General features: G+C 71.0%; 48 protein-coding genes and 2 pseudogenes (1 of these 50 running past the window's edge). 14 read left to right on the top strand and 36 right to left on the bottom strand.

Features of this window, described 5'->3' with window-relative positions:
- From A5700_RS04820 to A5700_RS04785, 10 genes and pseudogenes are all read right to left on the bottom strand, one after another.
- Nucleotides 1-446, bottom strand: the 5' portion of a protein-coding gene (locus tag A5700_RS04820) for a class I SAM-dependent methyltransferase (RefSeq protein WP_197502807.1). 367 nt of this gene lie to the left of the window's left edge; the window shows 446 of its 813 coding nt (coding positions 1-446); it begins with the start codon at nucleotides 444-446; its stop codon lies beyond the left edge, outside the window.
- Entirely contained in the window at nucleotides 443-1,711 is a 1,269-nt protein-coding gene (locus tag A5700_RS04815) for an amidohydrolase family protein (RefSeq protein WP_068069271.1), read from the bottom strand. The genes A5700_RS04820 and A5700_RS04815 overlap by 4 nt, the downstream gene beginning before the upstream one ends.
- 421 nt (nucleotides 1,712-2,132) lie before the next feature.
- A complete protein-coding gene (locus tag A5700_RS04810; RefSeq protein WP_068069268.1) occupies nucleotides 2,133-2,906 on the bottom strand; it encodes a class II aldolase/adducin family protein in 774 nt (257 codons plus the stop codon).
- Entirely contained in the window at nucleotides 2,893-4,512 is a 1,620-nt protein-coding gene (locus tag A5700_RS04805) for a class I adenylate-forming enzyme family protein (RefSeq protein ID WP_068204486.1), read from the bottom strand. Before A5700_RS04805 ends, A5700_RS04810 begins: the two co-directional genes overlap by 14 nt.
- 86 nt (nucleotides 4,513-4,598) lie before the next feature.
- Nucleotides 4,599-4,916 (bottom strand): hypothetical protein, encoded by a 318-nt coding sequence (locus tag A5700_RS25930; RefSeq protein WP_156671080.1) that lies wholly within the window; start codon nucleotides 4,914-4,916, stop codon nucleotides 4,599-4,601.
- 74 nt (nucleotides 4,917-4,990) lie between these two features.
- The gene (locus tag A5700_RS04800) at nucleotides 4,991-5,503 is read right to left on the bottom strand and encodes a hypothetical protein (protein ID WP_068069262.1); all 513 of its coding nucleotides are present in this window, start codon (nucleotides 5,501-5,503) and stop codon (nucleotides 4,991-4,993) included.
- Complete coding sequence (locus A5700_RS04795) at nucleotides 5,496-6,851, bottom strand: molybdopterin-dependent oxidoreductase (protein WP_369828226.1); 1,356 nt, start codon at nucleotides 6,849-6,851, stop codon at nucleotides 5,496-5,498. Before A5700_RS04795 ends, A5700_RS04800 begins: the two co-directional genes overlap by 8 nt.
- A 104-nt stretch (nucleotides 6,852-6,955) precedes the next feature.
- Nucleotides 6,956-7,066: pseudogene (locus A5700_RS25100) on the bottom strand (oxidoreductase); the annotation flags it as partial.
- A gap of 92 nt (nucleotides 7,067-7,158) precedes the next feature.
- Nucleotides 7,159-8,571: an acyl-CoA desaturase gene (locus A5700_RS04790; protein WP_068069258.1), complete on the bottom strand. Its 1,413-nt coding sequence runs from the start codon at nucleotides 8,569-8,571 to the stop codon at nucleotides 7,159-7,161.
- A gap of 17 nt (nucleotides 8,572-8,588) precedes the next feature.
- Complete coding sequence (locus tag A5700_RS04785) at nucleotides 8,589-9,686, bottom strand: ferredoxin reductase (RefSeq protein ID WP_068069255.1); 1,098 nt, start codon at nucleotides 9,684-9,686, stop codon at nucleotides 8,589-8,591.
- Between the two features lie 275 nt (nucleotides 9,687-9,961).
- On the opposite strand from A5700_RS04785, the gene A5700_RS04780 reads away from it, so the two are divergent.
- Nucleotides 9,962-10,813, top strand: a complete 852-nt coding sequence (locus A5700_RS04780) for a DMT family transporter (protein WP_068069253.1) — start codon at nucleotides 9,962-9,964, stop codon at nucleotides 10,811-10,813.
- 5 nt (nucleotides 10,814-10,818) lie between these two features.
- Here A5700_RS04780 and fadD1 read toward each other — a convergent pair whose 3' ends face one another.
- The 10 genes and pseudogenes from fadD1 to A5700_RS04740 all read right to left on the bottom strand — a co-directional run bounded on the left by fadD1 (nucleotide 10,819) and on the right by A5700_RS04740 (nucleotide 19,868).
- Complete coding sequence (fadD1, locus tag A5700_RS04775) at nucleotides 10,819-12,417, bottom strand: fatty-acid--CoA ligase FadD1 (RefSeq protein WP_068069250.1); 1,599 nt, start codon at nucleotides 12,415-12,417, stop codon at nucleotides 10,819-10,821.
- A 4-nt stretch (nucleotides 12,418-12,421) separates the two neighbouring features.
- On the bottom strand, nucleotides 12,422-14,050 hold the full coding sequence (locus A5700_RS04770; protein ID WP_068069316.1) for an NAD(P)/FAD-dependent oxidoreductase: 1,629 nt from the start codon (nucleotides 14,048-14,050) through the stop codon (nucleotides 12,422-12,424).
- Nucleotides 14,029-14,292, bottom strand: a complete 264-nt coding sequence (locus A5700_RS27360; protein WP_369828225.1) for an alpha/beta hydrolase fold domain-containing protein — start codon at nucleotides 14,290-14,292, stop codon at nucleotides 14,029-14,031. Before A5700_RS27360 ends, A5700_RS04770 begins: the two co-directional genes overlap by 22 nt.
- Nucleotides 14,293-14,395: 103 nt before the next feature.
- Nucleotides 14,396-14,908 (bottom strand): annotated as a pseudogene (locus A5700_RS27195) (alpha/beta hydrolase); the annotation flags it as partial.
- A 110-nt stretch (nucleotides 14,909-15,018) separates the two neighbouring features.
- Nucleotides 15,019-15,420: a Zn-ribbon domain-containing OB-fold protein gene (locus A5700_RS04765; protein ID WP_082960447.1), complete on the bottom strand. Its 402-nt coding sequence runs from the start codon at nucleotides 15,418-15,420 to the stop codon at nucleotides 15,019-15,021.
- A 5-nt stretch (nucleotides 15,421-15,425) separates the two neighbouring features.
- Nucleotides 15,426-16,628, bottom strand: a complete 1,203-nt coding sequence (locus A5700_RS04760; protein ID WP_068204482.1) for a thiolase family protein — start codon at nucleotides 16,626-16,628, stop codon at nucleotides 15,426-15,428.
- Nucleotides 16,625-17,068 (bottom strand): MaoC/PaaZ C-terminal domain-containing protein, encoded by a 444-nt coding sequence (locus A5700_RS04755; protein ID WP_068069244.1) that lies wholly within the window; start codon nucleotides 17,066-17,068, stop codon nucleotides 16,625-16,627. Before A5700_RS04755 ends, A5700_RS04760 begins: the two co-directional genes overlap by 4 nt.
- A 7-nt stretch (nucleotides 17,069-17,075) precedes the next feature.
- Nucleotides 17,076-17,576: a MaoC family dehydratase N-terminal domain-containing protein gene (locus tag A5700_RS04750; RefSeq protein WP_068069241.1), complete on the bottom strand. Its 501-nt coding sequence runs from the start codon at nucleotides 17,574-17,576 to the stop codon at nucleotides 17,076-17,078.
- Complete coding sequence (locus A5700_RS04745; RefSeq protein WP_068069239.1) at nucleotides 17,573-18,670, bottom strand: acyl-CoA dehydrogenase family protein; 1,098 nt, start codon at nucleotides 18,668-18,670, stop codon at nucleotides 17,573-17,575. The genes A5700_RS04750 and A5700_RS04745 overlap by 4 nt, the downstream gene beginning before the upstream one ends.
- Nucleotides 18,671-18,689: 19 nt before the next feature.
- Nucleotides 18,690-19,868: an acyl-CoA dehydrogenase family protein gene (locus A5700_RS04740; protein ID WP_068069236.1), complete on the bottom strand. Its 1,179-nt coding sequence runs from the start codon at nucleotides 19,866-19,868 to the stop codon at nucleotides 18,690-18,692.
- Nucleotides 19,869-20,099: 231 nt separating this feature from the next.
- Between A5700_RS04740 and A5700_RS26500 the strand changes: the two genes are divergently transcribed.
- Nucleotides 20,100-20,264, top strand: a complete 165-nt coding sequence (locus A5700_RS26500) for a hypothetical protein (protein WP_197502805.1) — start codon at nucleotides 20,100-20,102, stop codon at nucleotides 20,262-20,264.
- A 12-nt stretch (nucleotides 20,265-20,276) separates the two neighbouring features.
- Here the strand turns inward: A5700_RS26500 and A5700_RS04735 are convergent, their stop codons facing one another.
- Together A5700_RS04735 and A5700_RS04730 are read right to left on the bottom strand one after the other, a co-directional pair.
- Nucleotides 20,277-22,970, bottom strand: coding sequence for an ATP-binding cassette domain-containing protein (locus tag A5700_RS04735; protein WP_082960446.1), 2,694 nt, complete (start codon nucleotides 22,968-22,970; stop codon nucleotides 20,277-20,279).
- 183 nt (nucleotides 22,971-23,153) lie between these two features.
- Nucleotides 23,154-24,212, bottom strand: coding sequence for an alpha/beta hydrolase (locus A5700_RS04730; RefSeq protein ID WP_068069231.1), 1,059 nt, complete (start codon nucleotides 24,210-24,212; stop codon nucleotides 23,154-23,156).
- 148 nt (nucleotides 24,213-24,360) lie between these two features.
- On the opposite strand from A5700_RS04730, the gene A5700_RS04725 reads away from it, so the two are divergent.
- A complete protein-coding gene (locus A5700_RS04725; RefSeq protein ID WP_068204479.1) occupies nucleotides 24,361-25,197 on the top strand; it encodes an SDR family NAD(P)-dependent oxidoreductase in 837 nt (278 codons plus the stop codon).
- A 12-nt stretch (nucleotides 25,198-25,209) separates the two neighbouring features.
- Here A5700_RS04725 and A5700_RS04720 read toward each other — a convergent pair whose 3' ends face one another.
- The 6 genes from A5700_RS04720 to A5700_RS04695 form a co-directional block, all read right to left on the bottom strand.
- A complete protein-coding gene (locus tag A5700_RS04720) occupies nucleotides 25,210-25,713 on the bottom strand; it encodes an isoprenylcysteine carboxyl methyltransferase family protein (RefSeq protein WP_068069229.1) in 504 nt (167 codons plus the stop codon).
- 8 nt (nucleotides 25,714-25,721) lie between these two features.
- The gene (locus tag A5700_RS04715) at nucleotides 25,722-26,828 is read right to left on the bottom strand and encodes a type III polyketide synthase (protein ID WP_082959858.1); all 1,107 of its coding nucleotides are present in this window, start codon (nucleotides 26,826-26,828) and stop codon (nucleotides 25,722-25,724) included.
- Between the two features lie 185 nt (nucleotides 26,829-27,013).
- Nucleotides 27,014-29,248, bottom strand: a complete 2,235-nt coding sequence (locus A5700_RS04710; RefSeq protein ID WP_068075637.1) for a molybdopterin-dependent oxidoreductase — start codon at nucleotides 29,246-29,248, stop codon at nucleotides 27,014-27,016.
- 50 nt (nucleotides 29,249-29,298) lie between these two features.
- A complete protein-coding gene (locus A5700_RS04705; RefSeq protein ID WP_068075634.1) occupies nucleotides 29,299-29,721 on the bottom strand; it encodes a PPOX class F420-dependent oxidoreductase in 423 nt (140 codons plus the stop codon).
- Between the two features lie 103 nt (nucleotides 29,722-29,824).
- Nucleotides 29,825-30,058, bottom strand: coding sequence for a CsbD family protein (locus A5700_RS04700; RefSeq protein WP_068075631.1), 234 nt, complete (start codon nucleotides 30,056-30,058; stop codon nucleotides 29,825-29,827).
- A gap of 116 nt (nucleotides 30,059-30,174) precedes the next feature.
- Nucleotides 30,175-30,993: a transglutaminase family protein gene (locus tag A5700_RS04695; RefSeq protein WP_068075656.1), complete on the bottom strand. Its 819-nt coding sequence runs from the start codon at nucleotides 30,991-30,993 to the stop codon at nucleotides 30,175-30,177.
- A gap of 264 nt (nucleotides 30,994-31,257) precedes the next feature.
- Here A5700_RS04695 and A5700_RS04690 point away from each other — a divergent pair, with 264 nt between their 5' ends.
- From A5700_RS04690 to bphC, 3 genes are all read left to right on the top strand, one after another.
- Nucleotides 31,258-32,142: an alpha/beta fold hydrolase gene (locus tag A5700_RS04690; RefSeq protein WP_068075627.1), complete on the top strand. Its 885-nt coding sequence runs from the start codon at nucleotides 31,258-31,260 to the stop codon at nucleotides 32,140-32,142.
- Between the two features lie 96 nt (nucleotides 32,143-32,238).
- The gene (locus A5700_RS04685) at nucleotides 32,239-33,423 is read left to right on the top strand and encodes an acyl-CoA dehydrogenase family protein (RefSeq protein ID WP_068075624.1); all 1,185 of its coding nucleotides are present in this window, start codon (nucleotides 32,239-32,241) and stop codon (nucleotides 33,421-33,423) included.
- 9 nt (nucleotides 33,424-33,432) lie between these two features.
- Nucleotides 33,433-34,341 (top strand): biphenyl-2,3-diol 1,2-dioxygenase, encoded by a 909-nt coding sequence (gene bphC, locus A5700_RS04680; RefSeq protein ID WP_068075621.1) that lies wholly within the window; start codon nucleotides 33,433-33,435, stop codon nucleotides 34,339-34,341.
- On the opposite strand, the gene A5700_RS04675 is transcribed toward bphC, so the two are convergent.
- The 3 genes from A5700_RS04675 to A5700_RS04665 are packed head-to-tail and all read right to left on the bottom strand — an operon-like array spanning nucleotide 34,338 to nucleotide 36,675.
- Complete coding sequence (locus tag A5700_RS04675; protein ID WP_068075653.1) at nucleotides 34,338-34,607, bottom strand: ferredoxin; 270 nt, start codon at nucleotides 34,605-34,607, stop codon at nucleotides 34,338-34,340. The two genes, bphC and A5700_RS04675, sit on opposite strands and share 4 nt — an antisense overlap.
- 39 nt (nucleotides 34,608-34,646) lie before the next feature.
- Complete coding sequence (locus A5700_RS04670; RefSeq protein ID WP_068075618.1) at nucleotides 34,647-35,783, bottom strand: Rieske 2Fe-2S domain-containing protein; 1,137 nt, start codon at nucleotides 35,781-35,783, stop codon at nucleotides 34,647-34,649.
- Nucleotides 35,784-35,820: 37 nt separating this feature from the next.
- Nucleotides 35,821-36,675, bottom strand: a complete 855-nt coding sequence (locus A5700_RS04665) for a hypothetical protein (RefSeq protein ID WP_068075650.1) — start codon at nucleotides 36,673-36,675, stop codon at nucleotides 35,821-35,823.
- Nucleotides 36,676-36,942: 267 nt separating this feature from the next.
- Here A5700_RS04665 and A5700_RS04660 point away from each other — a divergent pair, with 267 nt between their 5' ends.
- The 7 genes from A5700_RS04660 (at nucleotide 36,943) to A5700_RS04630 (ending at nucleotide 45,259) form a co-directional block, all read left to right on the top strand.
- Nucleotides 36,943-37,830, top strand: coding sequence for a DUF1295 domain-containing protein (locus tag A5700_RS04660; protein ID WP_231973941.1), 888 nt, complete (start codon nucleotides 36,943-36,945; stop codon nucleotides 37,828-37,830).
- Complete coding sequence (locus A5700_RS04655; protein ID WP_068204474.1) at nucleotides 37,827-38,951, top strand: FAD-dependent oxidoreductase; 1,125 nt, start codon at nucleotides 37,827-37,829, stop codon at nucleotides 38,949-38,951. Before A5700_RS04660 ends, A5700_RS04655 begins: the two co-directional genes overlap by 4 nt.
- A gap of 9 nt (nucleotides 38,952-38,960) precedes the next feature.
- Nucleotides 38,961-39,950: an LLM class F420-dependent oxidoreductase gene (locus A5700_RS04650; protein WP_068075645.1), complete on the top strand. Its 990-nt coding sequence runs from the start codon at nucleotides 38,961-38,963 to the stop codon at nucleotides 39,948-39,950.
- Between the two features lie 32 nt (nucleotides 39,951-39,982).
- Nucleotides 39,983-41,236 (top strand): APC family permease, encoded by a 1,254-nt coding sequence (locus tag A5700_RS04645; protein ID WP_068075612.1) that lies wholly within the window; start codon nucleotides 39,983-39,985, stop codon nucleotides 41,234-41,236.
- Between the two features lie 192 nt (nucleotides 41,237-41,428).
- Nucleotides 41,429-41,728 carry a hypothetical protein gene (locus tag A5700_RS04640; RefSeq protein ID WP_068075642.1) on the top strand — a complete coding sequence of 100 codons (300 nt, stop codon included), beginning with the start codon at nucleotides 41,429-41,431 and terminating at the stop codon, nucleotides 41,726-41,728.
- A gap of 119 nt (nucleotides 41,729-41,847) precedes the next feature.
- Nucleotides 41,848-43,656: a protein kinase gene (locus A5700_RS04635; RefSeq protein WP_068204472.1), complete on the top strand. Its 1,809-nt coding sequence runs from the start codon at nucleotides 41,848-41,850 to the stop codon at nucleotides 43,654-43,656.
- A 97-nt stretch (nucleotides 43,657-43,753) separates the two neighbouring features.
- Nucleotides 43,754-45,259, top strand: a complete 1,506-nt coding sequence (locus A5700_RS04630; RefSeq protein WP_068075606.1) for a serine/threonine-protein kinase — start codon at nucleotides 43,754-43,756, stop codon at nucleotides 45,257-45,259.
- Nucleotides 45,260-45,265: 6 nt separating this feature from the next.
- Here A5700_RS04630 and A5700_RS04625 read toward each other — a convergent pair whose 3' ends face one another.
- From A5700_RS04625 to A5700_RS04610, 4 genes are all read right to left on the bottom strand, one after another.
- Nucleotides 45,266-47,443, bottom strand: coding sequence for a glutamine synthetase III (locus A5700_RS04625; RefSeq protein ID WP_068075603.1), 2,178 nt, complete (start codon nucleotides 47,441-47,443; stop codon nucleotides 45,266-45,268).
- A gap of 133 nt (nucleotides 47,444-47,576) precedes the next feature.
- Complete coding sequence (locus A5700_RS04620) at nucleotides 47,577-49,058, bottom strand: MFS transporter (protein ID WP_068075640.1); 1,482 nt, start codon at nucleotides 49,056-49,058, stop codon at nucleotides 47,577-47,579.
- Between the two features lie 76 nt (nucleotides 49,059-49,134).
- Entirely contained in the window at nucleotides 49,135-50,925 is a 1,791-nt protein-coding gene (gene ngg / locus A5700_RS04615) for an N-acetylglutaminylglutamine synthetase (RefSeq protein WP_068075600.1), read from the bottom strand.
- On the bottom strand, nucleotides 50,922-52,727 hold the full coding sequence (locus A5700_RS04610) for an N-acetylglutaminylglutamine amidotransferase (RefSeq protein WP_068075597.1): 1,806 nt from the start codon (nucleotides 52,725-52,727) through the stop codon (nucleotides 50,922-50,924). The genes ngg and A5700_RS04610 overlap by 4 nt, the downstream gene beginning before the upstream one ends.
- A 577-nt stretch (nucleotides 52,728-53,304) precedes the next feature.
- Here A5700_RS04610 and A5700_RS04605 point away from each other — a divergent pair.
- Complete coding sequence (locus A5700_RS04605) at nucleotides 53,305-53,637, top strand: DUF732 domain-containing protein (RefSeq protein WP_068075594.1); 333 nt, start codon at nucleotides 53,305-53,307, stop codon at nucleotides 53,635-53,637.
- Between the two features lie 40 nt (nucleotides 53,638-53,677).
- Here A5700_RS04605 and A5700_RS04600 read toward each other — a convergent pair.
- Nucleotides 53,678-57,671 (bottom strand): non-ribosomal peptide synthetase (locus A5700_RS04600; protein ID WP_156671079.1); only part of this gene is annotated, 3,994 nt, incomplete at its 5' end.

The raw sequence follows: 57,671 nt of genomic DNA, 5'->3' as shown, positions 1-57,671 counted from the left end.
AGCCAGGCCCTGTCGGTCACCGAGGAGCCGATCATCCGGTAGCTGTCCGTGTCGTCGTAGAGCCGGCGGCGCAGCGCGACGACGTCCGGCTGGTCGACGTCGAACCACAGGACCGAGGCCGGCACGTCGAGCCGGAAGGCGCGGCTGTCGAGTCCACAGCCCAGGTGCAAGACCACCGCGTCGTGATGACGACCGAGGAAGGCGGCCGACCAGTCGTCGAGTTGTCTGGCCCGCAGGGCGACCAGATACTGATTCGACACCGGCAAGGTGGTGCGCCGGATCCGCGCGAAGTCGTAGTCGATCCGATCCACGGCCGCGGCGGCCGCCGTATCCCCTAAAATGGGCTTCCTCGAACGACTTTCGTATGCCCGCAGGTACAGCGTCACCAGGTTGGTCCACTCCACCGAACCCCACGCAACGGAGCTGAAGTCGACGGTGCCCATCAGAAGGCGTCGGGATCGCGCTGCACGGCGACCGGCACGGGGTGTTGGTAGAGCCGAGAGGCGTTCTCCCACGCAAGCTTCCGGATCACGTCGGCCGGCAGGTCACCGATCTGTTCATGCAGTGACTCTTGGGTATGCGGCCAGGTGGAATCGCAGTGCGGGTAGTCCGACTCGAGCATGATGTTGTCCACGCCGATGCGGTCGCGCTGCACGAACGACGACTTGTCCTCGACCGCGCAGAACCAGAAGTTGCGCGTCAACACCTCGGCGGGCGAGAGGGATTCGCCGAGGCGTTGCCAGGTGCCGTACATGGCGTGGTAGCTGAGCATGTGGTCGAGGCGATCGAGAAGTCCTGCCACCCAACCGATTCCGCCCTCTGACAGGCAGATCCTGAGGTCCGGGAATCGGCTGGGCAGCCCGGAGTACAGCCAGTCGACCGCCGCGGAGATCGCGTAGGCGAAGAACAGGACGCCTTGGACGTCGGGCGGTGCGTCTTCGGTCGTGGCCGGGGACGAGCCGGACGACCCGATGTGCAGATTCACCACCGTGCCGGTCTCGGCGCACGCCGCCATCATCGGATCCCAGTGACCGGTGTGGATGCTCGGCAGACCGAGCATCGCGGGGTTTTCGCTGAACGAGACGGCGCGAAAACCGCGTTCGGCGTTCTCGTAGATGTGCCGCGCGCCGATCTCGGGATCGAGCAGCCACGGCAGCTGGCACGGAATGATGCGCTCGGGATAGGGGCCGGCCCACGCCTCGAGGTGCCAGTCGTTCCACGCGCGGACACAGGCCAACGCCAGGTCGCGGTCGTGGGTGACCTGCTGTAGGCGCTGGCCCGCGAATCCAGGCAGGAAGGACGGGAAGTTGAGCGAGGCGTAGACCCCGTTGAGGTCCATGTCCTTGACGCGTTCGTGAATATCCCAGGCGCCCCTGCGCATCTCGTCGAACCGGACCGGTTCGAAGCCGTACTCCGCGACCGGCCGTCCGACCACCGCATTGAAGCCCACGTTGGGCAGTTCATGGCCGTCGTACACCCAGGTCTGGCCGCCGGACTCGGTGTCGACGACGCGCGGGGCCCGGTCGGCGAAGCGCCGCGGCAGGCGCCCGGCAAAGGTGTCCGGGGGTTCGACGATGTGGTCGTCCACCGAGATCACCGTGTAGCGGCGCTGCGCCCGGGGTGGGTCGGGCAGGAAGCTGACCGAGCGGACCGCACCGGTCTTGGCGGTGGTGAAGTTGAGATTCGCGGCCAGGTCGTCGATGGATTTCATACGTCACTTTCCTCGCCGGGCGGCGCCACTGCCTCGGCCCTGTCCCGGGGCACCACGCGAAGTGCCCGCCTCACAGCGACAACCGCCCGGGTGGCGCGGAGCGCCGGTCCGGCCTCGGGCGGCCTGGCCGGTGCAGATTCCCCCGCGCCGGTCCGGCCTTGCGTGGCCGGTCCGGCCGTGGCTGGCCGGTCGACCCCGCCCGGTCCGATCGGCCTTGCCTCGGCCAACGCCTGCTTGCGCAACCATCGGCCCTCTCCGGGGGCACGACGCAAAGTGCCCGCCTCACAGCGACAACCGGGGCCGGGTCGCGCGGAGCGGCGACGTTGTCGCTGTGAGGCGGGCGAAAAGCCAAATGGTCCCGGCCCGGTGGCCGAGCCCGGCAGGCCCGGTGGCCGAGCCCACGCGGCGCGGGACCCAGCGCTCACGTCAGCACCTCGGGGTCGCCCTTGATGGTCATTCTGGCCGCACCCGCCCAGTACACGTCGGCGGCGCGTTCGATCAGGGACCGCTGCACACCGACCAGGTCCGCCCAGTTCATCGGCACCGGCTCCCGGCCGGTCAACAGCACGTCGTAGGCCAGCTTGCAGACCCGTTCGATCGATGCCGCGCGGTACACGGCCTCGGGCAGGCTGCGGCCCGTGGCGATGACGCCGTGGTTGGCCAGGATCGTCAGGTTCGCGCCGCCGATGCGGGCCGCGAGCTCGGCGGCGCGGGCGGGGCTGTCGATCTCACCGTCGTAGCTGTCGACCAGGCACAGGTCGTCGAGGAACAGGGCACCGGTCTGGTGCACCAGTTCGGGCAGCCTGCCCAGGGCGGCGAGCACACAGACGTAGTACGGATGGTTGTGGATGACGACCCGGGCGTCGTCGCGGACGCGGTGCAACTCGGTGTGGATGTGGATGGCCGGGGTGACGTCCCACCGCCCGCGCACCACCCGGGCTTCGCTGTCCACCTCGCAGATGTCGGAGGCGGTGAGTTCCTGCCACCACAGGCCCCACGGATTGACCAACAGGTGCGACTGGCCGTCGCGCTGCCAGGTGATGTGCCCGGCCATGTTCTCGGCGAACCCGATGGCGGCCAGGTGCCGGAAGGCCACTGCAAGCGCCTGCTCGCTGGACAGCTCGACCCCGATGGGGGGCACCACCGACGGCGCCCACACCTGCAGGCCGCCCCGTCGCACCTCACGAGCGCTCATCACTACCCTCCGCCCTGGACCGAACATCTTCCCGCAGAACACCTTTGGCGATCTTGCCACCGGATGACCGGGGCAGTTCGTCAAGCACCACCAGCCGTTCCGGCAGCAGTTCCTTCGAAACACCCAGAGCCAACAGGTGTTTCACGAGACCGGGCAGCTCGAGCCGGCGGCCGTCCACGAGTTCGGCGTACAGACACACCCTTTCGCCGAAGACCGGGTCGGGCATCGCGACCGCCGCCGCGAGTGCGACGTCGGGATGCGTCATGACGGCGTCTTCCACCTCGGACGCGCTGATGTTCTTGCCGCCCCGCACGATGAAGTCCGAGGTGCGCCCGGTGACGCGCAGGTAGCCCTCGGCGTCGATCTCGCACAGATCGCCCATGCGCATCCACCCATCCCGGGTGAACAACTTGTCGTGGTCGGCGCCGCCGAGATACCCGAGGCTGGTCGCCGGACCGCGGCACGCCGGCTGCCCCCGGCCCGTGTCCGTGACGTCGCGCTCCCCCTCGAAGAGCCGCACCGCCATCTCGGGGACGATCCGCCCGCCGGTGCGCAACCGGCGATCGCGCGGATCGGTCACGGTGGTCGCGCTGAGCATCCCGGTCTCGTTGGAACCGTAGAACTGCAAGATGGTCGAACCGGTAAGCTCTTCGAACTCGGCGGCCGGCCGGTACGGCAGGGCCTCGCCGCCGGTGAACACCACCCGCAGCGAGCTGAGGTCGAAGTCCCGCGTGGCGGGATCGGCCATCAACATCGTCAATTGGGTGCTCACACAACACAACACGCTCACCTTGTGTTCGGCGATGGCCTCGCACGCGGCGCGCGTGCCGAACCGCTCCAACAGCACGGCGGTGGCACCGAGGTGGATCGGGGTGGTGTGGCTGGTCCAGATGCCGAAGCCGAAGGGCGTGGGGATGACGGGCAGGAACACGTCGTCGGACGTCAACTCGCCGTTGGCGACGGCCTTTTGGTGGAAGTAATACCAACGGTTCTGGGTGTGTACGACGCATTTCGGCAACCCGGTGGTGCCGGAGGTGGAATTGATGAGGAAGACGTCGTCGGGCCCCAACCGCGCCGCGCCGCGCACTGCCGCGGGCCGCGCCTCGACGCTCAGCCGCAACCCCGCGCCGTCGCGGTGCAGCACCAGCGGCCGCGGCCCGTCGTCGCCGGCCGCGGCCGCGGCCGCGTCGCGGCGCGCGGGATCGCTGATCAGCAGCGCGGGCCGCGATCCCCGCAGGATGGCGCCCACTTCGCGGGTGCCGGCCCGCGCGCCGACGCCGACGACCACCGCACCGCACCGCTCGACGGCGACGAACAGCGCATGAATGGCCGCTGCGTCGCCGTGCCATACCGCCACCCGGTCACCGCGGCGGACACCGAGCCCCGCCAATTGCTCCGCCAACGACGTTGCGGCGCGGTCAAATTCGAGCCAGGTCAGCGAGTGGGCGGGATGGTCGACGTACGCGGGGCGCTGCGGAGACACTTCGGCGTTGCGGTGCACCGCATCGGAGAGCGTCGCGTCACTCCACCACCCCGCGGCGCGGAAGCGGGCGACGTCCTCGTCGGAGAAGGCCGGCGAGCCCGCGGTCAGCCCACCGGCGCTCATGCCCACATGATAGGACGCCGGGCGGGCGAAATCGGCGTACTCGCACGCCCGCCCGGAAAAGGCGCGGGAGGTTGGGCCCGGCCCGGCTAGGGGTTCTGCGGATCGGGGGCGGGCGCGCTGCGCGGCGGCTGGCCGGCGTCGTTCGGCGGGTGCGGACGCGGCTGGTGGCAGTTGCGCGTGCATCCGCAGTTCAAGCCGATGATGCAGCCGCCGCCGCCAGCGGGCCGCACGGGCAGCGCGCCGCCCGGGCTCGGGGGCGCCGGCGGCGCGGGCGTCGCTCCCGCCGAAGCGGCGACGAGCGGTCGAGCCGCCACGGCCTCGTCGAGTGACCATCCCCCCGCCAGGACCAGCGCCGCCACGGATGCGGCCACCGCGGCCGCCTTTCGGGTTGTCCGGCTAGTCATGAACTCCATGGTAGGGACTGCTCAGCAGCGTGGCCGCAACCCTGCGGTGAATCGGCGCACATTTAACACAGCCGTCAAAGCCCGGTGCGGCGGGCGGCGAAGGCCGCGACCGCCACGCGGATTGCGTACATCGCGGCGCTGAGCCCGAACATCGCCGCGGTCAGCAACAACCAGCGACCCAGGAACGGGTCCTGGGTGTGCCCGGTCGCGGCCCGATACGTGCCGGCTCCCTGGCCGATGATGCCGGGCAGGAACACCAGGAGCGTCAGCCCCGCGCCCAGCGCGGGTACCCGCAGGTGGTTCAGCACCGGCACACGGGGCGCAGGGCCGCCCGCCGGCGCGGCACGCGGACGCGGCAGCAGCCGGTCGGCGAGCGCATAGGCAGGGAACAACACCAGATCGTGGGCGACCACGGCCGCGGCGAACCACACCACGATCGACTGCCACCACACGTGCGGGTTCCACAGCGTCGCCGGCTGGACGGTAACCACGACGTAGCCGAGCAACGCCAACCCGCTGAGCGCGGTCAGCAGGTGCAGCGGGTGCGCCCCGTAGAGCCGGGCGAAGCGGGTCAGCGGGCTAGGCATCGCCGCCGGCCCGGAAGTCGATCGCCGCCACCCATTTGGTGTTGTGCACCCCCGGCAGCGCCGGCACGATGATGCGGGCGGGGAAGCCGTGATCAGCTGACAGGTCGGCGCCGTTGACCCGCAACGCCAACAACGCGTCCGGGTGCAGCACCTGGTTGCCCTGCAGGGCCGCGCTCGCGAACGCGCCGCCGCGCTCCAGCGACGACACGCGCGCGGACCGCGGCGCGGGGACGCCCGCCAGGCGGGCCAGGTCGGCGAGTCGGACGCCGCTCCACGTTTGGGTGGTCGACCAGCCCTCGACGCAGGCGATCGGCAGGACCGCCGTGTGCTGGGGCATCGCGAGCAGCGCGGCACGGTCCAGGACCACCCCGCGGCGGCCCCCGCTGAGGGCGAGGCGCCAACGATCGCCGGTCCACGCGGGGTTGATGCCGGCCGCCGCCGCGGTCCGGTTGACCGGGAAATCATCGGTCGCGTCCCCCCGGCCGCGCCCGCGCGGCAACAACAACGCGGCCTCGCGGGCGTAACCGCCGAGGGTTTGGCCCGCGGTGATGACCGCGACGAAGACCGCACCCCCGCCCACCAGCGCGAGCGCGCCGCGGCGGCTGATCGTTGCGGGTCCGGGGTGCTGCGCCACCAGGCCGTCGGGCTCCCAGGGCTGCGGTCGGGTGTCGCCCGGCCCGGCGCGGAGCACGTCGCGCAGCGCCAGCGACCGCAGCCCGTCCCACATGCGGGGGATCTTGAGCGCGATGTGCACGAGGAACCCGGCGATGAACACCCAGGCACCGAAGTAGTGGGCCGTGTAGAAGCTGAACCCGAAGATGTAGTCGTACTGGATGTTGAGCACCCCGGTGACGATCTCGAACAAGATGCCGCCCACCAGCGTCAGCAGCGAAAGCCGCTCCAGCAGTTGGGCGATGGACCGCACCGGTGGCCAGACGAAGAGCTTGGGCAGCACCGACCACAGCTTGGCCAGCACCACCGGGATCAGGATCAGGCCGAGGCCGACGTGCACGCCCTGGGTCAGGCGGTACAGCCACGCCGGGCGGGTGGGCCAGTCGAACGTCGGCAGCTTGAGCCACCCGACATCGGCGGGGATGGCCTGGCCGAGCCGCGGCCCGTAGGCGATGTAGGAGAGCAACCCGGTGAGGATGACGACGGGCAGCGCCACCAGCAGGGTCGCGCCGAAAACCGAGGTCAGCCACGGCCCGCGCAAGGGGCTGCGGAAGCGCTGCGCCAGTCGGACGCCCGGCGGCGGATGCTGGTCCAGCAGACGCCACAGCCGCGCCGGAAACCCGTAGCCGCCGCGATCGCCCGTCGGCTCGGTGTCGGATTTCCCGGAGCGGTCCATCATCGATGATGATCCACGACGCATCGCGGCAACCGGTTCAGGCCTCGCCATCGGGATCGCCGATGCGCTCGATCAGCCATCCCGATGACCACCGCGTCCGGGTGCTAGCCCTGGACGGTCGGGCGGATGGTGATGTCCCCGATCTCGACGTCGTCGGGTTGCTCGATGGCGAAGGCGATGGCCCGCGCCACGGCCGCCGGCGGCAGCCCGAAGTCGCTCATGTCGCGCCGGATGCGCTCGCGCAACGCCGCGTCGTCGATGCCGCTCACCCGCAACAGGCTAGTGGCCCACCGCGAATGCGTGGGCGTCAGTCCTTGCCGCGCGGCGGTGGCTGCACCTCGACGCCGCCGGAGCCGTGTTCGGGCCCGGCCGCCGGGTGCTCGGCCGGCACTCGGTCGCGGAAGCGGGTGCCCTCGCTGGGGCGTTCCGCGACGGGCTGGGCGCCCGGGCTGCGGTACGGTCCCGGCTTCGGCCGGGGCTTGCCGCCGGGGAACGCCAGCCGAAAGATGCTGCGGTGCACCATGAGCCATTGCTTGCCGAAGCGGCCCGAGTTGTAGGGCAGCTCGTAGCGTTCGCAGATGTCCTTGATCTTGGGGGCGATCTCCGAATAGCGGCTGCTGGGCATGTCGGGGTACAGGTGGTGCTCGACCTGGTATCCGAGATTGCCACTGATGACGTGGAACAGCGGGCTGCCGTCGATGTTCGCGGCGCCGAGCAGCTGCCGCACGTACCAGCCGCCGCGGGTCTCGTCCTCGACCTCCTCCTGGGTGAAGGTGTAGGTCTGGTCCGGGAAGTGGCCGCAGAAGATGATGGCGTGCGCCCAGATGTTGCGGATCAGGTTGGCGACGGCGTCCGCGCCGAGCGTGCGCAGGTAAGTGCTTTCCACGCCGGGCATGGTCTTGTCGAGGAAGTCGGCGACCGTGCGGGCGCGTCCCTTGTTCGACACCCGGCGCAGCCGCCGGGCCAGGCGGGACTCGGCCGGCTGGTCGATGCGGCCGCGCAGGGCCAGCTGGGTGAGGGCGAACGCGCCCGCGCTGATGGCGGGCCAACCCAGGTAGTCCTTATAGATCTGCGCGCGGGCCTTGACGCCGATGCCCCGCAGATCCTTGCGCACCTCCGACCAGGGCTTCTCCCGCTTGCGGATGGCGTCGATGTCCATGTCGTGGACCGCCACGCCCCACTCGAAGAGCAACGTCAGGAGCAGGTTGTAGATCGGCTGGAAGAGATAGCGCGGCGCCCACTTCTGGGCGGGATCGATCCGCATGATCTCGTAGCCGAGGTCCTTATCCTTGCCCAGGATGTTGGTGTAGGTGTGGTGGATGTAGTTGTGCGAGTGCTTCCAGGATTCGGCGGTCGACGCGGTGTCCCAATCCCACACCGAGGAGTGGATGTCCGGGTCGTTCATCCAATCCCACTGGCCGTGCATGACGTTGTGGCCGATCTCCATGTTCTCCAGGATCTTCGCCATGCCGAGGCAGGCGGTGCCCAGCGCCCACGCGGTCTTGGACCGCGACGCCAGGAGCAACACCCGACCTACGACCACGATTTGGCGCTGGGTGGAGATGACGGTCTTGATGTAGCGGCGATCCCGCTCGCCGAGGTCGGCGAACACCTCGTCGTGGATCGCGTCCAGCTCCTTGCCCAGCTTCTCGATTTCTTGCTCGGTGAGGCGGGACAGTGGGCTGTCGCCCCGCGTCGACTTCTTCACGGCGCTGGTCATGTGCCGCTCCTTTCCTTCTACAGTTCGAGTTCGACGTCGCCTTCGGCGGTGTTGATGCAGATGCGGACGTCCTGTCCGGTCGGTTCGGTCACGTCGCCCGAACGCAGGTCCCGCAGCCTGCCGGACTTCAGGGTGCCGACACAGGTATGGCAGATGCCGATCCGGCAGCCGTAGGCGAGATTGAGGCCCGCGTTCTCACCGGCCTCCAAAATCGATGTGCCGCCGTCGCATTCGACCTTTTTGTCGCTGTCGAGGAAGTTCACCTCGCCGCCCTCGCCGGCGTTGGCGTCGCCGCCGATCTTGGGCTGGAAGCGCTCGAAATGCAGGCGGTCGCGGTCGCCGTTGTGCTCCCAGTGTTCGATCAGCGCGTCGAGCATCTCCTCCGGTCCGGAGCAGAACGCCTCCCGCTCCCGCCAGTCGGGGCACACCTCGTCGAGGTTCTCCGGCTTCAGTCGGCCCCGGTCGGAGGTCAACCGCAAGTCGAAGCGCAGCCCGTCGTGGCGGGCGTCGAGTTCCTCGAGGGCCTCCAGGAACATCACCTGCTCGCGGGTCCGCGCCGAGTGGATGACCACCACGTCGCGCATCTCGCCGCGGTGATCCAGGCTGCGCAGCATGCTGATGATCGGCGTGATGCCGCTACCGGCGCTGATGAACAGCATTTTCGCCGGCACCGGCTCGGGCAGCGTGAACACGCCCTCGATCTCGCTGAGCCGCACCAGGTCGCCGGGCTGGATGCGCTGCACGAGGTACGGCGATACCACACCGTTGTCGACCTTCTTGGGCGTCACGCTGATCAGGCCGTCCGCAGGCTCGGGGTCCGAGGTCAGCGAATAGGCGCGCCAGTGGTAGACGCCATCGATGACGACACCGAGGCGCACGTACTGGCCCGGCTTGTGGCCCGGCCACTCATATCCGGGCCGGATCAGGACGCTGGCCGCGTCCGAACCCTGCGGCTCGACCCGCTCGACCTTTCCGCGCAGCTCCTTGGTGGTCCACAGCGGGTTGATCATCTCCAGGTAGTCGTCCGGCTCGAGCGGGCTGAACAACCGCCGCACCGCCCGCAGAAATAGCCGTCGCCCCCACGGGACATGCGGCTCTGCTCCCCGTTCCGCCATGCAGTCAGAGTACACAGATGTACACCGAAACTAAACACAATAGCGAATTTTGTTGTTGTTCAATGCTATTCGAGTCGCTAATGACGCAGCAAAGAAGCCCTATGCGTTCACTAGGCACGAGTGCAACGGGGCTGGGGCCGAATGTGGGCAAGATCGTACGCGGGCGTAACTGTGACGTAGCCCGCAGGGGCGGTGCCCAAACGTATGTTCAGCGGTTTCTCAGCCGAGAACCGGGCGGGGCACGCGCGGCCGATCCGGCGCCTAGGGTTTGCACTGTGTTGATCGGCTTCCTCTTGGCCCTCGGCTGTTCGATCTGTTACGGCGCCGCGTCGGTGCTGCAGGCGGCGGCGACCCGTTCGGTCGAGGCCGGCAGCGGGTCGGGCGTCGACGCGGTCCTGCTGTTGCGAGCGGCCCGGCAATGGCGCTACCTCGTGGGCGTGGGCCTCGACGGTGCGGGCTTCGTCCTGCAGGTCGCCGCGCTGCGGCTGGTGCCGATCTACGTGGTGGCGGCCGCGCTGGCCGCGTCGATCGCCGTCACCGGCATCGTCTCGGCGTGGGTGCTGTCGGCGCGGCTGTCGCGCGCCGAATGGACGGCCGTGGCCGTCGTCTGCGCGAGCCTGGTCGTGCTGGCCGTGGCGGCCGGTCCCGGACACTTCCGGCACGCGCCGGCCGGCCTGGGTTGGGCGCTGCTGGGTGTGGTGGCCGTCCTCTTCGTCGGCGGGGCCGTCGCGGGTCGGCTGCCCGACCGGCCCCGCGCGCTGGCGCTGGGATTGGCCTCCGGCAGCGGTTTCGGGGTCATCGAGGTCGGGGTGCGCCTGATCGATGCGCTCGATCCCACCAAAGCCTCCTTCTACGCCAACCCCGCCCTGTATGCCGCCGCCGCGGGTGGGGCCGCGGGCTTTCTGCTGCTCACCTCGGCCCTGCACCGCGGCTCGGTGACGACGGCCGTCGCCGGCATGGTGGTGGGCGAGACGCTGGCTCCGGCATTCGTTGGGGTGGTGTGGCTCGGCGACCGGGCCCGCGACGGCCTGGGCTGGCTGGTGATCGTCGGCTTCACCGTGGCGGTGGCGGCGACGCTGGTGCTGGCGCGGTTCGGCGAGGCGCCGCAGCCCGCCGAGGCGGGCTGACGCGGTCAGGGTGTCGCCGCGACGGCGCCGTCGGGCACCACGGCGTACGCGGTGGCCCGCGGCGCGCGACTCCACAGCACGCCACCCTGCGCGGTGACGCCCGCGGCGATCAGCGCGCGCTTGAGGATCTTGTTGGTGGCGGTGGTCGGCAGCTGGGAGTTGATCCGCACGTAGCGCGGCCACGCCTTGGGCGACAGATCGGGTTGGGCGTTCAAGAAGCGCTCGAAGTCGGCCGGCTGCAGCGCGGCGCCGTCCCGCAACACCACGGCCGCCATCACCTGGTCCCCCACCCGCTCGTCGCGGACCGCGTAGACGGCGACCTGCGCGATCGCCGGCAGCCGTTGCAGAATCCGCTCCACCGGCGCCGCCGCCAGGTTCTCGCCGTCGACCCGCATCCAGTCGGCGGTACGCCCGGCGAGGTAGACCCAGCCGTCGGCGTCACGGTAGGCCAGATCGCCGGACCAGTACATCCCGTGGCGAAGGCGTTCGGCGGTGGCGGCCGGGTCGTTGTAGTAGCCGACGAACGGGCCCGCCCCTTGAGTGTTCACCAACTCCCCCACCGCGTCGTCGGCGTTGATCAGCGCGCCGTGTTCGTCAAACCGGGCGACGGGGCATTCCCGCAGCGTTGCCGAGTTATACACGCTCACACCGGGATACGGCCTGCCGATGGAGCCGGGCGGCGTGCCGTCCTCACGGACCACGATGACCGCGAACTCGCTGGAGCCGAAGCTGTCCACCACGCGGCAGCCGAAACGCCGTGCGAATTCGGCGATGTCGCGGTCGTTGGCCTCGTTGCCGAAGGCCACTCGCAGCGTGTTGTCGGCGTCGTCGGGCCGCGCGGGCGTGGCCAGGATGAGCGCGAGGGGCTTGCCGACGTAATTGACATAGGTCACGCCGTAGCGGCGCACGTCGTCGAGGAAGCGGTTCGGCGAGAAGCGCGCCGGCACCATGGTGGCTCCGCTGCCGATCGCCACCGCCCACCCGGCGGCGACGCCGTTGGAATGGAACAGCGGCATCGCGAGGTAGCAGACGTCGGCCGCGGTGACGTCGTACTGGTAGATCAGGCTGGCGCCGCACATGATCGCCATCGCGTGCGCGAGCCGCACCACCTTGGGATCGCCGCTCGTTCCGGAGGTGAAGATCATCATGAAGGTGTCGCCGCCGACGACCTCGCGGTGCGCAAGCAACGCCGGCGCGCTCGCCACCGCCCGGGCATAACCCGGCCCGGCGACGTCGAGCACCTCGATGCCGTCGAGCGCCAGCCCGTCCAGCAGGGCGCGGTGCTCGGCATCCACCAGCAACAGCTGGCAGTCCGAGCGGCGGATGTCGGCCAACAGCCCCGCCCCGCGCCGCGTGGTGTTCAGGCCGCACAGCACGTAACCGCCGAGCGCGGCCGCGGCCATGGACCGCAGCATCGCCGGGCAATTGGGCAGCAGGGCCCCGACGTGCAGGGGCCGGCCGGGGTCGGCCAGGGCGATCAACGCGGCGGCCTCCGCCGCCGCCTCGTCGAGGTGCTCGCGCCACGTCCACACCCGGTCGCCGAAGGCCAGCGCCGCGGTGTCGTCGTCGCGGCGCTGCCGCAACAGCTGTTGAACCGTCTCCACGTCGTCACCGATCCGTCGCGGTGGTCAGGACCAGCCCGGCGTACCGGTGGCGTACGACGTCGTCGCAGTGCCGCCGGTAGGTGCCGAACCCGCCGGCGTAGGGCATGAAAACCCGCTTTTTGCCCTCGATGTTGGCGCCGAGGTACCAGGACGAGGCGGCCTTGGTGAACAGCGTCCGCTCGCCGGCCGCCGCGACGTGCTCGGTCCACGCATCGGCCGCGTCCCGGCGCGGTTCCACCTCGCCGACCCCCAGGCGACGGGCGGTCTCGATGACACCCATCACCCAGTCGACCTGAATCTCGGCGTGCAGCACCATGTTTGACAGCACCGAGGGGCTGCCGGGGCCGCTGATGGTGAACAGGTTCGGCAGGCCGGGCACCATCAAGCCGAGGAACGTCAGCGGGCCGTTGGCCCAGATGTCGCGCAGCCGGTCGCCCCGCGGACCGACGGGGTCGATGCGGGTCAGCGCCCCGGTCATCGCGTCGAACCCGGTGGCGAAGATGAGCGCGTCGCACGGGTAGGTTGCGGCGCTGGTGCGCACCCCGTCGGCGGTGACCGCCTCGATGGGCTCGCGGCGCAGGTTGACCAGCCGCACGTTCGCCCGGTTGAACGTGGCGTAGTAGCCGCTGTCGGTGCAGATGCGTTTCGCCCCGATCGGGTGGTCGACGGGGGTGAGATCGGCGGCGACGGCCGGGTCGGCGACGATCTCACGGATCCGCTCCTCGGCGAACTCCCGGGCGACGTCGTTGGCCGCCAGGTCGCTGTTCTGGTCGGGGAAGGTCTTGCCGAACAGGACCCCGCCCTCGCGCCAGCGCCGCCACAACGCCTCCAGCCGCTCCTGCGGTTCGGTGTCGAGCGCATTGCGGTGATACGTGCCGTGGGGCGTGCCGGCCGCCGCGTACGCCGACACCCGCCGCCGCTCGGGATAGCGCTCCCGGATCTCCTGCTGCTCCTCCGGTGACCACGGCCGGTTGGGCATCGGGACGGTGTAGTTGGCCGACCGCTGGAATACCACGAGCCGCTCCGCCCGGGCGGCCAGGATGGGCGCGATCTGGATGCCCGACGACCCCGTGCCGATCAGCCCCAGCCGTTTGCCGCGCAGGTCCGGGTCCTCGCGCGGCCAGTCGGCGGTGAAGTAGACGTCTCCCGCGAAGTCGTCGAGGCCGGCGATGCCGGGACGGTTGACCGCCGACAGGCACCCCGTCGCGCACACCAGGAAGTCCGCGCCGTAAACCTGGCCCGCGGCGGTGCGGACCCGCCAGCGTCCCCGCTCGAAGGCGGCGGCCACGACGTCGACGCCGAACCGGTAATGGCGGCGCAGGTCGAACCGGTCGGCCACGTGGCAAAGGTAGGCCAGGATCTCCGGTTGCGCGGCGAAACGTTCGCTCCAGGTCCAGCTCTGCTGCAGCGTCTCATCGAAAGAGTAGGAGTAGTCCACGCTTTCGACGTCACAGCGGGCGCCCGGATACCGGTTCCAGTACCAGGTGCCACCCACCTCGGGGGCCGCGTCGACGCCGATCACCCGCAGCCCGGCCGACGCCGCCCGGTGCACGGCGTACAGGCCCGCGAAGCCGGCGCCGATGACGAGGACGTCGCTTTCCGGTGTCTCGGTCACGGCGCCACCTTTCGGGATCCCAGCAGCTCGGCGATGTCTGCGCAGACCAGGTCGCGCGCCGAGGCCGCGGGCGGGAAGGACGGAATCGTCATGAAGCCGTGGAAGAGTCCCGGGAAGTCGCGGTGCACGACGGCGACGCCGGCGTCGCGCAGCCGGCGCGCGTAGTCGCAGCCCTCGCTGTGCAGCGGGTCCAGCCCGGCGGTGACGATCACCGCGGGCGGCAGCTCTGCGTGCGACTCCGCCCGGGCGGGCGCGACCAGGTAGGGCGGGTCGAAAGCGGGTTCCGGGCCCAGGTATTTGGCGCCAATACCACTGCATGGCGGCGCGGGTATTGAAGTACCCGGTGCCGCAACGGCGATAGCTGTCGGTCTCGAAGGAGGGATCGATGACCGGGTACAGCAGCAGCTGCGCGGCCGGCCTGGCGACGTCGCGCTCGCGGCACAAGATCGCGGTGACGGCGGCCAGGTTGCCCCCGGCGCTGTCACCGGCCACGGCGACCCGCGCCGGATCCACGCCCAGTTCGCCGCCGTGACCGACCACCCAACAGAACGCCGAGAACGCGTCGAGCGCGGCCGCCGGAGCCCGGTGTTCGGGGGCGAAGCGGTAGCCGACCGACACCACGACGGCCTGGCTGCCGCGGGCCAGCGCGCGGCAGAAGCCGTCGTGGGATTCGATGTCGCAGAACACGAATCCGCCGCCATGGCAGAACACGATCGCGGGCCGCTGACCGGGCGCGCCGTGCGGCTGGTAGATCCGCACCGGGATCTCACCGGCGGCACCGGGAACCAGACGGTCCACGGTGCTGTGCACGTCGTCGACGTTGCCGGCCGGGGCGTGCCGTTCGGCCACCGCGGCGCGGGCGGCCGCGCCCGACATGTCCTCGACGCGCGGGAAGCCGTCGTTCAGGCGGCGCAGCATCGCCTGCACGGCGCCGCCGATCGGGTCGTCGGCGTCGTCCGGGCCTTGCGCCCGCTGCGGCGGGTCGCTCATGCCGGCCGATACCTCAGTAGCGTGATCCCTTCTCCGGGCAGATCGTAGAACACCGGCTCGACGCGCATGCCGATTGCGACCGCGTCGGGGTCCGCGTCGACGAGCTCGGTGCTGAATTTCGGGCCGGCGTCCCACTGCACCACCGCCGGCAGTTGCGGCACCGCGTCGGCCCACGGCGGCCCGGTGGGCCGGCGGGCGACCGTGTAGGTGTACAGCGTTGCGGCGCCGTCGATTTCGCGCCACTGGAGATCGTCGGCCAGGGTACCGGGGGCCAGGGTGCGTGGGTAGAACACGTAGCGCCCCAGCGACGGCGAGAACTGGACCAGGATGCGGCGCTGGGTCAGGCCGTCCCAGAAGGGCCGGGACACGGGCGTGGGTTGGGGTACGGGCAGGTTCACCTCGGTCAGTCCCCCCGCATCAGCAGCGCGACCTGCTCGCTCATGATGCCCCCGGTGCCGGTGACGAACGCGATGTGGCAGTCCGGGACCTGGGCGGCGGCGGCGCGACCCATCACCTGGCGGGCGCCGTCGACCACGTGATGCATGCCGCCGGCCATGCCGGCCTGCCCGAACGACAGCTGCCCGCCCGCGGTGTTGACCGGGAAGTCGCCGCGATGGGTCAGGTCGTGGTCGGTGACCCACGACATGCCGGCGCCCTTGGCGCAGAAGCCGGCGTCCTCCAGGCTCATCAAGACGGTGATGGTGTAGCAGTCGTAGAGGGAGGCGACGTCGACGTCGGCGCGCCCCAGCCCGGCCATGGCGAACGCCCGCTCGGCGGCCCGCGCTATCGGGGTGCGCAGCAGGTCGTCGGCGTAGGTGGGTGTCTTGAACGCGAGGTGTTCGCCGAAGCCGGTGATCCAGACCGGGCGGTGTCGGGCGCGGCGGGCGAGGTCGGCGTTGGCGATCAGCACCCCGGCTCCCCCGTGCACCCGCAGCACGGTCTCCAGCAGGTGGATGGGGTCGGCGATCATCGGGCTGGCCAGCACGTCGGCCACCGTGAGCGGCGTGCCGTGGAACACCGCGCCCGGGTGCGCGCCCGCGTTGGTGCGCTGGTCGACGGCGATCTTGGCGAGGGCGGCCGGGTCGTAGCCGAACTCCGCCGCGTAGCGCTGGGCGATCTGCGCGTAGGGCGCGTTCTGGCCGACGTTGCCGTACGGGATCTCGAACTCGGCCTGCGGTGAGCCATACGTATTCGACGACGCCCCAAACCAATTGGGCGGGGGTGGCGGTGACGTCGACGGCTGCGGTAGGGCCGCCGACCCGGGCACGACGGCCAGCGCCGCGTCGCAGGCGCCGAGGACGTCGGCGGCGGCGGCGCGCCACACCATGCCCGCCGCAGTCGCCCCGCCGAGGTCCACCCGCTCGCCGAAATCCATTGGCATTCCTAGGTATTCGCAGAGCGTCGCGGGCGCGAACAGCGCCGACTCGGCGATGCCGTGGGTTAGCAGGCCGTTGACGCAACCGGGGTCGACGCCGGCGTCCTCGATGACCATCTTCGCCAGCAGCGCGTACTGGTCGAGGGTGAACGACGGGGCCCCGGCGGGCCGCTTCGCCGCCGGGAGCTCGGCGATGCCGACGATCGCGGCTTCGCCGCGCAGGCCGGTCATGCCGGCGCCCCGCGGCGCGGCAGCTCGACGGTCGCCGTTCCCGGCATCAGCACGGTCTGCGCGCGGCGGCCCGCGATGTCGAGGTCCACCAGGCCGGCACCGCCGTCGGCGAGGCGCTTGCCGGTGATCTCGCCGCCGAAGCTCAGCGCCTGGCCGGGGTAGGCGATGGCCCGGTTCTGCACCGAGAAGGACACCAGCCGCCCGCGGCCGCCGATCCAGTTTCCGATCGCGCGGGCCAACAGCGCCGCCTGCAGCGGCCCGTGCACCAGCACGTCGTCGTACCCTTCGACCTCGCGGGCCCACTGCTTGTCGTAGTGGATTCGGTGGCCGTTGTAGGTGGCGGCGCTGAAGAAGAACAACTGCGTCTCGTCGGCGGTGACCGTGAGGGTTGGGATGGTCTGCCCGATCCTCACGTCGTCGTAGTACACCTGATCGGTCATGGCGGTCCTAGGGGCGCGCGATCATCGACGTGGCCGCCTCGGCGAGCAGCTCACCATGCTGGTTGCGGTAGGCCGTGTGCCAGGTCACCAGCACGAATTTGCCTGAGCGGCCTTGCTTTTCAACGATCGAGGCGATGGTGCGCACCATGTCGACCGCGTCACCGTCGTAGGCCGGCAGGTGGAAGGTGAAACTCTCCCCGCCGGCCATCCGTTTGGGGGCGCGCGGGAACGCCAGGCCGCCCGAGATCGCCCCGGAGGAACCGTCGGGTCGCAGCGCCGTCAGGGGGGTGACGCCCAGGACGGCGTACTGCAGGAACAACGGCGGGCAGACGATGTCGCGGAATCCGTTGGCCCGGGCGTAGTCCGGGTCGAACCACAACGGGTTGTCGTCGCTGACGGCCGCCGCCCAGCGCTGCCAGTCGCGCCGGTGCACCTCGCCGGTCGCCGTTGCGGCGACCGTGCCGACGCGCGACGCGGATTCGGGGTCGATCAAGGTCTTGTCGGTCACCGGCGCTCCAGTTCGGCCATGCTGTCCTCGAGCCAGCCCGCGGCGACGTCGGCCCCGCCGCCGAGCGTCGAGCCGAGCCGCACCCGTTCGCTCCACAGGTGCAGGTCGGTTTCGGTGACGTAACCCATGCCGCCGTGCAACTGGTGGGCGTCGCGGGTAATCAGCCGCGCGGCCGTGGCCGCGTGCATGCGCGCGATCGCGGTCTCGCGGGTCGCGGTGCGCCCCTTCGCGATCCAGAAGACCGCGCTGTGGGCGGCCAGTCGCGCGGCTGCGAGGGCGATGTGCATGTTGGCGATCAGGTGCTGGGCGGCCTGGAAGGACGCGATGGGCCGGCCGAATTGGTGGCGCAGCGAAGTGTATTCGACGGTGCGCTCGAGCACCGCCTGCGCGGCGCCCACCAGATCGAGTGAGCCCAGCGCCACCGCCGCGTTGGCCACCCGCCGCAGCGCCGGGGCACCGGACAGCGGCGGCCCCGCTCGGACGTCGTCGAAGCGCAGGGTGAACGCCCGGTGCGCGCCGGCCATGGCGAGCGGCTCGGCGGTGAGGCCCGGTGCCGGCACGTCGACGACGAACACCCGCGTGTGGTCACCGTCCGCGGCGGACACCACCACGACGTCGGCGACGTCGGCGTCGGCGACGTAGTCCGCGGTCCCGGTCAGCCGCCCGCCTTGCGCGACGCGCAGCGGCGGCGTGACGTCGGCCGCGTCGCGGGGGTTGGCCAGCGCGGTGGTGGCGCGGGTGGCTCCCGACGTCAAGGCGGGCAGCCACGCCTCCTTATCGGCCGGGGAGCCCAGCGCGTCGATCGCCAGCGCGGCCTGCACGCTGGCGTGCACCGTGGTGGGGCACAGCGCGCGGCCGGCCTCGGTGTAGAAGGCGGCGAGGTCGGCCAGCGAGCCGCCCGACCCGCCGTACTCCTCGGCGATCCCCAGCCCGAACACGCCGGCGTCGGCGAGCGCCTTCCACAACGCCGGTGAGCGCCGGTCGGCGCCCGGTTCGTGCAGGCCGCGCACCGCGCTCACCGGGTTCTCGGCCGCGAGTAGGGCGCGCAGCGACGCGGCGAACTGACGCTGTTCGGCCGTGGGGATCGCTTTCATCGGCGGCGCGGGTTTCCCGTCAGCGTCCGTAGGAGGGCAGGCCGTGCCCGCGTTGGGCGACGATGTCGCGCAGCACCTCGTTGGTGCCCCCGCCGAAGCGCATCAGGGGCGCCGCCCGGTAGAGCCGCTCGAAGGTGCCGGCGAGCGGCGCGGCCGGGTTGCGGTGCGCCAGCAGCCCGTCGGGCCCGAGCAGGTCGAGCGCCAACTCCGCGATGCGCTGGCGCAACTCGCTGGTGAATATTTTCTCGACGCTGACCTCGACGGTGGGGATGACGCCGTCGTCCAGGATCGACGCGGCCTCGTAGCCCATCAAGGTGGCGACCGCCACGTCGGCCTCGGCCTGCGCGAGCCGGCGGCGCAGCGACGGGCTGTCGGCCGGCACCGTCCGGTCCCGGCGCGGCGTGCCCGCCAGCCGGCGCAGCTCGTCGACGGCGCGGCGCAGGTCCCCCGGGTTGGTGAGCGCGCCGCGCTCGAGGTCCAGCGCCCCGGTGATGTACGTCCAGCCACGGTTGACGTCGCCGATCAGGTTGGTGACGGGGACCCGCACGTTGTCGAAGTGCACCTGGTTGGTGCGGTAACCCGACCACGCGTACAGCGGACGGATCTGCACGCCTGGGCTGTCGATCGGCACGATGACGACCGAGAGCCCGCGGTGCCGGGCGGCGTCGGGATCGGTGCGCACGCACAGCCATTCGTGGGTGGCGCGGTGCGCGCCGCTGTTCCAGGTCTTGGTGCCGTTGATGACCCAGTGGTCACCGTCGCGGGTGGCGCTGGTGCGCAGGCTGGCCAAGTCGGTACCCGCGTCCGGCTCGGAATAGCCGACCGCGCAGACCATCTCGCCCCGGGCGATCAGCGGCAGCCAGTCGCTCTTGTTGCGTTCGGTGCCGTGCCGCATGATCATCGGCGCCACCGAGGTCACCGTGAGGTCCGGCCCGGGCACGCCCCAGTACTCGAACTCGCTCATCAGCAGGTGCAGGTGGACCGCGCCCAGCCCCAGTCCCCCGTATTGGCGCGGCCAGTTCAGGCCGAACCACCCTTTGGCGCCGATCGCGCGCCGAAAGCGCGCCACCTCCCCGCCCGGGTATTCCAGGTCGTGCTCGGCCAGCTCGGCGCGCAGCTCGGCGGTGACGTGCTCGTGCAGGAACTCGCGGACCTCGCCCAGCCAGGCGCGTTGCTCGTCGTTGAGCTCAAAGTCCATCCGGGCCTCACCTTTCACGGGGCAGCGTCAGCGTAACGCCGCGGCGAGATCGCGCCCGGGATTTCGCAGCATCGCGCCGGGCGGCCGGCAGCGCGCACTGTAAAGGCGCTGTCAAACTCCCGTTAAAATGCCTCGGCGGTCTCGCAGTCCGGGGTGCGGGCTGCGAAGATGCTCCAATCGGCCGGTCGACGCGGACAGGCGTTGCGCCCCGTCCAGCCAGAGGGAGAGACCATGCCCACTGTTGAGATGCGACTCCGTGAAGAGCTCCGCGGCTACGCCGTCGAGCTGCGGCAGCTGGCCTACACCCTGCCCCTCGGCGTCGGCGAGCACGACCTGCTGCAGCTGTCCGACCGGATGCGGGCGGCGGCCGACCAGGTGCTGCGCAAGGGGGCCTGACGCACGCGGCGCTCAGCCGCCTTTCAGCCGGATCCTCCAGCGCACGAAGCCGAGGTAGACGGCGCTGATCAGCGCCAGCATGCCGACGTCGAACCACCAGGCCGCCGGCGTGTGATGCCAGTGCGAGTCTTTCGGCGTCAACGGGCCGGGCACCAGCTTGATGAGATCGGCGGTGGAGGCCGAGGCCGCGAACCCCCACCGCGCCGGGGTTACCCACGACATCTGGTCGAGTCCGACGCGGTTCGTCACGGGGATCATCCCGCCCGAGAACACCAGCTGCGACATGACGGCGACCACGAGCAGCGGCATGATCTGCTCGTTGGACTTCGCGATCGCCGACAGGGCGAGGCCGAGCATCGCCGAGGCGACGCAGGTCAGCGCGATGTCGGCGAACAGCTCGAGCGCCGGCTTGCCCAGGGCCACGGCGCCCTGGGTCGGCGCGCCCTTGCCGATGACCGTGATCACGGTGACGATCGCCGACTGGACGATCGCGAACACGGTGTACACGCAGACCTTCGCCAGCAGGTACGCCGAGGTGGACAACCCGACCGCCTGCTCGCGCAGGAAGATGGCGCGCTCGCCGATCAGGTCTCGGATGGTCAGCGCGGTGCCCATGAACACGGCGCCGACGTTGAGCAGCACCAGGATCTGGCCGGGCTCGTTGGGCGCCGCGCCCATCGGGTTGGGGATGCCGAACCCGACATCGCCGGGCACCGACATCGACAGCGATCCCATGATGAACGGCAGCACCGCGAGGAAGACGAAGTAGCCGCGGTCGGACACGATCAGCCGCATCTGCCGGCGGGCGATCGTGGAGAACTGCCGGAACAGGCTGGTGTGCGACGGGTCGCCCAGCTCGGCCGGTTTCTCCGCGGGCGGCGGGGGCGGCGGCGGCCCGGTCCGCGCCAGGTAGCGCGCCTGCGCGCCGTCGGGGTCGTTGGCGACGCCGCTGAAGATGTCCGCCCAGTTGGTGGTGCCCATGGCGGCGCCGATCTGGCTGGGCGGCCCGCAGAACGCGGTCTTGCCGCCCGGCGCCAGCAGCAGCACCTGGTCGCAGACGTCGAGGTAGGTCAGCGAGTGGGTGACCACCAGCACCACGCGCCCGGCGTCGGCGAGCTGGCGCAGCATGGTCATCACCTGCCGGTCCAGCGCCGGGTCCAGGCCCGAGGTCGGCTCGTCGAGGATCAGCAGCGACGGGCCGGTGAGCAGCTCCAGCGCCACCGAGGCCCGCTTCCGCTGCCCGCCGGACAGCTTGTCGACCCGGGTGTGCAGGTGCTTGGTCATCTCGAGTTCCTCGAGCACCCGCGCGACCACCTGCGCCCGGTCCTCCTTCGTGGTGTCGGGCGGCAGGCGCAGCTCCGCGGCGTACATCAGCGCCTGCTGGACGGTCAGCTGACCGTGCACCACGTCGTCCTGCGGGACCATCCCGATGCGGCTGCGCAACGAGGCGTACTCGGCGTGGATGTTGTGGCCCTCGAAGGACACCGTGCCGGTGGTCGGGTGGGTGTAGCCGGCGACCAGCCGCGCGAAGGTCGACTTGCCGGCGCCGGACGGGCCGATGACCGCCGTGAGCGTGCCGGGCTGCGCGGTCAGCGAGATGTTGTCCAGCAGCGTCTTGGTGGTCTCGATCGTCCATGTCACGCCGCGCACGTCGAGGCCGCCGGTGCGGGTGGCGGTGGCGGCCTGGTCGCGGCGGGCCAGGGTGCCGCCGTGGAAGACGAGGTCGATGTTGCCGATCGTGACGACGTCGCCGTCGTGCAACAGGGCGGAGTCGACGCGGGAGCCGTTGACGAAGGTGCCGTTGATGCTGCGGTTGTCGTGGATCTCGGTGCCGTTGGGACCGGGGATCAGCGTGGCGTGGTGGCGCGAGGCGAGCACCTCGGGGATGACGATGTCGTTGTCGTTGGCGCGGCCGATGGTGATGGCGCCGGGCGTCGATTCCAGCGCCTTGCCGGGCCGCAGGATCTTCATCATCGACGTCGCGAGCACCGACGAGTCGCCCCCGATGCGGCCCGTCTGCAGCACCGCGGGCTCGGCGGTGGTGGGGGGCGCCGCCGCGCTCGCCGAGGCCGTCGAGCGGTAGATCTGCGGCGCGTGCTGGGGCCCGCTGGGCGGCGCGTGCTGCGCCCCCGTGGGCGGGGCGGCGGGCGGGCCGCCGGTCGGGTACCGGGGCTGCGCTCCCGCGGGGCCGGGCAGCGGCCCGCTGGGCGGCTGGCTCGGCATCGGCGCGCTGGGCGGCTGGCCGGCTGGGGCGGGGTGGCGAAACGACGCCGAGGGCGGCTGTTGCGGGCGTGCCACGACGAGCGGCTGTCCCTGTGGCACCCGGGCGACCGGCCCGCTCGGGGTGTTGATCAGCGGGACGGAGGTGGTCAGCGGGGGGCTGCCGACGGATCCCTGGTGCCGGCCGACTTCGAAGGTCAGCGCCGGCCCGTCCGGGTTGCCGATGTTGACCCGCAGACCGTCCTGGATGTCGACGAGCGGCACGCGACGGTTGTGGACGTACAGGCCGTTGAGGCTGCCATTGTCGATGGCGACCCAGCGCCCCTGGTCGAAGCGCACGATGAGGTGGGTGCGCGAGATCAGCGGATGCGCGACGCGGACGTCGGCGCGCAGGTCACGCCCGATGACCACGTCGTTGCCGGCCGCGAAGGTGCGCTCCGCTCCCTCGTACCGCACGGTCAGCGCAGGGGGGGCTGGGGGGCTCATCGGGACCAACTGTAACGGCAGCCGGAGCGGTCCGGCGCCCGCGTCGTCGGCGCGGGGCGTCCGCCCGCATCGGGTGAAGCATCGACAAGTAAAGGCGTGGCCGCCCCCTCGACGCGGCGCCGGCCGGGCGCAGCCGGCCGGCGGACAGCGAATCCCATTACGCGCGTGCGCTTTTCGACGGGGCTAGACCGCCGCAGCGGGGGTGGGCATCCCGGGTCGCCACGGGCGGGCCCGGCGCGCCGGCGCGCCGACGTCGGTCACGTCCTTGATGAAGGCGCCGATGTAGCGCAACGCCCGCCTGCCTTCGGGCAGGATGTCGGCGGCCAGCGGGAAGTCGTGAATCTGCCCGTCCCACAGGTGCAGGTCGCACCGGACACCGCTGGCCTCCAGGCGCTCGGCCATCAATTCCGCGTCCGCGAGCAACAACTCGTCGGCGCTGGCGTGGATGGTCACCGGCGGCAGGTCGGTCAGGTCGGCGTCCACCGGCGAGGCGACCTTGCCGGGAGAATCGCTCTGGTCTTCCAAAACCTGTGCGCGGCTGAGGTATTCGGCGAACATGGTGAAGGCCCGACGGGTGAACATCGAGCATTTCCGGGCGTTGCGGTGCCGCAGCTTGCGGGCCGGGTCCGCGTCGGTGAACGGCGAGATGGTGGCGACGCCCGCCGGGCGCATCTCCCCGTTGCGGATGGCCAACAGGGTGGTCATGAAGGCCAGGTAACCGCCGGCCGAGTCACCGGCCACGACCACCTGATCCCCGTCGAAGCCGTGCCGCTGCAGCCAGCGCAGCCCGTCCATCCCGTCGTCGATCGCGTCGGTGATCTGGTGCTTCGGCAGCTTGCGGTAGGCGACCGTGAGGACGGCGGCGTCGGCCTCTTTAGACAGCCGCACCACCATCGACCGGTGGGTGTTGAGCCCACAGGTCATGAAGGCGCCCCCGTGCAAGTAGAGGATCACCCGCTTGGTGGAGGCGCCGGGCGCACGGATCCATTCGGCGGCGCAGTTCCCCAATTTGACCGGCTGGATCTGGGCCATCGTGGGGATGCGGGGCATCATGCCCGCCAAGCCGTCGATGTACGCGAAGGGCCAGTGCAGGTTGGGCTGGATCGCCCAGGCGCGCACCACGTTCTTCACGAATAACCGGCTGGCCATCGACACCGCAACCGACTGCGGGCTGTGTCGATGGTGAATTCGCCGGGTCATCGCCTGGCTTGGCAGTAACCGAGTGGAATCCGTTGTCGTCATTGGCATCAGCTCCTAAGGTGCGCTGGGAATACCCGTTTGCCGGCGGCGAAAACGAATAAGGATTTCGTCGGGTTGTAGCGTTGCTCACGTTTGCGCCGTCGCCGGAGTGGGTAGTGGCGTGCGGTTGCGGCTGGGACAGAATGGGCCCATGGCCAGCCCCCACCGCCTGCTCGCCGACCGCGTGGCGGTCGTGACCGGCGGCGCCGGCGGAATCGGCGCCGCGACCGCCCGATTGTTCGCCGACCATGGCGCGCACGTGGTCATCGCCGACGTCGACGCCGAACGCGCCGCGGCGACCGCAGCCGAGATCGCCGCGGGGGGCGGGTCGGCGCTGGCGGTCGGCACCGATGTCCGGGACACGAAGCAGGTAGCGGCCCTGGCGAAGACCGTGCGTGACCGCTTCGACCGCGTCGACGCTCTGGTCAATAACGTCGGCCACTGGCTACGCCACCCGGGCGAGTTCGTCGACACCGACCCGCAGTTCTGGGACGACCTCTACCGCATCAACCTGCACCACGTCTTCGCCGTCACGCACGCGTTCTTGCCCGCGATGGTCCAGCGGCGCAGCGGCGCGATCGTCAACGTGTCGTCCGTCGAGGGGCTGCGGGGCTACCCGGAGGATCCGGTCTACGCCGCGTTCAAGGCCGCGGTCATCGGGTTCACCCGCAGCCTCGCGGTCCAGGTGGGCGGCCTCGGGGTGCGGGTCAACGCGATCGCCCCCGACGTCACCGAGTCCCTGCAAGTCCCCTACTCGCAGTGGCTGACGGCCGAGGAGCACCAGCAGTGGCCGCGGTGGGTTCCGGTCGGCCGGATGGGTCGGCCGGACGATCAGGCCCGGGTGATCCTGTTCTTGGCCTCGGAGCTATCGGGTTTCGTCACCGGTCACACCATTCCCACCGACGGCGGCACCGGCGCGGCGGGCGGCTGGTTCCGCTCGACGCGCCGGGCCGGCCGGCAGTGGACCAACCGCCCGATCGACCCCTGAGGGCCACCGGGCTCAGGCCAGGCCCAGCGCCGCGTTCTCGGCGCGAATGCGCACCGTGAGCACGAGCGCGTTGGCGGCGCTGAACACCAGAGCCGTCAGCCACGCCGAATGGACGAGCGGGAGCGCCGCGACCTCGGCGGCCACCGCGGTGTAGTTGGGGTGGCGCACCCAGCGGTACATCCCGTCGCGCACCAGCGGTGCGCCCGGAATCACGATCAACCGCGGGTTCCAGTGTTTGCCGAGGGTGCTCACGCACCGCCACCGGACCACGGTGCTCAGTGCCACGATCGCCACCATCGGCCAGCCCAGCGCGGGGATGAACGGGCGGTGCAGGACCCAGGTCTCCACGACGCAGGAGACCAGCAGCAGGGCGTGCATGCTCACCATCGCCGGGTAGTGATCGCGGCCGAACTCCTTGCCGCCGTTTGCCATCGACCACCCGGCGTTGCGCTGGGCCACGGCGAGCTCGACGAGCCGCTCGGCGCCGATCGCGAGGATGAAAAGGCAGTAGTACATGTTCCCTGTCACCATTGCAGCAGCAGCAATTCGAAGCTGAAGCCGGGCCCCATGGCGAGCATCACCGCGACGGATCCCGCCGGGGGCGGCTCGGCAACGGTGCGCCGCAACACGTCGAGCACCGACACCGAGGACACGTTTCCGTTCTCGCGCATGGATTCTCGGCTGTGCCGCAGCGCCTCGGCCGGCAGGTTCAGCGCGTTCTCCACCGAGTCGAGCACCTTCGGACCGCCGGGATGGCAGATCCAGGCCGAGACGTCCGCCAGCGACAACCCGTGATCGGCCAGGAACCCGTCGACCTCGGCGCGCAGGTAGTCGTCGGCCATCTTCGGCACGTCGCGCGACATGACCAATTGGAACCCGCTCGTCCCGACGTTCCAGCCCATCACGTCGACCGTCTCGGGCACGACGCGACTGCGGGTGGCCAACACGCGCGGGCCGCGTTGCGCGGTGTCGCTCAATCCCTTTCGCTCCGATCCCGTGGCGACCACGGCCGCCGCGCCGTCCCCGAACAGCGAGATGCCGATCAGCGCGGGGATCGAGGTGTCGTCGCGCTGCAAGGTCAGCGAGCACAACTCGACCGAGCACAACACGGCCACGTCTTCGGGATAGCCGTGCAGGTAGTCGTACACACGAGCCATCCCGGCCGCGCCCGCCACGCAACCGAGCCCGAACAACGGGACCCGCTTGACGTCGGGGCGCAGGCCGACCCGGGTCATCACGCGCGCGTCAATGGTCGGCACGGCGATCCCGGTGCTTGACACCATGACGACGGTATCCACCTCGCGAGGTTCGATGTTCGCTGCGGCCAGCGCCGAGCGGATCGCCTGCTCGCCAAGGTCGACGGCGACCTCGAGGTAGGCGTTGTTGGCCTCGGTGAAGCCGCTCAACGTCGGGTAACGCGACAGCGGCAGCGCGAGGTTGCGGTGGTCGACCCCGGTCGTCTGCGCGAACCGGGTGAACTCGGGGTTGGCGAATTCGGTGAGCTCACGGGCGACTTCGGCCTGGTCGTACCGGTTCGAGGTGAATGCCACCGCGGTTCCGGCGATGCGGGGTCCCGCGCAACCCTGGCGACCACCCTGGTGCGGGGACGTGGAAAACGTTGTTACGGTCATGCCATGCCGACGAGCGGCGGGCGGTCACGGTTCACCGGTCGGGCGAATCCATTCCGGTGAACTGAACCACAAAGAGACGCAAGCCGTTTACACCGTATCGGCTCCGGATGCATTGCCCTGCGCCGTTTTTGACGCATGTTTAATAAGAGCGCGGCGTTGCGCCTCAACAGCTGCCGGCTGAAACCTCAAAGCGGTTGCAGCGACGGCGATTTCGCCTGCTCGTGAATGAGCGTTACCGGGATTCCGTTCAATGCCCCGTTACCCGAGGGCTCGTCGACGAAGGTGGGCGGCGACAAGACATTGGTGTTGACGCCCGGCGAGCCGTTGGCCACCGCCATGCGGGTGCCCGGCTTGCCGTGGCCCCAGCCGTGCGGCATCGACACCACGCCGGGCTTGATCGCGCCGGTGACCTCCACCGGCACCGCGATTTCGCCGGCCGCGGATTTCACCGTGACGACGTCGCCGTCACCGACCCCGTGGCGGGCCGCGTCGTCGGGGTGGATGAGCAGCGTGCACCGGTCCCGGCCCTTCATCAACGCCGGCACGTTGTGCAGCCACGTGTTGTTCGACCGCAGATGGCGGCGGCTCACCAGGACCAGCGGCTCGGCGGGCCGCTCCAGCCGCGCCGCCAGCCGGGGCAGGTCGTCGAGCAGATACTGCGGGGCGAGCCGGATCTTGCGGTCCGGGGTGCCCAGGAGCCCCGGCAGCTGCGGCGTCATCGGCCCGAAGTCGATGCCGTTGGGGTTGGCCTTGAGCAGGTCCAGGGTGAGCCCGCCGGGCCGGGCGCCGTACTGATCACCGAAGGGGCCGGTGCGCAGCGTGAGGTCCAGCATCCGTTCGGGGCCGCCGTGGTCGTAAGTCTTGCGCAGCTGCGCCCCGTCGAGCCCCCGGGTGAACGCCAGGTAGTCGAAGAAGCCGTCGTCGATGGCCGCGACGTCGACGTCCTCGGCCGGTGTCCCGGTGCACAGGCCCGTCAACCGGATCAGGATCTCCCATTCGTGCGGGCGTTCGCCGGGATCGAAGACCGGGGCGGAGTAGTTGGCCACGCTGTGAATGGCGAACAACAGGATGAGGTCGTCGTGGTGCGGCTGCTCCAGCGGCGACAGCCCGGGCAGGATCACGTCGGCGTGGCGGGTCGTTTCGTTGAGCCACAGGTCCACGGAGATCATCGCGTCCAATTTCGGTAGCACCTCGTCGAGCTTGTCGCCGCCCGGCGTGGACAGCACCGGGTTGCCGGCGACGGTGATCAGCGCCTTGAGCTGCCCCTCCCCCGGCGTGGCGATCTCCTCGGCCATGCAGGACACCGGTGCCTGTCCGAGCACCTCCTTCGCGCCGCGCACCCGGGTGCGCCAGCGGCCAAAGTCGGCGAGTCCGCCCTCGAGGCCGGGCAGCGGCTGGGTGGTGATCGACCACGCCGCCGGCCGGGGGAACATCGCCCCGCCCGGGGTGTCGAAGTGGCCGGTGAGGATGTTGATCACGTCCACCAGCCAACTGGCGAGGCTGCCGAACTCCTGGTTGCACAGGCCGATACGGCCGTACACCACCGACCTCGCGGTGCCGGCGAGTTCGCGCGCCAGGCCCCGGATGCGGTCGGCGGCGATGCCGGTCGCCGCGCTGACCCGCTCCGGGGGCCAGTCCGCGGCGACGCGGCGCATGGTGTCGATCCCGTCGACGTGCGGGCCGGGATTGGTGAGGCCCTCGTCGAACAGCGTGTGCGCGACGGCCAACAGCAGCGCCGCGTCCGTGCCGGGAACGATGGGCAACCACTCGTCGGCGCGCGCGGCGGTCTGGGTGCGCACGGGGTCGATGACGATCACCTTGCCGCGCCGGCGGATTCCGTCGATCAGGCCCATCACGTCCGGCGCGGCCAGTAGCGATCCCTGCGACGCCGCGGGATTGGCGCCCATGATCACGAGCAGGTCGGTGCGTTCGATGTCGGGCACCGGGAAGTTCCACCACAAGCCGTACATCAGATGCGACGACAGATTCTTGGGCCACTGGTCGACGGTGCCCGGCGAATACGTCACCGGAATTCCCGACATGCCCAGCAGGATGCCCGCGTACCGGGCCAGCGAGAACGAGTGCGCCAGCGGGTTGCCGGTGTAGGCGGTGACGGCGCCGATGCCGTGGCGTTCGATCACCGGCGTCAGCAGCTCGGTGCAGCGCCGAAATGCCGCGTCCCAACTGACCTCGCGCCACTGGCCGTCGACCTTGATCATCGGTCTGCGGATCCGGTCCGGGTCGTGGTGCACCGCTCCCAGCGACGTCCCCTTGGGGCACAGGTGGCCGCGGCTCCACACGTCGTCGCGGTTGCCGCGGATGCCGGTGACGGTGCCGGCTTTGACCTCAATTGCCAAGCCGCACATGGCTTCACACAGCGGACAGGTGCGAATGTGGGTGCCGTCGGCGCCGGGTTCCATCCACCCACTGTATTCCGCGACGACCGGTAGCGGAAGTACGAAGAGCGAGGTCAGGTCGCCCAGGGTCCGATGCCGCCCACCTTCTCGATCTTGATGCGGGTGAGGTATCCCGGCGGCGCGTCGTCGGGCGGGAAGGGCAGGTTGGGGTCGCCGAGCACCGGGTTGAGTTGCCGCAACAGCTCCGGCGCGCCGCCCTCGACGATCCGGGCGGTGCCGGCGATCGACAGGTATGGGCGCATCCCCTGGCCCGGCGCGAGGGAAACGATCGTGACCGCGACGCGGGGATCCGCGCGGACGTTGCGAACCTTCTTGTGCGCGGCCAGGTGGGCGGTGACGAGTTCGTCGCCGTCGGGGGTCGATTGCAGCGCGACCCAGACCAGGCTGACCTGGGGGCTGCCGTCGGGATTGAGCGTAACCAGGGTCGCGTCGGCGCCGTCACCGATGAGAGCGCGCGCCGCATCGTTGAGCTTCATGCGTGGTTCTACGCCAGGTGTGCGGTGATTCATTCCCGGCGCCCGACGCGCGCATGGCGGTGGCCCGGCCCCGACGGGGACCGGGCCACCGATGCCTGGACCGTTACTGTTCGGCTTTCTGCCGAGCCTCGTTGGCGTCCGCGGCCTTACGCGCGGCCTCGGCCTCGGCCTCCTTCTTGCCGGCCTCGCGCTGCGCGTCGGCCTTGTCCTGCTGCGCCTGACCTTCGCGCAGCAGATCCTCACGCCCGGTGACCGCGCCGGCCACTTCCTTGACCTTGCCCTTAACCCCCTCGACGAGGCCTTCGACGGCTTCTTGCGGACCACTCTTGTCTGACATGCGTCCTCCTTGTCCTGCGTGCGGCGCGAGACGGCGCACACGCAGGTTGCCTTTTCCCCGACGGCGTGGGTTTCGAAACCCGTGCAGTGGGTAGCGTGCGCCACACGGCACGGCCGCTAGCGCAGGCTGACCAGCTGGTCGACGGAGTCGCGGGGCAAGTCGCCGTCCACCACGGCGGTGATCGTCATGTTGCCCAGGTTGATGGAGCCCTTGTGGTTGTCCAGGAAGGCGGTGTCCGCGGCGTCGCGCCCGGTCGCGATGCGCACCATCGACTGGCGGGGCGCCAGGCAGGTCGCGTCCACCACGCGCCACTGGCCGTCGACGAAGGCCTCGGCGACCGCGTGGAAGTCCATCGGCTGGCAGCCGGGGGCGTAGACCGCGACCAGCCGGGCGGGCACATTGAGCGCGCGCAGCATCGCGATCACCAGGTGGGCGTAATCGCGACACACCCCGGCGCCCGCCAGCAGCGTGTCGGCCGCGCCGTCGATCGGATCGCTGGACCCCGGAACGTAATCGAGCCGCGTCCCCACCCAGGACGACACCTTCTCCAGCAGCGACACCGATTCGCCGTATTGCTGGAATTCGGTGGCGGCGAAGCCGAAGAACTTGTCCGCCTCGGCGTACCGACTGGGCCGCAGATAGGTGATCAGATCGATGTCGCGCACCGGCGCCGGGTCCGCCTGCCCGACGACCGTGGCCGCGTAGGACAGCGTGACCGTTCCCTCGTCCGCCTGGAAGGTGTGAATCCTGGTGTCGTGCTCCCCGATGATCTCGCGCGGCTCAACGGCTTTGCCGTTCCACCGGATCGACAGCGACTCGCTGACGTCGATGCCGGGCAGACGGGCGACCGCGATCTGGAACTCCAGCGTCGTCGCGGCGGTCACCTCGAGTTCGATCTCCGCCCCCACCTGCCGTTTGAGATCCCGCGTGCTCATGACCGCCCCCTTGTCTCGTGGCCACGGCCACATGCCGGACTCCCGTGCGTCTTACCCGGTCAATCCAACACAACAAACTGCCGACGCGCAGGGCGAGCGCAACGGCTGACCGGTGTGCGGCACGCGGGCCGCTTCCGGTGTATCCCCGAATCCCGTTGTCGCCGTGGCGCCCTGATGGTTGTCGGCGCCGCGACGGCCCGCGGCGCCGAGCGACCGGCGCGGGTGCGCTCCGGGCTTTCGTGGCGGCATGGCAGGGTGAGGGGCGTGGCACACACCCCCGGCGCAGCCGCCGTCGCGGAACGGGACCTGCGCGAGCTCCCCACCCCCAAGGGCACGTTGCGGTACTACGACAGCGGGGGCGCCGGCGGGACGCTGCTCTTCCTGCACGGCTCGGGGCCCGGGGTGACGGGCTGGCGCAACTTCCGCGGGGTGCTGCCCGCCTTTGCGGCGCACTACCGGTGCCTGATCCTGGAATTTCCCGGCTTCGGTGTCAGCGACGACTTCGGTGGCCACCCGATGGTGACCGCGTTCGGCACGGTGGGCCCCTTCCTCGACGCGCTGGGCGTCGAGAAGGCGCACGTCGTCGGGAACTCGATGGGCGGCGGCGTCGGCATCAATTTCGCCATCCACAACCCGGACCGGGTGGACCGGCTGGTCACCATCGGCGGCATCGGGACCAACATTTTCAGCCCCAGCCCCAGCGAGGGCATCCGGCTGCTGCAGGAATTCGTCGAGGACCCCTCCCGCCAGCGCCTCGTCGACTGGCTCAAGTCCATGGTGTACGACCAGGCACTGATCACCGACCAACTGATCGAGGAACGCTGGCAGCTGGCCACCGATCCGGAGACGCTGGCCGCCGCGCGCCGCATGTACGGCAAGGCGGCCTTCGCCGGGATGAACGCCGCCCTGGCCGCGTCGGACCGCCCGCTGCCCTGGGCCAGCATGCACAAGCTGACGGCGCCGACCCTGCTGACGTGGGGGCGCGACGATCGGGTCAGCCCGCCCGACATGGCGCTCATCCCGATGCGCACCATCCCCCACGCCGAGCTGCACGTGTTCCCCAACTCGGGGCACTGGGCGATGATCGAGGCCAAGGAGGCCTTCGAGAGCACGGTCCTGGCGTTCCTGTCCCGCACCGAAAACCGCTGACTCGCCTCAAAACCGCTCGAGAACCCTTCGCCTCCGGCCCCGGCTGCGGTAAACCTGTACTACGGCAACGGCGCCGACGACTGTAAGGGACGAAGCATGAGCGAGCGGGTTCTGGACCGGGTGGCGGCGGTGGCCGACGAATTGCGCGGCCAGGGCGCCGAGGCCGAACGGATCGGCCGGCTCACCGACGACACGGTCAAACTCATGAAGGGCGCCGGCCTGATCCGGCTGTTGCAGACCAGGCAGTACCAGGGTTTCGAAGTGCACCCCCGCGAGTTCGCCGAGGCGGTGATGGCGACCGCGGCGCTGGACCCGGCCGCCGGCTGGATCGTCGGCGTGGTGGGCGTGCACCCGTATCAGCTGGCGTACGCGGACCCGCGGGTCGCCGCCGAGATCTGGGCCGACGACGTCGACACCTGGATGGCGTCCCCGTACGCGCCGCAGGGGGTGGCGACACCGGTTGACGGCGGCTACAGGTTCACCGGCCGCTGGCAGTTCAGTTCCGGCACCGACCACTGCGACTGGATCATCCTGGGGGCGATGCTCGGCGACGGGCAGGGCAAGCCGCTGCTGCCGCCACAGATGCTGCACATGATCCTGCCGCGCAAGGACTATCAGATCGTCGAGGACTCGTGGAACGTGGTGGGGCTGCGCGGCACCGGCTCCAAGGACGTTGTCGTCAAAGACGCGTTCGTGCCGAGCTACCGCACCATGGACGCGGCGAAGGTGATGGACGGCACTGCGCAGCGCGAGGCGGGCATGACCGAACCGCTCTACCTGATGCCGTGGTCGACGATGTTCCCGTTGGGCATCTCGGCGGCCACCATCGGCATCGCCGAGGGCGCCCTGGCCGCCCACCTGGATTATCAGCGGGGGCGCGTGGGCGCGACCGGCACGGCCATCAAGGACGATCCCTATGTCATGCACGCCATCGGGGAGGCCGCCGCCGACATCAACGCGGCGCGCCAGGAGCTGTTGACCAACGCCGAGCGGATCTACGACATGGTCGCCGCCGGCAAAGAGGTCTGTTTCGCCGACCGCGCGGCGGGCCGCCGCACCCAGGTGCGCGCGGTGTGGCGCGCGGTGTCCGCGGTCGACGAGATCTTCGCGCGCTCGGGCGGCAACGCCGCGCGGATGGACAAACCGCTGCAACGGTATTGGCGTGACGTGCATGTCGGCCAGCTGCACGCCATCCACGTGCCCGGCACCACCTACCATGCGTCGGCGCTCAGTTCGCTGGGCATCGACCCACCCGACGGCCCGCTGCGTGCGTTGATCTAGGAGTTTGCCGTGACCGACCTGAAAAGCCTGGGCTACATCACCATCTCCACCAACGACATCGAGCGCTGGCGCCGTTTCGCGTTCGGCGTGCTGGGTTTCGCCGAGGGCACGGGGCCCGACCCGTCGGCGCTGTACCTGCGGATGGACGAACGCGCCGCCCGGCTGATCGTGGTGCCGGGCGAGACCGACCGCGTCCTGACCATCGGCTGGGAAGTCCGCGATCACGCTGCGCTGCAACGGGTTATCGCGACGCTCGAGGCGGCCGGGGTGCCGGTCAAGCAACTGTCGGTGGAGGACGCCGAGGCGCGCCGCGTCGAGGAGGTCATCACCTTCGAAGACCCGGCCGGCACGACGCTCGAGGTGTTCCACGGTGCCGTGCTCGACCACAGCCCGGTGGTGACCCCGTTCGGCGCGCGGTTCGTCACCGGCGACCAGGGCATGGGCCACGTGGTGGTGCCCGCGATGGATTTCAACGGCGCGTTCGAGTTCTACACCGAGGTGCTGGGATTCCGCTCCCGCGGCGCGTTCCGGGTGCCGCTGCCCAAGGAGTTCGGCCCCGTCCGGGTGCGCTTCCTGGGCATCAACGAGCGGCACCACAGCCTGGCGCTGGTGCCGGCCGCGCATCAGCGGGACCCGCGCCTGGTGCACATCATGGTCGAGGTCGACAGCCTGGACGCGGTCGGCCAGGCACTGGACCGGGTGAACGCCGAGGGCTTCCGGCTGTCGTCCACCCTGGGCCGGCACACCAACGACAAGATGGTCTCGTTCTACGTGCGCGCCCCGGGCGACTGGGACATCGAATTCGGCACCGACGGGATGCGGGTCGACGAAACCTACTACACCGCCGAGGAAATCACCGCCGACAGCTACTGGGGCCACCAGTGGGTGGGCGAGATGCCCGCGGCGATGCGGCTCTAGCCGGAGACGTCGTGCGGCGCGCCGTCGACCTGGTCGACGACGGGCAGCTCCCCGCGGCACACCGCGTCGCGGATCGACGCGCCCAGCGCCGAGCAGGCGAGAAACACGAACCTGTCGCTGTGCGCCGCGATCCGCCCCGCGTCGGCCAGCTCCGCGCAGCGGTCCGTCGCGTCGGCGTTCCACTGCACGCTGGTCTGGTTCCAGCTGCTCTTGCGGGCCAGCACCCGCGCCGCGCAGGTGCCGCACGTCACCGGCGTCATCGGCATCGCGTCGAGCCGGTTATCCTCGCGCACAACGCATCTCGGTCAACGGGTCCGGCCCGCCATGTTGGCCTCGATCTCGCGCATCCACGCCTGGTAGGGCCGGGTGGTGTCGAGCTCGAACTCGAAACGGTCCACCATGTCCGGTGCCACGTCGGCCACGTCGACGTAGAACTGTTGATACCACCGGCGCAGCTGATAGACCGGTCCGTCCTCCTCGACCAACAACGGGTTGTCGATGCGCGCCTTGTGCCGCCAGATCTGCACGTCCTGCTCGAAACCGAGCTTGACGTATTCGCCGAGTTTGACCGCCGTGCGCATCGCCTCGTCGCTGGGCAGCGACTCCGACTTCTTGACGATGATCCCGTATTGCAGCACAAACGAATTCGCATCGATCGGGTAGTGGCAGTTGATGAGCACCGTCTTGGCGTCGCCGTGCCGGTAGTGGTAGGTCAGGTCGTCGATCATGAACGACGGGCCGTAATAGGACGCCACGGAGGTGTTGCCGAGCAGCTGCGCGCCCTCGGTGCCGCCGAGGTCGGGGCGGCCCTCGCCGTTCATGTACTGCGTCGCGACGTGGCCGGAGAAGATGTTCTTGAAGTAGGTGGGCAGCGCGCCGTGGATGTAGAAGAAGTGCGCCATGTCCACGACGTTGTCGATGATCTCGCGGCAGTTGCTGTGCACCACCGTGGTGTACCAGTGCCAGTCGGTCCACTCGTCGCTGTCGGCGCCCTCGATGCGCGGGATCGTGATGTCCGGCGGGGGCGGGTTGCCTTCGGGGTCGTTCCACACGAACAACAAGCCGTCCTGCTGCAGCGTCGTCCACGCCTGGGTGCGCGCCAGTTTCGGCGCGCGCCTGCTGTAGGGCACCCGCTTGCACCGGCCGTCGCCACCCCAGCGCCAGTCGTGGAACGGGCAGGCGATCTCCTCGCCCTTGACCTCGCCCTGGGAGAGGTCACCACCCATGTGCCGGCAGTAGGCGTCGAGCACGTGCAGGGCGCCCGCGCCGGGCGGCCCGCCGCCGAAGACCACGAGCTTGCGCCCGAAGGCATCGACGGCGTGCGGCCTGCCGTCGTCGAAGTCGCGGATCAGGCCCAGGCAGTGCCAGCCGCGCGCGAACCGCGCGGGGGCGGCCTGCGCCTCGATCTCCCGGATCTCGTCGGTCTCCGACAGCGGCGTCATAGCTCACGATTTAACTCCTGCCGGGCGCCGGCGGGTATCACTTCACGTGTAAGCCGCGCCGGCGCACCCACAGCAGGGCGGCGCCGGTGCCCGCGAACCAGACGGCGACCGCGATGCCCAGGTGCACGAAGCTCTTGGTGTCGCGCCCGAACACCGGCCGGATCAGCGACGGCACCGTCGTCCACAAGACGTTGTGCTCCACCCCGTTCATCGGGTCCGCCACGTAGTAGAGGGCGTAGGGCAGCGTCAGCGCCGCCAACCAGCTGCGGGTGCGGCGCCGGTCGGCGCGTTGGCGCCAGCGGCGCAACAGCGGCTCGACGCTCACCGGATGCAGCACCGAGATGAGGTTGCCGACGCCGAGCCAGGACACGATGGGCACCGCGACCGTGGGGACGGTGATGCCCAACCGCGCCGGCGTGTACAGCCACAGCGTCAGCAGCATGGCAGCCACCAGGGTCGGCAGCCCGACGATGGCGAGCAGGGCCAGGTTCTTCACCAACAGGAGGCGATGGAAGGGGACGCCGTTCGCCAGGGCCTGTTGGACGCGGTAGTGGTCGGCGCCCAGCAGGTTGGTGGTGGTGACGTCGGCCAGCACCCAGGAGGAGAAATACGTGCCCACCAGGATCACCCAGTCGGTGTGGTGGCGGCCGACGGTCAACGGCTGCACGAGCAACCAGGCCGCGGCGAACACGACGTTGGCCACCACGCCCGTCAACCAGGTTCGCGGCGGGGTGAACGCCCAGCGAACCTCCGCGACCACCGCCGGCCACAGCGGTCGCTCGAAGTCCGCAGCGGCTCGCCGCGCCCGCGCCGGGCGGGGCGCGCAGGCGCGGGCGAAGGCACGCACCGCGGCCCCGACGCGGGGATGCGGCGGGCTCGGCGACTCCGTCACCACGCGGGCGCGTCTGCGCGTCACCTGATCTGCCCCCTGAGCGAGCGGCTGGTCCGCAGGCAGGATAGCGACCCGGCGGCGCGACGGCATGGTCGCCGGGCCGACGGAGCCGGCCGACGGCCCGGTAGAACGTGTTACAGTTTGCCGACCTCGGCCGTTGGTCGCGGCCGCCCGGGCGTTTCGACGAGGAGGCCCCCGCATGAGTTGCGTTGTGGTCGAACGGCTTTGCGCAGGCTGCCGGTCCACGGCAGGCCCGGCGGGGTTCCGGTGACCGCCACCGTGACGCGGTCCCGCTCGCTGCTGTGGGTCACCGTCGCCTACGTTGCCGCGGTTGCGGTCGCCGCCGCCTGGCTGGCGTGGGGGCCGGCGACGGGCCGGCTGTGGCTGGATTCCCTGGTCGCCGACGTGCTGGCCACGTTGGTGGTGTTCGCGTTCAGCCGCTCCTTCGGCAACTCCAGCTTTTACGACGCCTACTGGAGCGTCGTCCCGCCGCTGCTCACCCTGTACTGGTGGGGTGTGTCGGGGACGGCCCGCCTGCGCTGCTGGCTGGTCGCCGCGCTGGTCCTGGTGTGGGCCGTGCGCCTGACCGCCAATTGGGTGCGGGGCTTCCCCGGCCTGCATCACGAGGACTGGCGCTACGGGATGTTCCGCGAACGCGCGGGCCGCTGGGAGTTCGTGGTGGACCTGGTGGCGATCCACCTGATCCCCACCCTGCAGGTGTTCGCGGGCATGCTGCCGGTGTATGTCTGCGTGACGCACCGCGGCGCCGACGTCGGCTGGCTGACGGCCGTGGCGTTCGGGCTCGGCCTGGGCGCGGTGGCGCTGGAGGCGATCGCCGACGCTCAGCTGCACCGCTTCGCGCGGACGCGGCAGCCCGGGGAGGCGCTGCAACGGGGGCTGTGGGGCTGGTCGCGGCACCCGAACTACTTCGGGGAGTTCGGTTTCTGGTTCGCGCTGGCGCTGTTCGGTGTGGCGGCCTCGCCGCGCGACGCCTGGTGGTTGTTCGCCGGCGCGCTGGCGATGCTGGCGATGTTTCTGGGGGCAAGCATCCCGATGATGGAGCAGCGCAGCCTGGACCGCCGGCCCGAATACCAGGCCGTGCTCGACCGGGTCTCGCGGTTCGTGCCCAGGCCGCCGCGCCGGGCGGCCCGATGAACCGCAGGCGCGTGGTGATCGCCGGGCTCGGTGACGCCGGCCTGCTGACCGCAATCCGGTTGTCCCGCTCCGCCGACGTCGTCGGGATCTCCGCCAAACCGGGGCTGGTGAGCGGCCAGGAACTGGGGGTGCGGCTCGCGCGCCCCGACGACTGGGCGCGGGACTACTGGGTTCCGTTCGACCGGTTCCGCCGCCTCGACGCGGTCCGGACCGTGCAGGCCTCGCTCACCGGCGTGGACCTGGCGGCCCGGGTCGTCCACGGGCGCCGGGTCGACGGGTCGGCGATCGCCGAACAGTACGACGCGCTGGTCATCGCCACCGGCGTCAGCAACGGCTTCTGGCGCCAGCCGACGCTGCAGTCGGCCGCCGACATCGGCGCGGGCCTGCGCGCCGCGCACGACCGGCTGGCCGCGGCGACGTCGGTGACCGTGGTGGGCGGCGGCGCCGCGGCCGTCAGCAGCGCCCTCAACCTCGCAACCACCTGGCCGCACAAGCGGATCGACCTGTACTTCCCCGGCGCGGCCGCCCTCGGCGAACACCACCCGCGCATCTGGAAGCGGCTGCGCGATCGGCTGATCGCGGCCGGGGTGGGCGTTCACCCCGGCCACCGCGCCGAGCTGGCCCAGGACTTCACCGGCGACGAGATCACCGACGGACCGGTCCGCTGGACCACCGGGCAACCGCCCGCCCACGCCGAGGCCGTGCTCTGGGCGATCGGGCGGGTCCGGCCCAACACCGGTTGGCTGCCGCCGGAGCTGCTCGACGAGCGCGGGTTCGTCCGGGTCACCCCGCAGCTGCGGGTGCCCGGGCACCGCGGCGTCTTCGCGGTCGGTGACGTCGCCGCGACCGACCCGCTGCGCAGCTCCGCGCGCAACCGCGGTGACGCCCTGGTGGCCCGCAACGTCCTGGCCGAGTTCGGCGGCGGGCGGCTGCGGACCTATAAGGCCCCCACCCGGCGGTGGGGCTCGCTAGTGGGTATACAGCCCGACGGGCTCGAGGTTTTCCTGCCCACCGGCCACGCGTTCCGATTCCCGCTCTGGTCGGTCCAACGAGTGGTCATGCCCGTCATCGTGCGGTGGGGCATGTATCGCGGAGTGCGGGACAACAACCCGTTCGGGTAAGGAGTGGCCATGCAGTGCCGGATCTTCACCGACCCCAGCAACGGCGCCACCTACCAGGACCTGCGCGACACCGCGAGCTTGGTCGAGCAGTTCGGCTATGCCGGATTCTTTCTGTCGGACCACTACTCCCCCTTCGCCGGTGCCGGGCTGCCGGGCCCGACCGACGTGTGGACCACGCTGGCCGGGCTGGCCCGCGAGACCTCCCGCCTGCGGCTGGGCTCGCTGGTGACGTCGGTGACCTTCCGGCATCCCGGGCCGCTGGCCATCGTGGTGGCCCAGGTCGACGCGATGAGCGAGGGACGCGTCGAATTCGGCCTGGGCGCCGGGTATTTCGAGCCGGAACACCGGGCCTACGGGATCCCGTTCCCCCCGGTGCGGGAACGCTTCGACCGGCTGGGCGAGGCGCTGGAACTGATCACCGGGTTGTGGGCAACGCCCGTCGGGCAGCGGTATTCGTTCCCGGGGCGGCATTTCGAGCTGCGCGATTCGCCCGCGCTGCCCAAGCCGCGGCAAACCCCGCGGCCGCCCATCATCCTCGGCGGCATCGGCAAGCGGCGCACGCCCGCGCTCGCCGCGCGCTTCGCCGACGAATTCAACCTGCAGACCAGCAGGCGCCGGGCGCCGGGCGATCAGCGCAAGAGCGAACTGAAAAGCGACGACGTCGCGACGCAGATCGAGCTGGTCCGCCAGGCGGCCCGCGACATCGGCCGCGACCCGGGTGACATCGCCTTCTCGATGAGCGCGCTCGCCGGGGTCGGTCGCACCCGCGAACAGGCCCGGGCCGCGCTCGACCCGGTCCATTTCGGCTCGCAGTCCTTCGACGGCACCGTCCTGTGCGGCTCGCCCGCGCAGGTCGTCGACCAGTTGGGGCCCTACGCCGAGTTGGGGATATCGCGGGTCTACGTGCGCGCCCCGAGCGCCGTCGGCGCGCTGGCCGGCAACCTCGAGCTGTTCGCCGCCGAGGTGCTGCCGCAGCTCGGGACGCTCTCTGCGCGTTGACGTTTCACCCGGATCGGCTGTTCAATGGCGGCATGAGCCCCGCGCCGGACGGCGAGCTTCGGCGCAGCCTCGGGCTGTTCGACGCGGTGGTGATCGGGCTGGGCTCGATGATCGGCGCCGGGATCTTCGCCGCGCTGGGGCCCGCGGCCCGGGCCGCCGGTTCCTGGCTGCTGCTGGGGTTGGCCCTGGCGGCGATCGTGGCCTATTGCAACGGCACCTCGTCGGCGCGACTGGCCGCCCGCTACCCCACCTCCGGTGGGAGTTACGTCTACGGGCGCCGGCGGTTGGGTGACTTCTGGGGCTACCTGGCGGGGTGGGGTTTCGTGGTCGGCAAGACCGCCTCGTGCGCGGCGATGGCGCTGACCGCCGGGCTGTACGCCTGGCCGTCTCACGCGCACGCGGTGGCGGTGGTGGCGGTGGCGGCGCTCACCGCGGTGAACTATGCGGGCGTGCACAAGTCGGCGTGGCTGACGCGGGTCATCGTGGCTCTGGTGCTGGCCGTGCTGGCGGCGGTCGTCGTCGCGGCCTTCACCTCCCGTGCCGGCGACGCCGAACACCTGCGGCCGGTGGGTGGCACCGCCGGTGGTGTCGCGCAAGCCGCCGGGTTGTTGTTCTTCGCGTTCGCCGGCTACGCGCGCATCGCCACCCTGGGCGAGGAGGTGCGCGATCCGCAGCGCACCATCCGGCGGGCCATCCCCCTGGCGCTGGGCATCGCGCTCGCGGTCTACGCACTGGTCGCGGCCGCGGCGCTGACCGCGCTGGGCCCGCAGCGCCTCGGACAGGCCGCCGCGCCGCTGTCCGAGGTGGCCCGCGCGACGACGTCGGGGTGGCTGGTGCCCGTCGTGCGGGTAGGGGCGGCGGTCGCCGCGCTGGGGTCGCTGCTCGCCCTCATCCTCGGCGTCTCGCGGATCACCCTGGCGATGGCCCGGGACCGGCACCTGCCCCACGCGCTGGCCGCCGTGCACCCGCGCTACCAGGTGCCGCACCGGGCGGAACTGTTGGTCGGCCTGGTGGTGGCCGCGGCCGCCGCGACCGCCGACCTGCGCGGCGCCATCGGGTTCTCCTCGTTCGCGGTGCTGGTCTACTACGCGGTGACCAACGCCGCCGCGCTGACGCTCGGGCGCGACGAGGGCCGCCCACCGCGCGCCGTCCCGGCGATCGGGCTGCTCGGCTGCGTAGTGCTGGCATTCGCGATGCCGCTGCCCTCGGTGGTGACCGGGCTGGCGGTCTTAGGGCTGGGCACCCTCGGCTACGCGGCCCGGCGCCTCAGCGGCGGGCCGGCCTAGGCGGCCCGGGCGCGCTCGGCATGCGGCCCGCGGCGCCGGTTCTTATGATGAAAGAGGCCCTCGCCGGCACCGAGAATCGACCCGCGCGAACGGCCTCACCCCGTCCACCCTCATCCACTATCTCTAGGGCAGCAGCGAAGGACCACCGGCCAGGTGAGCAGCGCGAACGACAACGACTACCGAAACCTCGCGGTGAATCGCCTGCGGCCCAGTGAAATTCGCTGGGCGCTGAACAACGACGCCGTGCACGGCATCGCCTACGCCTTCAAAAATCCCGTCGCCGTCGCCGATTCCCTCGACGATCCCGACGACGACCGCAAGACCTACCTGGTCCGCGTCCGCCGCGACGACCTGGCCAGGGCCCTGAGCCGGATCAACGACTGGATCACCGAGAACCCCGGCCCGGCCGGCATGCAGGCCTACGGGTTCGTGCGGGCGCTGTCGCGCGAGGGGCTCACCGAGCGCACCACCGGCGACGACGACCTGCGCTGACCCGGCCCCGTCGCGTCGGCCGCTTTGCCTAATCGCCGTGCCCCGCGGGCCGGCAAACCTTAGCCTGGTCGTGCACGCCGCCGCTGGTTTGTGACGCGTCGGCGGGTGAGGAGTCTTCGATGGGTGACGCGTCGGCGGATTCGCGGGTGGGGTCGCAACTCGGCCCCTACCGGCTGCGGCGGCTGGTCGGACGCGGCGGCATGGGCGACGTCTATGAGGCGGAGGACACGGTGCGCGACCGCGTCGTCGCGCTGAAACTGATGTCCCCGGCGCTGTCCGGCGATCCGGTGTTTCGCTCCCGGATGCAGCGTGAAGCCCGCACGGCGGGCCGGCTGCAGGAACCGCACGTCGTCCCCATCCACGATTACGGGGAGATCGACGGTCAACTTTACGTCGACATGCGCCTGATCGACGGCACCGACCTGGCGCGGCTGCTCAAGACCTACGGGCCGCTGGCGCCGCCGCGGGCGGTGGCGATCGTGCGCCAGGTCGGGGCGGCGCTCGACGCCGCCCACGCCACCGGGGTGCTGCACCGCGACGTCAAGCCGGAGAACATCTTGGTGAGCGCGGCGGATTTCGCCTACCTGGTGGACTTCGGCATCGCCAGCGCCGCCTCCGACGAGCAATTGACGCAAAGCGGCAGCACCGTGGGCACCACCAAATACATGGCGCCGGAGCGGTTCCGCAACGGCGCCCTGACGCCGCGGGCCGACATATACGCCCTGACCTGCGTGCTCTACGAGTGCTTGACCGGTTCGCCGCCGTACACCGGCGACCACCTCAGCGTGCTGGGTGGCCACCTGCACCGGGACATTCCGCGGCCCAGCGCGGCGCGGCCGAGCATTCCGGCCGCGTTCGACGCCGTCATCGCCCGCGGCATGGCGAAGAACCCGGCGGACCGCTTCGCCACCTGCGAGGACCTGTCCGCCGCCGCCTACGCAGCGCTGGTGCCGCCCGACCGGGACCGCGCGACCGACATCCTGTCGCGCAGCCGGGCCGCGCGGCTGCCCGGCCCGTCGGACGGCCCCGCCGCCCCGCCCGCGATGCCCGCGACCCCGCCCGTACTGGGGAACACCGCACCCCCACCGGTGCTATGGGCGACCGCACCGGTGCCCGGCAACCCGTTCGGGCCGCCGCCGCAGCCCACCGGCTGGGTCCCGCCGCCCGTGTACGGCGTCGGCGTCCCCGGCCCCGGGATGCCCGCGTGGGGACCGCCGCCGAAGACCGGCCGCAAGCCGTGGCTCTGGGTGGGGGTCGGTACCGCCGTCGCCGCCGTCGTCGCCGTGGTGGTGGTGCTCGCCGTCGGGCGGCCCTGGGAGCCGACGCCGCGCCCGACGCCGGCGTCGCCGCCCCCCGCCCCCGACGCCGTCGCGTTGCGGGTCCTCAATGACGGCGTGTTGGTGGGCAGTTCGGCCGCACCCACGACGATCGACGTCTTCAACGAACCGATCTGCCCGTCCTGCGGAAACTTCATCCGCAGCAACGCCGACGCCCTTGACACCGCGGTGAACAACAAGAAGCTGGCGGTCCGCTACCACCTGCTGAACTTCCTCGACGACCAGTCGCACAGCAAGACGTACTCGACGCGTGCGGTGGCGGCGACGTACTGCGTGGCCGCCCGCAACGACCCGAAGATCTACACGGACTTCTATTCCGGCCTGTTCGCCAGCACCTTCCAGCCGCGCGAGCACGGCGCCGAGGACCACACCGACGGCGAGCTCGCGCAGCTCGCGGTGCGGGTCGGGGCCGACGCCGAGGCCGTCGCGTGCATCAACGCCGGCGACGACCTGGGCATCGCCAGGACCAAGGCCGCCAGCGGTTACGCGACGCTGAGCGCCTACAACTCCGGCGCCACGCCGTTCGTCTGGGATGGCACCGCGTCGGTCGATTTCTCGGACCCGAACTGGCTGAGCAAGCTCACCGGGTGATCCGATTGCGCTGCGCCACAAGGCCGTCGCGTGAGCGTCGGTGTCATACTGCTCCTGATGTCGCCGGGTGGTGTGTGGGCAGTGAGGGGAGCCAGCGATGAGTGACGCGCCGGGCTCGCGGGTGGGCACGACCTTCGGGCCCTATCGCTTGACGCGCCTGCTCGGCCGCGGCGGCATGGGCGAGGTGTACGAGGCCGAACACACCGTCAAACAGTGGCCGGTGGCGGTGAAGGTGATGTCGCGGGCCTTCAGCCAGGATCCGGTGTTCCGCAAGCGGATGGAACGCGAGGCCCGCATCACCGGCAGGCTGCGGGAGCCGCACGTGGTGCCGATCCACGACTATGGCGAGATCGACGGGCAGCTCTATCTGGAGATGCGGCTGATCGAGGGCGTCGACCTGGACACGCTGCTCGAGCGCGACGGCCCGCTGCCGGCTCCGCGGGCGGTGGCCCTGATTCATCAGGTCGCCGCGGCGCTGGACGCGGCCCACGCCGCCGGGGTGACGCACCGCGACGTCAAACCGCAGAACATCCTGGTCACCGGCGACGACTTCGCCTACCTGGTGGACTTCGGCATCGCCAGCGCGACGACGGACGAGAAGCTCACCCAATTGGGGACCGCCGTGGGCACCTTGAAATACATGGCGCCCGAACGGTTTTCCAGCGACGAGGTGACCCCGGCCGCCGACGTGTACGCGCTGGCCTGCGTGCTGTACGAATCCCTCACGGGCACACCGCCGTTCGGCGCGGACAGCGCCGGTGTGCTGGTCGGCGCGCACATGATGCAGCCGGTGCCCCGGCCCAGCGCGGCGGGCCCGGGGGTGAGCGCCGCGTTCGACGCGGTGATCGCCGCCGGCATGGCCAAGGACCCCGCCGAGCGCTACCCCAGCGCGGGGGCGCTGGCCGACGCCGCCCGCCGGGCGCTCAGCGCCCCCGAACGGGAGCGCGCCGACACGATCCTGGAACGCGCCGACCCGCCCGGGGCCGAGCCGCCGGCCGCGGCCGCGGCGCCGCGTCGACGCCGGTCGCTGCTGGTGGCGGCCGCGGCCGGCGCGGTCGCGATCGCCGCTGTCGCGGCCGGGTTCTGGCTCACCGCGGGCGGCCCCGAGCACCACCCGACCCGGGCGAGCGCCGCCAAGACCCCGCCGCCGGTGACCGCCGCCGCCCCCAACGCGGACCAGGCCCGGCTGCTCAGCCTGCTGCCGCCGGGCTACCTCGCCGGCACCTGCACGCCGGCGACCCCCGAGTCGGGCAGCATCTGGGTGCACGCGGTGGCCATGGTGACCTGCGGGCCGAACTCGCAGCCCGGCGGGCCCAGCCACGCCACCTACGGGCTGTTCGCGACGCCCGACCGGTTACAGCGGGCGTTCACCGACGACATCGCCAACGTCAGCCTGGTCGACTGCCCGGGCGAGGGCCGCTCCCCCGTGAGCTGGCACTACGACCAGACCCCCAACGACCCGGCCGGGCTGATCGCCTGCGGCCACTACAACGACCACCCCAACGTCGTGTGGACCAACGACGAGAAGCTGATGCTCAACGACGTCTCCGGCGACCCGGCGACCGTGACGGACCTGCACACCTGGTGGGACGCCTACGGCTGAGCGCCGTCACAGGATGTAGAGCATCTCCTGGTAGGTCGGCAGCGGCCAAAGGTCGTCGGCGACAACGCCTTCCAGCGTGTCGGCGGCGGTGCGCACCGCGTCCATCGCGGGCAGCAGCGCCTTTTGGGCGTGCGTCGCCTCGTCGAGCGCCGACTCGGCCGAGTGGTCGGCCAGCGCCGCCTTGAGCGTCGTCAGCGCCGCGGTGAGGTCGGCGATGGGCGCCGAAACCGCTTCCAGCGCAACCGTGCTGGCTTCCACGCCGGCCGCCTTGAGGGCCGCGACGTTCTGCGCCAGCTCGGTCTGGTAGCGCAGCGCGGCCGGCAGCACCACCGTCGTGCCGATCTCCAGGGCCAGCTTCGCCTCGACACCCACCGTCAACGCGTACTGCTCCAGGCGGACCTCGTAGCGGCTGTGCAGCTCGCGCTCGGTGAAGACCCCGTACTTCTCGAACACCTCGACGGCCGCGGGCTTGATCAGCTCGGGGATGGCGTCCAGGGTGGTCTTGAGGTTCGGCAGCCCGCGCTCGGCGGCCTCGATCTGCCAGTTCTCCGAGTACCCGTCACCGTTGAACACCACCGCGCCGTGATCGGTGATGACCTCGGTCAGCAGTTTCTGCACCGCCTCGTCGAAGTCCTCGCCGCCGCTGACGGCCTCCTCCAGCACCGTGGCCAGGTAGTCGAACGAGTCCGCCATGATCGTGTTGAGCACGATCATCGGGACCGCGACGGTCTGACCCGACCCCGGCGCCCGGAACTCGAAGCGGTTGCCGGTGAACGCGAACGGGCTGGTGCGGTTGCGGTCGCCCGGGTCGGTCGGCAGCGGGGGCAGCGTGTCGACACCGATGATCATGGTGCCCTTGCCCTTTGACGACGTGGCCGCGCCCTTGGCGATCTGCTCGAAGACGTCGGCGAGTTGCTCGCCGAGGAAGATCGAGATGATGGCGGGCGGCGCCTCGTTGGCGCCCAGACGGTGGTCGTTGGTCGCCGAGGCCACCGAAACGCGAAGCAGCCCAGCGAATTTGTGCACCGCTCGGATCACCGCGGCGCAGAACACCAGGAACTGCGCGTTCTCGTGCGGGGTGTCGCCGGGCACCAGCAGCGACCCCAGTTCGGCGTTGCCCACCGAGAAGTTGACGTGCTTGCCCGACCCGTTGACCCCGGCGAACGGCTTCTCGTGGAACAGGCACTCCATGCCGTGCTTCTTGGCGATCGTCTTGAACACGGTCATCAGCAGCTGCTGGTGGTCGGAGGCGATGTTGGCGCGTTCGAACATCGGCGCCACCTCGAACTGGCCGGGGGCCACCTCGTTGTGCCGGGTCTTGGCGGGGATGCCGAGCTTGAACAGCTCACGCTCGCTGTCCATCATGAAGCCCAGCACCCGCTCGGGCACCGCACCGAAGTAGTGGTCGTCGAACTCCTGGCCCTTGGGCGGCTTGGCGCCGAACAGCGTGCGCCCGGCGTTGACCAGGTCCGGGCGGGCCAGGAAGAAGTGCCGGTCGACCAGGAAGTACTCCTGCTCGGGCCCGCAGAACGACACGACCTTGTTGAGCTCGGTGTGGCCGAACAGGCGCAGGATGCGCTCGGCGTGCACGCCCATGGCCTGCTGGCTGCGCAGCAGCGGTGTCTTGTAGTCCAGCGCCTCGCCGGTCATGGAGACGAACACCGTCGGGATGCACAGGGTGTTGCCGTTCGGGTTCTCCAGGATGTAGGCGGGGCTGGTGACGTCCCACCCGGTGTAGCCGCGGGCCTCGAAGGTGCTGCGCAGCCCGCCCGACGGGAAGCTCGACGCGTCCGGCTCCCCCTGGATCAGCGTCTTGCCCGCGAACTCCGCGAGGGTCTGGCCGTCGGAGACGGGTTCGAGGAAGCTGTCATGCTTCTCCGCGGTCAGGCCCGTCATCGGGTAGAACACGTGCGCGTAGTGGGTCGCGCCCCGCTCCAACGCCCAGTCCTTCATGGCCACCGCGACCGCGTCGGCGACGGCGGGGTCCAGCTTGGCGCCCTTGTCGATGGTCGCGGTGATGGACTTGAAGATGGCCTTGGGCAGCCGGGCCTGCATCTCGGCCTTGGTGAAGACGTTCGCGCCGAACACCTCGCCGGGCGCTTCGCCGGCCACGAAACTGATTGCTGGGGGGATGTACGCCTCGACGTTGTTGATCGCCTGCAGACGAACCGCGTTTCCGCTCACTTGAGTTCCTATCGCTGGGGTCCACGACTCCGCCTTGCCCGTAGGTGGACCGACTCACAGTAGGAACGTTCGATGCCAATTCTGTTACGCCGGCGTCAACGTTAGGATCGCGGCGGTTGCAATGCCCGGTCGGCTACGACGCAGGGCCCGCCGGGCCGTCGTCCTCGGCGTCCGCGACGGTCAACGGCAGCGCCAACTCCTCCAGCGAGCGCCCCTCGGCCGCGACGCCGAGCCACAGCTCGACCAGTCCGGCGGCGGCCATGACGACCGCGCCGATGAGGAACGACCACACCACCTCGCCGCGCTGCCCGGAGTTGATCAGCTGGCCGAACAGCAGCGGGCCGCTGATGCCGCCGATCGCCGTGCCGACGGCGTAGAAGAAGGCGATCGCCAGCGCCCGCGTTTCCATCGGGAAGATCTCGCTCACCGTGAGGTAGGCCGCGCTGGCGCCGGCGGAGGCCAGGAAGAACGCCGCGATCAGCACGCCCATGAATCCCCACACGCCGCCGGCCCCGGTGAGGAAGACCAGCGCCAGGACGACCACCGCGACCGCCGAGCCGAGGTAGGTCAGGGTGATCATCGGTTTGCGGCCGACGGTGTCGAACAGGTGCCCGAGCACCAGCGGGCCGGCGAAGTTGCTGAGCGCCCACAGCACGAAGAACACGGGCACCATGCCGGACGGCACGGCGTAGAACTCGCTGAGCAGCGTGCCCAGGTTGAACGTGACGCCGTTGTAGAGGAACGCCTGCCCGACGAACAGCGCCAGCCCGAGGACCGCGCGGCGCGGGTAGAGCTTGAAGGCCACCTTGGCGATCTCGGAGAACGCGATGGCCTCCCGCTGGCGGATCTTGAGCTCCTTGCCCTCCGGTTCGGGCAGCGGCTCGCCGGTCTCCTGGCGGACCACCTCCTCGATGTCGCCGACGATGTCCTCGGCCTCTTTCTCGCGGCCGTGGATGAACAACCAGCGTGGGCTCTCCGGGACGTTGCGCCGCACCAACAGCACGAACACCCCGAGGATGGCGCCGATCCCGAAGGCGAGCCGCCACCCGACGTTCGCCGGGAACGCCGAGGTGTTCAGCAGGACCAGCGCGCCGCCCGCGCCGGCGGCCGATCCGACCCAGTACGTGCCGTTGATCACCAGGTCGACGCGGCCGCGCACGCGGGCCGGGATCAACTCGTCGATCGCGGAGTTGATGGCGGCGTACTCACCCCCGATGCCCGAGCCGGTGAAGAACCGCGCCAGGAAGAAGTACCAGGGGGCAAAGGCGAACGCCGTGGCGACGGTGGAGCCCAAATAGATTGCGAGCGTGAGGATGAACAGGTTGCGCCGGCCGAACCGATCCGTCAGGTGGCCGAAGAACAGCGCGCCGGTGCAGGCGCCCGCGATGTAGATCGCCGCGGCCACACCGATCTGCGCGGCGTTGAGCGTGATGCCGCTGCCCTTCTCCATGAGCCGGGCCGACACGTTGCCCACCATGGTGACCTCGAGGCCGTCGAGCACCCACACGCCGCCCAGGCCGATCACGACGCGCCAGTGGAAGCGCGACCACGGCAGCCGGTCCAGCCGCGCGGGCACGTGAGTGGTGATGGTCTTCATCTGCGCGCTCGCGCTCATGACTGGCTCCATTCTGGGTGCACAGGTATTTACCCGCCGTCGCGCGTCGGCAAGCACGGCCCCCGACGGGCGCGGCTCAGCCCCGATCGGCGCGTGACTCCTCCGGAGTCCAGGCCGTCGGCTGGCCGGGGTGATTGGGAAACAGGAAGTCGATGAACGCCGCGGCCGTGGGCTGCGGCTCGTGGTTGGCCAGGCCCGGGCGCTCGTTGGCCTCGATGAAGGCGTATTCGGTCCCCGTGACGTCGGGCACCAGCAGGTCGATGCCGGTCACCGGCACCCCGATCGCCTCGGCGGCGACCACCGCGACCCGGCACAATTCGGGGTTCACCAGGGCGGTGACGTCGTGGATCGTGCCGCCCTGATGGAGGTTGGCGGCGCGGCGCACCCGGATCCGGGTGCCCTGGGGCAGCACGTCGTCCAGCTGCCAGCCGGCTTCGGCGACGGTGGCCTCGGTGAGATCGTCGAGCGGGATGCGGGACTCGCCCCCGGTGGCCGCGGAGCGCCGGCGGCTCTCGGCCGCGATCAGGTCCCGCACGGTGTGCTCGCCCGTCCCGATGACCTCCGGCGGCATCCGCAGCGCGGCGGCGACCACCCGGCCGTCGATCACCACCAAACGCAGGTCGTCGCCGGTGATGCGCTGTTCGATCAGCACGTCGCGGCCGTGCTCGCGGGCGCGCGCCACCGCGGCCGCAAGCGGCTCGGGTCCCTGGTCGGCGGCGACGCCGACCGTGATGCCCTTACCCTGCTCGCCGCGGGTGGGTTTGACGACGACGTCACCGACCTCCTGGAGGAACGCGAAGTCCTCGTCGTCGAAGGTGGCCAGGCGCGCGCGGGGCACGGTGATGCCGGCCTCGGACACCAGCCGGCGGGTGAGCCGTTTGTCGTCGCAGCGGCACATCGCGACCGCCGACGTGTATTCGGACAGCGATTCGCGGGTCAGCACGCTGCGCCCGCCGTGGGTGAGGCGCATCTCGCCGGTCTCGGCGTCGAGGACCTCGACCCAGATGCCGCGGCGCAGCGCCTCGTCGGCGATGATGCGGGCGTACGGATTGAGGTCGTCGATGGTCTCGGGCGGCGGGCTGAACAGCGGCTCGTTGATCGCGTTCTTGCGCTTGATCGCCAGCACCGGGACGCGCCGGAACCCCAGCTTCTCGTACAGCGCGATGGCCGCGGCGTTGTCGTGCCCCACGGACAGGTCCATGTAGGCGCGCCCGGCGCTGCGGAACCGCTCCGCCAGCGCGCGGGTCAGGGCGGCCCCGACCCCGGGCAGCCCGGCGCCCGGGTCGACGGCCAGCGTCCACAGGCTGGACCCGTGTTCGGGGTCGGAGAACAGTTCCTCGTGGTCGACGCCGGTCACGGTCCCCACCACGGCGCCGTCCTCGTCGCGCACCGCCAGCAGGTAGGTGACGGCGGGCACGTTGAGGTGGTTGTCCCAGATCACGTCGACCCCGGCCGGGACCATGCCGCACCGCACGTACACCCGGTTCATGGCGTCGGCGTCCACCGGGTCGGTCAGGGTGCGCACCGTCATACCCACCGGCGAGCGCGTCAGGTCCGTGGACAGGTCGGCGAACCGCAGCCGGTAGGTGTGGCTCGGGTCGATGAACAGCTCCGTCGGCGCCTCGGCGACCACGACGTGGGATTCGCGGGCGTAGATGCAGATGTCGCGCCGCCCCGGGCCTTCCCGCCGCAACGCCTCCACCAGGTGTTGGGAGTCTGTGAAGGTCTGACCGAAAATCAAACGGCCCCAACCCATTTCGAGCTCGACGTTCTTGGCCATTGCCTCCAGCAAGTGTGGTGGCGTCGCGTCGTGCAGGCCGAGGGTGATCGCCTCGGGGTGGTCCTCGGAGGGGTCGAGGACGGTCATGCGGCCGGGCCCGTCACGCCGTGGCGCTGCAACCACAGCTCGAGCAGGGCGATCTGCCACAGCTCGTTACCGCGCAGCGGCGTCAGCTTGCCGTTGGGCTCGGCCAGCAGCGCGTCGACCGCGTCCGCGCGAAACAGCCCGCGCTCCTTGGCGACCGGGGCGTAGAGGGCGTCGCGGACCATGTCGAGATAAGGGCCCTCGAGGTGGGTCAGCGCCGGAACCGGGAAGTACCCCTTCGGCCGGTCGATGACCTCCGACGGGATCACCCGGCGCGCGGCCTGCTTGAGGACGCCCTTGCCGTCGTGCGCGGTCTTCAGCTCCGGCGGGCAGGTCGCCGCCAGCTCGACCAACTCGTGGTCGAGGAACGGCACCCGGCCCTCCAGGCCCCACGCCATGGTCATGTTGTCGACCCGTTTGACCGGGTCGTCGACGAGCATCACCGTGGTGTCGAGCCGCAGCGCGCGGTCGACCCCCGTTTCCGCGCCGGGGCGCGCGAAATGCTCGGTGACGAAGCGACCGCTCGGGTCGCCGTCGGCGAAGAACGCCGGCCCCAGCAGGGCCTGCACGCCCCTGGCGTCGCGGTCGAAGAAGGCGCCGCGGTACTCGCTCACCGCGCCGTCGAGCGTGGCGGCGGCCGGCGACCCCATCGGCGGATACCAGTGGTAGCCCGCGAACACCTCGTCGGCGCCCTGTCCGGACTGGACGACCTTGACGTGGCGGGCGACCTCCTGACTGAGCAGGTAGAAGGCGACGCAGTCGTGGCTGACCATCGGCTCGCTCATCGCGCCGATGGCCCCGTCGAGCGCGGGCAGCATCCGCTCGGTGCCGATGCGGATCTGGTGGTGGTCGGTGCCGAAGCGCTCGGCGACGATGTCGGACCACCGGAACTCGTCGCCCTCGACGCCGCCGGCGGATTCGAAGCCGATCGAGAAGGTGGACAGCCCGTGCTGGCCGGCCTCGGCGAGCAGGCCGACGATCAGGCTGGAGTCGACGCCGCCGGACAGCAGGCAGCCCACCGGCACGTCGGCGACCAGGCGGCGCTCGACGGCGACCCGCAGCGAGGACAGCACGGCGTCCTCCCAGTCGCGTTCGGACCAGTCGGCTCGCTCGGCGCACCGGCTGAAGTCGGGCGTCCAGTAGGTCTTGGTGAGGCGCCTGCCGTCGGGCTCGATGACGACGATCGACGCCGGCGGAACCTTGCGCACCCCGCGCAGGATGGTCAGCGGCGGCGGCACCACGGAGTGGAAGGTCATGTAGTGGTGCAGGGCGACGGGGTCGATGCGGGTGTCCACGCCGCCGCCGGCGAGCAGGGCCGGCAGCGTCGACGCGAAACGGACGCGATTCCCGTCCTCGGTCAGGTACATCGGCTTGATGCCCAGGCGGTCACGCCCGAGCACCACCCGGCCGCTGTCACGCTCGACGATGGCGAACGCGAACATGCCGAACAGGTGGTTGACGAAGTCGTCGCCCCACCGGTGATAGGCCTTGATCAGGACCTCGGTGTCGCTGTGCGAGAAGAAGCGGTAGCCGTGGTCGCTGAGCTCGCGGCGCAGCTCCTTGTAGTTGTAAATGCAGCCGTTCCAGGCGATCGCCAGGCCCAGCTCGGCGTCGACCATCGGCTGGGCGCCCGCCTCGGTCAGGTCGATGATCCGCAGGCGACGATGCCCGAGCGCGACGCGGCCCTGTGACCAGGCGCCGGCGGCGTCGGGGCCGCGCGGCGCCAGCACAGCGGCCATCGCCGTTACCGCCGCGACGTCCGGGACCCGCCCGTCGAGTCGCACCTCCCCGGTGACTCCACACACGTCTTCGACCCTACCGGGGGCCGTTTGGATGCGCGCGTGACGCCACGAGATTGGGGGCGGCGTGGGTCGTCGAGTGTGCGGCCACGGTCGGTACCCGCCCGCACATTCCGCCCTGGGCGCACCCGCAACGCCCTGCGCGCACTCCCGACGGCCTGAACGCGCTCTGCGGGCGCGCACCGCCGGACCGTCCGGCCGGGGCCGTCCAGCGGGGGCGCGCGATTGCGCGACCTCACAGGGCGTTCCGCTCGGCGGTGTTAACAGTTCATGTCGCGTTCGTGTCGTCGCGCGCGCCGGCGAGCACCCATTGGGACGGCCGTACAGCGCTGCGCGTCGCACCGAACTTCGCTGGCGCTCAACGGGATACGCCGCCGCGGCGGCGGGTGGGCGGGCCGGTCGCGCGGCCCGACGAACGCCGCGCGGGCCCGCGTGGCCCGGCGTTGTTACCGGCTCCTCACACCGCCATCGCGGCCGGTGAGAGGTGGCCGGCGAATCGGGTTACCGTGCAGCCACCGTTTCGCGCCAATCAGGTTGCGAGACAGGGCATTCGTCACCCCCGCGAAAGGAACGTCCGCGCCAAATGAACGCAGGTCTTGGAAGGTGGGCGGCCCTGACCGCCGCGCTGGGCGGCGCCGCACTGCTGTTCGCCGGACCGGCGTCCGCGGATGCCACCGACGACGCGTTCATCGGTGCGCTGCAGCGCAACGGGATCAACTTTCCCGACCGCAACGCCGCGATCAACGCCGGCCACAGCGTGTGCAGCGGCCTCAGCAAGGGTCAGACGCGCACCTTCGTGGTGTTGTCGCTGGTGAAGAACACCGACCTCAACGTCCGCGAGTCCGGCTATCTGCTCGGCGCCTCGATGGCGTCGTACTGCCCGCAGTTCCGCGGCAACCCGGACCTGGGGTCCTGATCGGCTCCACCGAAAACCCAGCGGCCGTGCGGCTTTCGCGCTAAACCCCGTCGATCGCCGCGGCATCGAACCGCGACCCGAACAGCTGCCTGAGCTGCTGGCCGTACATGCTCACCGCCTCGGCGGTGAGCATGTCGTGATGGGTGCAGTCGACGGCGTACACCCGGGTCTCGCCCGAGGCGTGGGGTTGCCAGGCCCGGCCTAGCCGGGCACCGCGGTCGCCGTCGTCGCGCACGGCGGCGAACACCGCGACGTCTCCGTCGAACAGCCCCGCCTCGTGGCGTCGATACCGCGCCGCGTTGTCGGCCAGGTTCCCCATGATCAGGGCGAGTAGCTGCGCGGGCCGAGACGTCTCCCCGGAGTCGCGGAGCAGCGCGGCCACCTCGTCGAACGTCGCCGCCTCGGCACCCGGCCGGTAGGCCCGCAACGCGTCCTCGAGGACCTGCCGTTCGCCCAGGGCGAGGTCCGGAAGCTCGACGCCGTCGGCGATCCGCGGCTCGGCGTCGAGCAGGATCAACCGTTCGACGACGCTGCCGCGCCGCTGCAGTTCCACGGCGACCTGGTGGGCGACGACACCGCCGAAGGACCAACCGAGGATCCGGTACGGCCCGCCCGGGTGGGCCTCCTCGATCCGGTCGGCGTACTGCGCCGCCATCTCGCGGATCGAGCCGGGCGCCTCGCCCGGCTGCGCCGCAGCCTGCTGGATGCCGACGATCGGGCAGTCCAGGTAATTGCCGAGCACGGCATACGGCCAGCTCACGCCGCCCGCGGGGTGGATGCAGAACAACGGCACGCCGGGGCCCCGCTTCAGCGTCTGCACGGGGACGACCTCGTTGACCGCCGCGGAGGTGGAGCGCACCTGGTCGCTGAGGCTGCTGACGGTGGGCGCGTCGAATACGGTGCGCACCGCCAGGTCGACATCCAGGCTGGAGTTGATCGCCGCGACCAGGCGCATCGCGGAGATGCTGTCGCCGCCGAGGTCGAAGAACGAGTCGTCGACCCCCACCCGCTCGACCCCGAGCACCTGGGCGTAGATGCCGGCCAGGATCTCCTCGGTCGCGCTGGACGGCGCGCGGTATTCGCTGCCGGTGTACTCCGGCGCCGGCAGGGCGCGGGTGTCGAGCTTGCCGTTGCTGGTCAGCGGCAGCGCGTGCAGGGACACCACGGCCGCCGGCACCATGTACACGGGCAGCCGCTGGGCCAGCGCCGTCCGCACCTCGGCCGGGTCGGCGGTGCCGGTGACATAGCCGACCAGGCGCAAGGCGCCGGGCCGGTCCTCGCGGGCGATCACCACGGCCTGGTCGACGTCCTCCAGCGCGGCCAGCGCGGCCTGGACTTCGCCGAGCTCGATGCGGTAGCCGCGGATCTTGACCTGCTCGTCGGCGCGGCCCACGTACACCAGTTGCCCGTCGGCGTCCCAGCACACCAGGTCGCCGGTGCGGTACATCCGCGCGCCGGGCCGCCCGAACGGGCACGCCACGAAGCGCGACGCGGTGAGCCCGGCCCGCCCGACGTACCCGTCTGCCACCCCGGCGCCGGCGACGTAGAGCTCGCCGACCACCCCGGGCGCGACCGGCCGCAGCCAGCCGTCGAGCACGAACAGGCCCGCCTCGGGCACGGGGACACCGATCGGCACGGGGCCGGTCGCCCCGGCCCGCAGCGGCGCGCTGATCGCGACGCACATGGTCGTCTCGGTGGGGCCGTACGCGTTGACCATTACCCGGCCCGGCGCCCACCGGTCCACCACGGCGACCGGGCAGGCCTCGCCGACCATCACCAGCGACACCGACTCCAGGCCCTCCGGCGACAGCATGGCCACCGCCGACGGCGTCTGGGTCAGCACGCTGACCTGCTCCGCGATGAGCAGGGCGTGAAAGTCCTTCGGCGAGCGGGTCACCGACTCCGGCACCAGCACCAGCCGGCCGCCGCGCAGCAGCGCCCCGAAGATCTCCCACACCGACACGTCGAACGCGTAGGAGTGGCTCTGCGTCCACACCCCCGCCCGCGGCAGACCCGCGTCCAGCGACGCCAGCAGCTGGGTGACGTTGCGGTGGGTGATCGCCACGCCCTTGGGCACCCCGGTGGTACCGGAGGTGTAGATGATGTAGGCGGTGTCGTCCGGCGTGGGCCCGGGCAGTGCCGCGCTGGGCAGCGTCTGGATGCGCGGGTCCTCAATGTCGATGACCGGCAGCCCGGACCCGTCCAACCGCGACCGCAGGCCGCCGGTGGAGATCGCGGCGATCGGCGCGGCGTCGGTGAGCATGAACCGGATCCGGGTCGCCGGCGCCGCCGCGTCGATCGGCAGGTAGGCGGCCCCCGTCTTGAGCACCGCCAGGATCGCGACGACCGCCTGCGCGGACCGCGAAAACAGCAGCGCCACCGACGTGCCCGGCCCGGCGCCCTGCTCGGCCAGCAGGTGCGCCAACCGGTTCGCGGCCTCGTCGAGCTCCCGATAGGTCAGAGACGTGGCGCCCCACCTGATCGCGACGGCGTCCGGGCTGGCGGCGACGTGGGCGGCGAACAGCGCCGGGATGGACGCCGGCGCCGGCGCGGCCCGGGTCAGCGCCGGCCGGTTGCCGACCGCGTCCAGGCGCGCGTGCTCGGCCTCGTCGAGGAGGTCGACCAGCGACAGCGGGCGGTTGGGGTCGCCGGTCATCGCGAGCAGTACCCGCTCCAACCGCTGGCCGAGCGCGTCGATCGTGGGCGCGTCGAAGGCCTGCGCGTCGTATTCGACGCGCAGCCCCAGCTGGTCGCCGGACAGGGCGGCCTGCATGGTCAGCGGGTAGTGGTTGCGCTCGAAGAACTCGGCGTTGCTGATCCGCAGTTCGTGGTCGACCGACATCGCCGAGGTGTCCAGCGGGTAGTTCTCGTAGGCGAACAGGGTGTCGAACAGCCGGTCCTGACCGGTGAGCCGGTGGATCTCGCTCAACGACAGGTGCTGGTGCTCCACCGTGTCGTTGTGCTCGGCCTGCAGCTGGTCCAGCAACTGGCTCGTGGTGGTCGACGCGGCGACGCGGGCCCGCACCGGGACGGTGTTGATCAGCAGGCCCACCATCGCCTCGGCGCCGACGACGTCGGCCGGCCTGCCGGACACCGTGGTGCCGAACGCGACGTCGTGGTTGCCGGTCAGCCACATCAGCAGCTGCGCCCACGCGGCCTGCAGCACGGTGCTGACGGTGGTGCGGCTGGCGCGAGCCAGCTCGCTGATGGCGCGGGTGGTGTCCGCCGACACCGCGAACGAGGTGATGCCGCGGGTGCTGTGCGCGACCTGGTGCGGCGGCCCGACCAGCGTCGGGGTGTCGAAGCCGGCCAGGGCGGCGCGCCACGCCGCGCGGGCGGCGTCGAGGTCCCGGTCGGCCAGCCAGGTCACGAACCTGCGGTACGGCGCGGGGGCGGGCAGCCGCTGACCCGTGTAGCTGGCGAACGTCTCGTTCAGCAGGATCGGCACCGACCACCCGTCGAGCACGATGTGGTGGATGGTCAGCACCAGCCGGTGCCGCTCGGGGGCGGTGCGGACCAGCGCCACCCGCAGGGCGGGCTGCTCGGCCAGGTCGTAGACGGCGGCCCGCTCGGCGGCGCACAGCCGCCGGATCTGCTCGGCGGGGGCGGTGCCGTCGGGGTCGGCGTCGAGGTCGGTGTCGAGGTCAGCCTCGAAGTCGAAGAACCGCCATTCCAGCCGCGGGTCCGCGGGAACGATTTGCACCGGCGCGTCGAACCGGTCGACGAACCGGGCGACCAGGTGCGGGTGCCGGTCGAGCACGGTCTGCAGCGCGTCCCGCAGCCGGTGGGTGTCCAGCGGCCCGGTCAGGTCGAGGTCGAGCTGCACGACGTACAGGTCGTCGCCGGCGCCCGGCCCGGTGCTGGCGTGGAACAGCAGCCCCTCCTGCAAGGGGGTCAGGGGGAGCACGTCCGCCACGCGGTGCAGCAGCTCGAGCTCGTCGATCTGCTGCTGTGACAACCGGGCCGGAACGACGTCGGACGGGGTCAGGCCCCCGCCGCCGCGGCGCACGTGGGCGCTGATGCCGGCGAGCGCC

This window comes from Mycobacterium sp. E1214, from assembly GCF_001666755.1.
GTDB lineage: Bacteria > Actinomycetota > Actinomycetes > Mycobacteriales > Mycobacteriaceae > Mycobacterium.
Note: the sequence above shows the minus strand (reverse complement) of the source record. Positions and strands in the feature narration are given on the sequence as shown.

Excerpts from the sequence above, each read along its gene's own strand:
- A5700_RS04800 (WP_068069262.1), bottom strand. The coding sequence starts at position 5,503 with ATGCCTAGCCCGCTGACCCGCTTCGCCCGGCTCTACGGGGCGCACCCG.
- A5700_RS04740 (WP_068069236.1), bottom strand. The coding sequence starts at position 19,868 with ATGGACTTTGAGCTCAACGACGAGCAACGCGCCTGGCTGGGCGAGGTC.
- A5700_RS04755 (WP_068069244.1), bottom strand. The coding sequence starts at position 17,068 with ATGACCGATCAGGTGTACTACGACGACGTGAGGATCGGGCAGACCATC.
- A5700_RS04785 (WP_068069255.1), bottom strand. The coding sequence starts at position 9,686 with ATGGCGGAACGGGGAGCAGAGCCGCATGTCCCGTGGGGGCGACGGCTA.
- A5700_RS04745 (WP_068069239.1), bottom strand. The coding sequence starts at position 18,670 with ATGAAAGCGATCCCCACGGCCGAACAGCGTCAGTTCGCCGCGTCGCTG.
- A5700_RS04605 (WP_068075594.1), top strand. The coding sequence starts at position 53,305 with ATGAACGCAGGTCTTGGAAGGTGGGCGGCCCTGACCGCCGCGCTGGGC.
- A5700_RS04715 (WP_082959858.1), bottom strand. The coding sequence starts at position 26,828 with ATGACCGTAACAACGTTTTCCACGTCCCCGCACCAGGGTGGTCGCCAG.
- A5700_RS04720 (WP_068069229.1), bottom strand. The coding sequence starts at position 25,713 with ATGTACTACTGCCTTTTCATCCTCGCGATCGGCGCCGAGCGGCTCGTC.
- A5700_RS04710 (WP_068075637.1), bottom strand. The coding sequence starts at position 29,248 with ATGGAACCCGGCGCCGACGGCACCCACATTCGCACCTGTCCGCTGTGT.
- A5700_RS04805 (WP_068204486.1), bottom strand. The coding sequence starts at position 4,512 with ATGAGCGCCGGTGGGCTGACCGCGGGCTCGCCGGCCTTCTCCGACGAG.
- A5700_RS04795 (WP_369828226.1), bottom strand. The coding sequence starts at position 6,851 with ATGGACCGCTCCGGGAAATCCGACACCGAGCCGACGGGCGATCGCGGC.
- A5700_RS04790 (WP_068069258.1), bottom strand. The coding sequence starts at position 8,571 with ATGACCAGCGCCGTGAAGAAGTCGACGCGGGGCGACAGCCCACTGTCC.
- A5700_RS04700 (WP_068075631.1), bottom strand. The coding sequence starts at position 30,058 with ATGTCAGACAAGAGTGGTCCGCAAGAAGCCGTCGAAGGCCTCGTCGAG.
- A5700_RS04675 (WP_068075653.1), bottom strand. The coding sequence starts at position 34,607 with ATGCCGATGACGCCGGTGACGTGCGGCACCTGCGCGGCGCGGGTGCTG.
- A5700_RS04725 (WP_068204479.1), top strand. The coding sequence starts at position 24,361 with ATGGCCAGCCCCCACCGCCTGCTCGCCGACCGCGTGGCGGTCGTGACC.
- A5700_RS04705 (WP_068075634.1), bottom strand. The coding sequence starts at position 29,721 with ATGAAGCTCAACGATGCGGCGCGCGCTCTCATCGGTGACGGCGCCGAC.
- A5700_RS26500 (WP_197502805.1), top strand. The coding sequence starts at position 20,100 with ATGCCCACTGTTGAGATGCGACTCCGTGAAGAGCTCCGCGGCTACGCC.
- A5700_RS04695 (WP_068075656.1), bottom strand. The coding sequence starts at position 30,993 with ATGAGCACGCGGGATCTCAAACGGCAGGTGGGGGCGGAGATCGAACTC.
- A5700_RS04685 (WP_068075624.1), top strand. The coding sequence starts at position 32,239 with ATGAGCGAGCGGGTTCTGGACCGGGTGGCGGCGGTGGCCGACGAATTG.
- A5700_RS04810 (WP_068069268.1), bottom strand. The coding sequence starts at position 2,906 with ATGAGCGCTCGTGAGGTGCGACGGGGCGGCCTGCAGGTGTGGGCGCCG.
- A5700_RS04735 (WP_082960446.1), bottom strand. The coding sequence starts at position 22,970 with ATGAGCCCCCCAGCCCCCCCTGCGCTGACCGTGCGGTACGAGGGAGCG.
- A5700_RS04670 (WP_068075618.1), bottom strand. The coding sequence starts at position 35,783 with ATGACGCCGCTGTCGGAGACCGACGAGATCCGGGAGATCGAGGCGCAG.
- A5700_RS04655 (WP_068204474.1), top strand. The coding sequence starts at position 37,827 with ATGAACCGCAGGCGCGTGGTGATCGCCGGGCTCGGTGACGCCGGCCTG.
- A5700_RS04730 (WP_068069231.1), bottom strand. The coding sequence starts at position 24,212 with ATGACGACAACGGATTCCACTCGGTTACTGCCAAGCCAGGCGATGACC.
- ngg (WP_068075600.1), bottom strand. The coding sequence starts at position 50,925 with ATGACCGTCCTCGACCCCTCCGAGGACCACCCCGAGGCGATCACCCTC.
- A5700_RS04630 (WP_068075606.1), top strand. The coding sequence starts at position 43,754 with ATGAGTGACGCGCCGGGCTCGCGGGTGGGCACGACCTTCGGGCCCTAT.
- A5700_RS04645 (WP_068075612.1), top strand. The coding sequence starts at position 39,983 with ATGAGCCCCGCGCCGGACGGCGAGCTTCGGCGCAGCCTCGGGCTGTTC.
- A5700_RS04635 (WP_068204472.1), top strand. The coding sequence starts at position 41,848 with ATGGGTGACGCGTCGGCGGATTCGCGGGTGGGGTCGCAACTCGGCCCC.
- A5700_RS04815 (WP_068069271.1), bottom strand. The coding sequence starts at position 1,711 with ATGAAATCCATCGACGACCTGGCCGCGAATCTCAACTTCACCACCGCC.
- A5700_RS04650 (WP_068075645.1), top strand. The coding sequence starts at position 38,961 with ATGCAGTGCCGGATCTTCACCGACCCCAGCAACGGCGCCACCTACCAG.
- A5700_RS04760 (WP_068204482.1), bottom strand. The coding sequence starts at position 16,628 with ATGACCGGCCTGCGCGGCGAAGCCGCGATCGTCGGCATCGCCGAGCTC.
- A5700_RS04620 (WP_068075640.1), bottom strand. The coding sequence starts at position 49,058 with ATGAGCGCGAGCGCGCAGATGAAGACCATCACCACTCACGTGCCCGCG.
- A5700_RS25930 (WP_156671080.1), bottom strand. The coding sequence starts at position 4,916 with ATGACTAGCCGGACAACCCGAAAGGCGGCCGCGGTGGCCGCATCCGTG.